This window comes from Gilliamella sp. App6-5, assembly GCF_001690525.1.
GTDB classification, from domain to species: domain Bacteria; phylum Pseudomonadota; class Gammaproteobacteria; order Enterobacterales; family Orbaceae; genus Gilliamella; species Gilliamella apicola_H.
This window is the reverse complement of sequence record NZ_LZGT01000094.1, coordinates 1-57,671: the sequence shown is the minus strand read 5'-3', so window position 1 is coordinate 57,671 and position 57,671 is coordinate 1. Positions and strand designations below refer to the sequence as shown.

Sequence of the window (57,671 nt, the reverse complement as noted above, 5' to 3'; positions counted from 1 at the left end):
ATAACCGAACCGGCTATTTATGGCGTTAACTTACGTTTTAAAAAGCCATTTATTTATGGCTGTATTTCGGCTGCTTGTGGTGGTATTGTGGCTGGATTTTATTCACCTCACTATGTTGCTTACGCTGGTTTGCCTGGCCCTTTAACTATCGTTAATGCGATTAGCCCTAATAATCCAGATTCATTTACTGCTGTCTTGATTGGTGCGCTTATTGCTATGTTTGGACCTGTAGTTTTGATCCAAATTTTGGGCACTGGTGAAACCATACAAGATACAGTTAATAATCAAGAAAATATCAATATCGAAGATGATAACCCTAAAATTTTTCTTGATGAGGTTAGCATTACAAGCCCAATGACAGGACATGCTTTACCCCTAAGTGAAGTGCCTGATCCTGCTTTTTCACAAAAACTGATGGGTGAAGGGATTGCAATTGAACCTACTGATAATCACGTTTATGCGCCTTTTGATGCCGAGGTAACTGCGGTATTTGAAAATTCCAAACATGCTATTGGGTTAACATTAGATAACGGCGTTGAATTATTAATTCATGTGGGGATTGATACGGTTAATTTGACTAATAACGAGTTTGCATATCATGTTGAATTACACCAAAAAGTGAAAAAAGGTGATCTCCTAATCAGCTTCAATCCTGAGGCAATAAAACAAGCAGGCTACCCACTGATCACCCCAATTATTATTGTTAATACCGATCAATACCAATTCATTTCATTAACGGATAAAACAGAAGTGACAGTTGATGATATCATATTTAAAATTAAGCAATAACAAGGAATCAAAAATGACTAAAAAACCATTTTTATGGGGCGGTGCTTTAGCCGCTCATCAATTTGAAGGTGGCTGGAACGAAGGCGGCAAAGGACCAAGCGTAGTTGATGTCATGACAGCAGGTGCGCATGGCGTAGCAAGACAAATCACTCAAAATATTGAACCCGATAAGTTTTACCCAAACCATACGGCCATTGATTTTTATCATCATTATAAAGATGATATCAAACTCTTTGCTGAATTAGGTCTTAAATGTTTACGCACCTCGATCGCGTGGACTCGAATTTTTCCAAAAGGTGATGAGCTTGAGCCAAACGAAGAAGGCCTGCGCTTTTATGATAACGTTTTTGATGAATTAATTGCTCACGGTATTGAACCTGTTATCACCTTATCGCATTTTGAAATGCCGTTACATATTGCTCGCCAGTATGGTGGTTTTAGAAACCGTAAAACAGTTGAATTTTTTGAACGTTTTGCCACTGCGTGTTTTGAGCGTTATAAAAATAAAGTCAAATACTGGATGACATTTAACGAAATTAATAATCAAATGGATACCAGTAACCCTATCTTCTTTTGGACTAATTCGGGCGTCCAAGTTAAACCGGGCGAAAATCCGCAAGAAGTCCTGTATCAAGTTGCTCACTATGAACTATTAGCCAGTGCCAAAGCGGTGATTGCTGGTAAAAAAATCAATCCAGATTTTCAAATTGGTTGTATGGTGTCACATGTGCCAATTTATCCATATTCTTGTAACCCTGAAGATATGATGGCATCAGAAATCGCTATGCACCAACGCTTCTTCTTCCCTGATGTTCACGTTCGTGGTTATTACCCTGCTTATGCTTTGAAAGAGTTTGAACGTGAAGGCTATAAGCTAGATATCACCGATGAAGATCTAACTTACCTAAAACAGGGCACCGTTGATTACATTGGTTTTAGCTACTATATGTCAACGGTTGTAAAAGCAGATGCCAAAAATGACAATCGCGATAACATTGTTAACGGTGCGCTACCTAATGCGGTTGAAAATCCTTATATCAAAAGCAGTGATTGGGGCTGGCCAATTGACCCTGAAGGTTTACGTTATACACTTAATCGTTTGTATGATCGTTATCAATTACCACTGTTTATTGTGGAAAATGGTTTTGGGGCGATTGATGAACTTGAAAACGGCAATCAAGTACACGACAAACCACGTATTGAATATCTAGGTGCACACATTAAAGCCATGCAAACCGCCATGGATTATGATGGTGTTGATGTGATTGGCTATACCGCTTGGGGGATTATTGATGTCGTATCATTCACCACCGGCGAAATGAAAAAACGTTATGGCGTGATTTATGTTGACCGTGACAATGCCGGTAATGGTAGCATGAAGCGTTATAAAAAAGATTCATTTGAATGGTATAAACAAGTGATTAGCACCAACGGTGCAAGTTTAAAATCATAATTATCAGTTAACAGAAATTTTATTAAGAGGATGCGTTCAGGTTTTGCCTGCATCCTCATTTTTTATAACGAAAAAGATCTAAAACGGAAAAATTAACTGTTTTTCAACTTGGGGATCAATTAACGTTACATGAAAACCAATTAACCGAACACCACGACCATTCCGCCGTTCTAACCAAACTTTATGCGCTTGTTCAATTAAATCGGCTTTATCTAATTTAGACCATACATGCTCTTGTGTTGTCAGCTGAAAATCGTCAAACTTGAATTTGACGCCTTGCCGAGCGATCGACAAGTCAGCACGCACTTTACTTAAGCGTTTTTCTATCTCTTCAAATAAAGGGTCGAACTGCAATAAACACTCTTCCCAACTATGAATATCATCAGTTAAAGTGCGCTCAACCCCAACTGATTTACGTTGCCTGTCATTACACACTTCACGATCATCAATACCTTGACATCGTTCATGCAATATTCGCCCAAATTTACCGAATTGGTTAAGCAATTTAGTCACATCATAATTAACAACATCGTTACAGGTAAATAGCCCTAATTGGGCGAGTTTTTTTTCAGTGACTTTACCCACTCCCGGAATTTTTTTTAGGGGAAGCCGCTCAATAAAGCTATCGACTTCATTGGGTGTTATCACATACTGGCCGTTAGGCTTGTTCATATCTGAAGCAATTTTGGCAAGAAACTTAAGTGGAGCAACACCTGCTGATGCCGTTAATTCAAGTTCGTTGTAAATAGCTTGGCGGATATCTTGAGCAATTAAGGTTGCCGAACCATAACAAAGCTTACAATCGGTCACATCAAGATAAGCCTCGTCGAGCGATAGTGCCTCGATAGATTCAGTATATCGCCTAAAAATTTGGTGGATCTGTTTTGATACGTCTTTATATACCGCATGCCTACCGGGTATAATTTTAAGATTGGGGCACAGTTTAATAGCTTGTGCCATTGACATAGCACTGTGTATACCATATTGGCGTGCTAAATAATTGGCAGTGGCAACCACACCGCGTTTACGCGGATCGCCCCCCACCGCAATAGGAAGATTGCGATAACGGGGATTGTCTCTCATTTCAACGGCGGCATAAAAACAATCCATATCCACATGAATAATTTTTCGCATAAACGGTTTCACGACATCTAAAATACACTGTATAAATATACAATATCATACCTTAAATAGCCCTGTAAACAACCTGTAGCGATTACTTAATTATTTTATCAAAATCAATTAAGCTATTTTTATCATAAGGATTGCCAATCCAGTGCGTTGATTGATGATAATTAGGATTAACAATGCTTTTTCAAAAACACATAAGTTATCGCTTAACCCTGCTAAATCAGGCCATGTGTGAATCAAATCTTACGTACCAAATTTGCAATCCACATAATGTTGATAATGATTCGGGTGCGTCGCCTTCCATATTGGTGATTGCAAAGCATAAATGGCATCATATATATCGTTTTAAATGGTACTTGATATTTTGTGTAAATATTAATCGCTGTTATTATTGGCAATTGCAAATCATATATGTTTAAGAGGGTAATAAAATCTTATACTCTAAGCTTTTTAATTTAAAGATCAAAACTATTAACAACTCAGTATTAATAAACATGTCTGCAAATTAAATCATAATATCTTCGATTAATCGGCGGTTTCTAAAGCATTACAGATGAATAGACAAAGCGCTTTATTTCGCGTTTAAATCTCACTTTTTATTAAAAATTAAAACCCAATATTTTCGCAATGCGATTATTTTCTGGTTGTTTTAACTCTGTTGGCATCCCGTTAAAAACAATCTGCCCATTATCCACGACCAAACAACGCGAAAAGTAGCTGAGCGAATCATCAAGATAATGCGATACCATCATTAAGGTTAAACTAAACTTATCACAAATTTGATTAACTAATGCTAACATTTCATAACGTAGAGCTTGATCAAGCGCTGAAAAAGGCTCATCCAATAATAAAATAGGCCGATGTTGAATTAAACAACGCGCAAGTGCCACTCGCTGGCGTTGTCCACCTGATAACTGTTCTGGATATCGTTTACCAAATCCATCCAGTCCCACTTGAATTAAAATGTCACAAATAGTCTGTTGCTCAGTTACCGTTAACTTTAATGATGGCTTAAGCCCTAAAGCGATGTTTTGTTCAACAGTTAAGTGACTAAATAAATTGTTATCTTGAAACAACATTGATACAGGGCGTTTGCCAGGAAGTAAGTTATTTGCGTATTGTTTATTAAGAATGATATCACCCGATTTTGGATGAATAAATCCAGCAATTAAATTTAATAAAGTACTTTTACCTGCACCACTAGGCCCAACAATAACGACTCGTTCTTTTGTTGGTATATCAATATTAAAGTGTATTTTAAAATTATCATATTGATAATTAATTTGATTCAGTTCGATCATAATCTATCACAACCAACAAACTAAAAGATAATATTAACAATAATGCAGCCGTTACAGTACTTTCTTGATAATGATAATGAGAAATCTGCTCATACAAATAATAGGGTAGTGTAATGACAGACTGCCCACCAAACAACGCAACAATACCAAAATCACCCAATGACAATATCGCAGAAAAAGCAAAGCTCTGAATGATTAATTTTTTTAGCGCTTTATATTCGATCAAATAAAAATGTAAAAAACCATTAATATTAAGTGACTGGCTTAATTGCCAGTAACGTAAGGTCACATCATACATTGGTGTGGCAAGATTTTTTAATACAAAAGGTAATGCCATTAAACCATTACACAACATAATTAAGGCACAAACAAGCACAGGACTATAAGCATAAGAAAATAACATTAAAAACATACCCGACGCCAGTGCCATACTTGGAATAATTAAAATCAGCGATCCAATCAACATTAATCGATTGCTCCACTGTATTTGCTGATTAATCAATAGGCGGCTGTTGGTATAAAGTAAGAATAAAGCAAGTAGCATAGCAATCATAGCCGATCCCAAAGCAATTAATACCGAAAACATAATAGCATGTTGAAAAGTCGACGTTAAAAATGACCACTTAAAAAAATAAATCCCTTCAATAAGTATCGTAATGATGGGGAAAACAATAAATAGCCCACCAATAACAATAATCACCATACTCAACAATGCCAAGTGAAACGAAACCGGCACACAATAATTTTGTCTAACGTTGTTCACACTAAGTTTTTTGTTATAATTTGTTTTTTGCATCAACCGTATAAAACTAACACAACAAACTAACTGCAAACAGGCTAAAAATACAGCTTGCATCAAATCAAACTCACGAATAGATTGATAAATAGCCACTTCAATTGTGGAATATTTTGGTCCTCCACCAAGCGTTAATACTATGGCAAAACTCGAAAAACAAAGCATAAAAATAAGCGATGCCATCGGGAACAATTGCCGACGTAGCAGTGGCCATTCAACCAATTTAAAATAAGTAAAACTCGAAAAATTTAACTGCGTCGCTAACTGTTTGTGTGCGACAGGCACGTTATTTAATGTTTGGTAAAATAAACAACAAGCATACGGAAAATTAAGAAACACATGCGCAAGTAATATCCCTTTTAAGCCATAAATGGATGTAATAAATGGCAATCCCAAGTAATCGAAAACCTCAGCCAATAAGCCATATTTCCCATAAACAGACAGCAGCCCCGTCACAACAACGAGTGTGGGTAAAATAAAGGTAATAGGCATTATGCGTAACAATAACCGTTTACCCAAAAAATTGACCATTGATAAAGCTTTCGCCATTACTATTGCCGATAAGATAGATAATAATGTCGATAACATTGCTTGAAATACTGTTATCCAAATCAAATGCATTAAATAATTATCAAAATAAATAGTTAAATTATTAGACTTGATAGCGACCAAGCAAAGTGCACATAGCGCTGTGCCTAATACAATTAAGATGAAGCTTGCAGCGCTAAAACCAGGAAGTAATGTTCTTAATTTCAACATTAGGCTAAATAAAACTACTTACTAATGGTGGATTTCCATTCACGTACCCACGCTTTTTGATTCTGTTCAACTTGCTTGGCATCAAACTCAAGCGCTTTATTGACTGGCTTAATTTGCTGAAAAGCTTCCGGTAATGGAATATTAATAATCGGAAACATGAAATTTTTTTCAGCAAATTGGCGCTGTACCTCAGGGGTTAATAAATATCGCAAAAATGAACGTGCAAGCTCCGGTTGCTGACTGTACTTAGTAATGCCCGCAACTTCGACTTGGCGGTAATGGCCTTCATCAAAAATAGCCGTCGCATAACGATGATCATTATCATTCATAATATGCGCAACAGGTGAAGTGCTATAACTAAGCACAAAATCGGCCTCACCTTTCAAAAATAGACCATAAGCTTCACTCCAACCTTTGGTCACTGTTATGGTATTTTTAGCTATTTTTTTCCATGCAGATGCGGCATCATCGCCGTATATCTTCTTCACCCAAAATAATAAACCTAACCCTGGGGTGCTGGTTCTTGGATCTTGATAAATAATATTCCAGTTAGCTTGATTATCAACTAGCTCATGCATACTTCGTGGTGGATGATTGATTTTTTGTTGATCATAAATAAATGCAAAATAGCCAAAATCATAAGGCATAAAATCACTATCCCACCAGTCGGTATTTAAATTATTGGGCTTACTAATTTGATGAGGAATAACAATACCCGCCTGTTTGGCTTGGTCTAAAAGGTTATTGTCTAACCCTAAGATCACATCAGCATTGGTTCTATCGCCCTCAAGGCGAATTCGATTTAAAACCGCTACGCCATCACCTAATGAGACAATTTCAAGTTGGCAATCACACAGCGCTTCAAACCCCTTTTCAATTTCTTGCCCAGGCCCCCACTCTGAAATAAAAGAGTTATAACTATAAACTGTTAAGGTAGGCTTTATATCAGCAGCATTTGCCATGAAAGGAACAGAAAAGACCAAAAATAATAACAATTTTTTACAAAACATTTTGCCTCCAAAATAGCCAAAAAAGACAAAAGGTTTGAGCAAGTACAATAACTCAAATCCCTCCGCTGGCATGATCCAGTTCAGGTTCGACGGGTTACGTTAGTCTATCTAACATTCTCAGCCCTACTCGGCACCCCGTTGAGAACATGAGTTAGTGTAGTGGTTAGCGTTAGAATTGTAAACAACTGTAAATAACGAAAATAATAAAGAACACTAATGAATAAAAAAAATCTATCTGTTAAATTATTGATTTTATATTACTTTTTGATTTTCAAACAATAAATGTTCTTACTCTTCTAAATGATTAAAAACGGACCAATATAAATTTGCTACTAAATCTATCAATAATTTGAGCTCTATTGCCTGTTATCGGCACGTTTTGATGACGGATTTATGGTTGTATTTCCCTTTGGATATTGTGAAAAAGAGTGTGTTTTATCTGTAAAATCGATTTATTATTAAATTGATTTTATTTATTTTTTTACAATTCAATGAATTGCAGAAGCATTTTGTTTTTTGCTTTGAGAAAAGCGCTTTTTTATTCAGTAACAATACCGCACAACTCACCATGTTTGCTAACTCACAGCCCCTGCTTACACAGGGGACTTTCTTCTATCTGTTATCCTTTATTCTTCCACCACGCAAGAATTAATAGCTAAAAGCAAAATACTAAGGAGTAACACATATTGCGCCAAAACCTCTACCAGTATCGGGCCTGTCGAGATCGATATAATGAAATATTTGGCCAATGCTAAAAAACAAGTAAACATCGTACGAATATTTAAAGACCCAACCTTGAGAGTTATGAACATCAGGATGAAAATCACTCACCCAGACAAAAGGATAAAAATAGTTTTTCCCATCGCGTTCATGATTGTAAGAACTAGATAGCATCCCCCCACTCTCCGATCATACCAGCTCCAATTCGACGATCGACAATATCTCTATTTGATGACGGCGCGGCGCTGAGACCAGGTTCGCACCTGAGACCATTTCGCTCTACACAAACAGCGTTAGTAAGATCTTTTACTCTTGAGAGTCGATAACCTAAGCCATTACACCATGCTTCTTGCAGGCGGCGACTTTCGGTGCCATGGACGCGGGTGACAAACCATTTTTGCAATACAAATCCATATTTTATCACCTCTTCACCATGTCTATTTCTACCCACTAATTCAAAAATCTGAGGTAACCTTGGCACAGTAATCCGACTTGGGTAGGAATTGTGCCGCTGAGAGAATGCCTCTGAACCTGTTAGCGTAACACGCATTAATGTAACAGTAGATATAATTTTCCCCTCTTCTTCCCACCACTTTCCATACGCCCAGTATTCTCCTCGTTTTGTTACTAATTTCACGGTGGCGGTTATCCCCTCATGCGTAACTGGCTCCCATATCAATTCATCTACACCTTCTCCCTCTATGTATAAATCAAAATAAAGCCATCAGCACCCGTGGTTGGAAAATTAAGTGAATATGTTGTTGGATTGGTTGATTTAACTAAAAATCCTTTAAGGAAAACAAAGTCTGAACCTAAAAAAGCGCCGTTGTCGTTGCCGTTGCAATTACCGGGGCACGGATTTGGCCTTACAAATTTCACTTCCCCCCATTGTGATGGCGGCAGTATTATGGCATCACTGCGATTTCCAACTCGACCATTTTGACCAATTAACGCTGGTGAATTCCATGAAGACGACAATAATAATATCGCCAACGTCAACGGGACTTTTGGAGATAATTTTGATAATAGTTTGAGGGATAACTTCGAAGATATAAATAAGGTAAATGCTAAAACTCGTCTAATGTGTCTATTCGATAAATTTAAGACATAGGTTTGCCAGCGTTAGTGTTTAGTGTTTAGTGTTTAAAATGATAATACATTATGGTTTACCTGTCAAGTAACTTTATGTTTTATTTGATTTTTTATATTTATTTGCTTGCTAAATAAGCTGAATGTTTGAAATAGGTGAAAGTATAACCGTTTTAAAAAAGCTTGGCTAGTTTTTTGGGGGATTTTTAGTAAAAACTAATTAGACATGACTTCGATTAAGATTTGTAGAATTCTTTAATAAAATAAATGACTTACCTGACAATCCTTGGCGAAAAATAAAGCTTTTTTGGCCTTTGGAATAGATTGGATGCGGGGTTTTGTACTTTTGTCGTTTGGATGTTCAAAATAGCTATAATAACTACGTCCAAGTGAGGGAATTATAGCGAATTACCTCACGACCAATGCTTTAACTGCAGAATGTGCCCTACAGCTGCCCGACGCCGGATTAATGGCTGTATTAACCTTTTGAGATTATAAAAATGATTGTGTTTTTTCTGTAAAAATGTTCATGTAGAATGTTTATTTTATTTAGTATTTTTAAGTAAAATCCACTAGTCGCACAGTGATTGCTATTTGCATATAAGACTGACCGCTTATTCGACGATAGATGGCTAATTCCTTATCTAATAATCTTGTAGCTATTTCTAAACCGCCTACACGGCGGTGAACCTAGGAGTCAATATACTATAATCCCATTTCGCAAAAGGCAAATAGGATTTTTATTTTACAAAACCCTTTTTTATAGGTTGTTTTTAATTTATTGTTTTATTGCTTTCTATTTATTGATAAAAAAAAGGGTTAGCTGGATTTTAGATTTTTTAGTGATGCGTAAATTTAACCACTAAGAAATAGTTGAGTAGAATTTTGACTTTATTGTTTTTTATCCAACTTATCAAAACTCATTATAAATAAAAATATAAAAATTAATTGTGTGCTTCTAACTAATCTTGACCCCAGCAGGAATCTAAATAAACAACTAATTAACTGAATAATAAATAAATTTAAAAAAACATAGTTTAACCGTATAACATAACGTATAACATTAACCTATATTAGTTGATTCTTAATTAAAGAATCATTTCAACATTCGAAATTGAAAAGTTAAAAGAAAACTTCTTTTTTGCAATTTTATAACACTAACAACACTAACAAAATTAATTATTAATAATCAATAAATTAACCTTGTGTTATTATAGTGTTGTATGTTGTTAATGACATGGTAAAATGATATTAAACAACTACAGAATAGGATTAGTAAAATGGATTGGATTAGTAAAATGGATTGGACTTTAATTTGTGATATATTATCAACAATATCTGCATTAGGTGTATTGGTTTGTACTATTATTGGTTTTAAGTTTATTGGTAAACAAACTAACATAGCGAAAAATAAAGATATGCTTATCCTTATTCAGAAAGATTTCAATCTCTGTTTTGAGGATTTTGAACGCAAATACGATATTTTTTTTGAAGAATTTGAGAAGTTAATAAAAAATTCATGTTTAAACGATAAACAATTCGAGAGTTATAACAAAAATATTAATAACAATAAAATGGCGCAAGATTATGAGAACAAAATAACTGAGATTAAAAATAGTCTAGAACAATTTAACTATGAATTACCCAGTGAAAAATTAACTAGAATGATAGAGCCGTATCAATGGTGGTTTGATTTTATTCAATGCAAACCGCAGAAATTCCATGTTAAAAAAAACGCCAAATATTTAATAAAGAAGTTTATAAAAAATATCAATATAAATGACTTACAAGAAATACACGACAAAATTGCTATTGAAAACGATTTACTTAGCAAGTTGGAAGAGATAAAAAAACAGCACAATTCAGATATAGACAGTCTCAAAAAACAAACTAGTAACATATTATCTGATATCGCAAAAAAAGCATTATAGCTCAATCCCTTTAAATTCGTCTAATGCTTGTTTTTGTTCGTCTGATAGGTTGATATCTATCTCACCATACTCAAGCAAGTAAGTACCGAATGACATTAGGAAAGCAACCGCAGGATCTATCTTGTTGGCTGCTTTCTTTTTATTGGGTTTAATATTTGCATTAGCATCAGTTTCCATAACCACATTACCTACCGCCCAAGAGAGAACAGGATCGCCATTGTGCCTAATGCGTTTACGGCTGATAAATACTTCGGCAGTTTTTGACGTTGGGCTATAGCGTGCATAGGTTTGAGGAAATGGCTCAACGTCTAAGCCAATATTTTGTAATTGAGTGCGTAATTGCGTGGCGTTCCATACATCAAAGCCAATTAGCTTAATATTAAATTGTTCGCTGTCTTTTAAAATATCATCCCGTATCTGGTCATAATCGATACAATCACCTTTAGTAACTCGTATCCATCCTTGATTAACCCATTTACGGTACATCTCACGGTTTTTATTGGCCACATTATTAAGCTGATATTCAGGAATGTAATGCCGTGTTAATAATCTTACCTCGGTTTCAAACGGAAACGAATAACAGACGCTAGTAATATCACTAGTAGATGATAAATCTAATCCAGCATAGCAATCTAAGCCTTTTAAATCACCTTCTGAGTAATCAGCCTTACACGCAATCCAGCTACCAGTATTTACCCAAGGCGTGGCACCATTACACCAAATATTAAAGCGTTTAGTTAGCATTTCGACCCATTGCGAGGGTATGCCTCTGGCTTTCTTAATGGTGTCCTCTAAGGCAACCCTATCGACGGAGATATCAAGATTGGGATTGGCTTTTATCCATAAATTAGGGTTGTCGATTGCGCTCTCATCGTCCAGTTCGTAAATAAGCACAAATTGCGATTCGTTAACCTCGTCACCTGCTAGAATCTGGCAACAATAATCATAATGCTGTTTACAGGCTGATATTGTGTTACTGCCTGCGGTAGTGATAGCAAATAAAATCCCCTCAGGTCTTGCACCCATCCCTAACTCAAGGGCTGAATATACGCCATTATCAGGGTGTAGATGATATTCATCCACAATGGATAAGCTAGGGTTAGTCCCCTCAATAGTAGCAGCCTTTGACGCCAAAGGACGTAATAGACTATTTTGCTTAGGATTGATGATTTTATGCTGTTGAATGGTGACCCTTTTCTTTATTGGCTTGCTTAATATGGCCATCTGTCTTGCATCATCAAACACAATTCGGGCTTGGTCACGGCTAACGGCTGCGGTATAGATATCTTGTTGCCCTTTTTCCATCACTAAGAACCAGTTAGCCAATATTGCCGCTGTTGTTGATTTGGCGTTTTTTCTCGGTACTTGTACATAGGCACTGCGATACTTGCGTAGCCCTGTGTTGATGTGCTTAAAACCCAGCAGATTAGCAAATAAAAATTGTTGCCACGGCTCTAAGTTAATAGGCTGACTTCTAAGGTGTCCTTTGACGTGAGGACAAACCTTTGAGAATGAGATAAATTTAGTGACTATCTCACTATCAAAGTAATAATTTGGATTATCTAAATCAATAAAATAGCGATTTACTGCTTGTTTTAAGCGTTTACAAGCAGAAATATCCCCATTTTTAACAGATAATGCGTAATTATGCCAAACGGTCAAGCTCGTCTTCCTCTTCAACTTCTACGGGATTTTTGCGACGACTAACAGGGTCGAAGCCCAGTAATGAAGCCATTTTAATCATAATTTTTTCAGCTTCTGACTTTGCACTTAATGCAGGGTTACGGCTTTCTGTACCTTGTGAGTTAACGATTGAAAACCCACGCTTTGCAATGTCTTCCATTGCTTTGCGATACATTGAATAATTAACGCAATATAGCTCTAAGTTAGTCCAGTCGGCTGGCTGAATATCATCACGCTGTGCTAAGTGGTCGGCTCTGAGTTTCCATTGCTCTTTAGCTAATTTATCTAAATATTTGGGTGCTTTCATCTTATTATTTTTCCTCTACTTTCTAAAAAATCACCGTGCGTAAAAATTTGAGGAGGGGGGCGGTCTTTTAAGTCTTTGATTTTCTTTGAGCAACTCCCCCACCCCCTTATATTGTTCATTAATTAATCGATATGCAAAAATGCACATCCCTAGCGGTTAGCGCCATAACCTCGTTTATCTATTACTCTTGTCTTATAGCTATGACAATCACGGCATAATGGTTGATGATTACTTGCTTGCCAAAAGAGAGGATCACTTTGTCCATCCTCAACAGGTTTGATATGGTCTATCACAGTAGCAGGAGTAAGTAATCCTTTATCATTACACATCTTGCATAGTGGGTTATGCCTAAGGTACTCAGCTCGATATATTTGCCATCGATGATTATAGCCTCGTTGTGCTGCTGTTCCTCGTGCTTTATCTTGCTGTTTATCTCTTCTATGCTCATCACATCGCCCTGATTTAACACGGTTACGACAATTAGGATATGAACATCTTTTTAATGGTTGTATTGGCATCATTCACCTAATAGATAGCTGGGTCACGGTAAACGCTCCAAAGCATATCAACAGTATGGGGCACTTCCTTAATTGTTAAGTCGGCAATCGTTTCTCTATTGGCATATAAAGATCCAATATAAAGTAAACATCCTACTTTAATCGCTGGTGTAAATTCCAAGCCATTATCAAATCTTTTCCCTATATGCTTTTGACAAGCTTCTATTGCAGCATCAATATATAATTGTAATAGTGTATCTTCATCTATATCATCATAATCAATACGACAATGTGCTTTAACTTCATGTAAAGTAATCAAGTTATTCATTATCGATCTCCTTTTTCACTTCAACAGTTTGCTTCCATGCCTGACTAAATTCTTCGCCTCCCTCATAAGGAGGTAATCCCTCTTTTAGTCGTGCTTCATTAGGATTCATTACTCCTGATTTAATCGCAATGTTATAACTGTTAAAGCGATCTATCGGGCTAGTACGCATCAGATCGGATGTATCAAATTCAATTAAGTAACGGCTTTTATCTTGACTAACATCAATCATCAAGGCATCTTTTAATTGTTGTTCAAAGTTAGTTAGCCATGGTCTTAGCGTTAATGTTAAAAATGAGCGTGTAGCTTCTGAAAAGTTACTGTATGAGCTATGGGAATATTCTTGTATAAACATCGGGCTAATGTTAAAAATACGTGCAATATCTTCAATAGTAAACCGCCTGCTTTGCAACCACTCGGCATCTTGATTACTCATACCTAATTGCTCGTATTTCATACCGCCCTCAAGGATAGGCGTTTTCCCTGCATTTTTTGCCCCTTTATAACGCTCTAATGCGTTTAGGGCTTTTTTGCCTTTTGCGTCGTCCATCCATTCAGCCATAGAAACATAACCACTAGCCATTAAGCCATTTTTCATTACAGATGAGCCATGGCGTTGCTGCGCTAGCCCCAATCCTATTGCTTCACGGCAAATAGTTACAGGGGAACGCCCAATAAAGCCGTCATCACTCGCATAACGTAAATGTAATACTTCATCTTGTAAGTAATTTGTGACATTACCATCCTCATCAACAATGGAGTAAGCATAACGTCCATTACCTAATCTTTTTGGCGTAACAGCATAAGGTGGAAAGCTTTCAAGCCCACTAGGTCGCCCATCATTACCCCAATGAATGACCGCATAAGCATTACCACCTAATAAACAGTGGCGCATCATCGTGCGTTTAAACTGGTAAGGTGTCTGTTTGGTGTTTGGCATCTCATTTAGCAAATATTCAACAGGATGGCTTGATATGCGTTCACGTTCGCCTTTTTTGTTAAGCTTGTAGAGATAACACGGCATTGAGGCAACGGCTTCACTGATTACCGTGACCGCATTCATCACGGCAGGCAATGCCTCGGCTGAGCTAGGCGATACATATTCGCCCGAATTTGTATTAGGCAAGCCAAGGTAAGCGATTAACTCGTCAACCGTCATGCTTCGTTGCTCTTTCTTTTTACGGCTAAATAATCCCATGTTTATAACTCCATAAGGTCAAGCCATGCTTTACTTAAATCAGGCTGTAATTTTGTTTTAGCTTCAAGCATCGAGCGTTTAGCAATTTGAATATCACTTTCTTGGTAGGCGGGTATACTGGTGACCGTCACCTCAAATAATTCGGCTGCGCTGACAGTTCTTAAACAAGGCTCTTGATTAAAATCCCATGATTCTTGAGTAGCCATAAACCCAAACGACATACCTCGAATATCACCACGTCCAACACTGACAAGCAAATCACGCCCTAATTGAGTATCAGGTGGTGTAAGCTCAAACCTTAACCCAATATCATCCTCATTAAGAATTAATGTATTTGAAGTAGTACGACCTAATAAAGACTTCGGATCATGCTCAAATAAAGCACGAATATCAGGATTATTATTTAATGATTGGCTAAAAGCCCTAGGAGCGAATTGCTCATAAAAATCACCCCATATTAATTGCGATCGGCTGTTCCACTTAACCACATAACCCACTAGTTTAGTATCGTCTCGTGTTATTTCGGTGCTTCTAATTTCATATTGTTTCTTATCCATATCAACCTCAAAGGGGCATATAGCCCCTGTTATTATTTACCTGCTGATAGTTCTAAGATTTTGATAGCGTTAGAATCAACCAAACCACCGCCTAAATATTTATCGGTATGGACTTTATAGAATCCTGGCTCTGTGATATTGTCGGGTCTGGTTCTTACCCCTGTTTCATGATCAACAATGTAGTAACCCCGTTTAAAGTCACCCACCGCAACAACGGCACCCGTATCATTCATATTTTCTAAATAATGAACAGGTTTACCTAACAGCATATCAGGATCACCTGCTTTTAAACCATCACGCCAAATATAATCACCATTACCATTTTTAAGTTTTTGTAATGTTGCTGCAGTATTTGAGTTCATTACCCATACAGCATTTTTACGGTATTTCTTCTTAAGTTTGAAAAGTAAATCAATTAAACTATCTGCCGTGATTGCGGTAGTTGTCATCTTTTCTAGTGTGCCAAATGGACGCACTTTATCGGCTTGTGCTGCTTGCGGATAAGCAAGGAATCCTTTAGCTTTTTTAGTGCCATTACCATTAATTAAGTCTAATTCTTCGGTTTCGACAAAAGTATCTTTGATTTCATCGGTTAACCAACTTAAGACATCCAAATCACTAAAGTCTAAGATTTCTTGCGTTGTTTTAGGATAAGCATAAATCGGGTATAACTTGATTGATACTTCTTCAAGTTTTGGGGTAGCGGTTTCCGTTCTAGCTATTCCCTCTTCGCCGTGATTAACCGCTGCGCCACCTACAGATACCAGTTTTTTATATTCGTTTGAGCCGATTTTTTTAACCGTACAAATCGCACGCATTTCCGATTCATCCGATAACTGGCGCATGATTTCTTTATCTAACTCAGGAATAACCGTATAACCGCCGTCAGCAGGTACGCCAGTCGATAATGAACGGCTTTCCCCCGTGCGGATATAGTTGCGTAACTCTTCATTAGTGAGTTTTTTATCGACGGGCTTACCTTTATCCGCAAGGCTACGCTCTTCATTGGCTAAGGTTTCATAGTTAGCAATATCTGTATTGAGTTGCTCAACATCAGCCTTAATGGTATCAAATTGTGTTTTTTCCTCAGGGGTCATACTGCGGTTTTCTTGCTCTGCTTTGTCAAGCATTGAGCGCATTTCGGCTACTTTGGCCGCTTTTAATTGACGTAATTCAATCAGTTTTTTCATATCTATATTTACCTGTATTAATAAATTATTTACAGCGAGATATGAAAGGCTTTGAAAGTTGATAGTGGTTAAACTATAGAAGGTGCTGCGCTTTGGTTTTAGACTGCCATATCTGCGCTAATTAGTGGTTATTCTATTAACCCAAACAGCAGTCTAACAAAACAAAATAATATTGTTAATTCAATGAATTAGGTAAAATTAATCAGAAAGCATCAGAACAGAATTATCTAATCTTTATTTAATATTGGAGTATCGTCCAACTTGTCTCGGTATTTTTCTAAATGTTTAATCAATAAATTAAGTTGATCTTTATTTGTCGCTATGGGCTCATCTGATAAAACATGCCGAATAAAACCATGGGCATCACTATAAAAAAAAGCATTTTTGTTTAAGAGTTTTTCATATTCAGAATTTTTCATATCAGCAATAAAGTTAGTGATATCGTAATAGTCGTTATGGTCTTTAATGTCTTGTACTGTAATTGGCATGATTGCCTCCTATTTAATGTTTATTGTATTTATGGGTAAATCGGTTATGAAGTTCGTTATCAACCTCTAACGCAGCATCAGGGAACCAGTCATTACACTTATCATAATCAAGGTGTAAGTTAGTCCTGCGTCCCTCGCTATGCCTTGCTCTTATAATGACTTCTACATCATATTCTTTCATGGCTGATGGTAAAGCATTAACAAAGTTTCGAAGCGATAATGGATTTTTCAAGTTATTATTTTCGATAAAAGTAATATAGGCATGATATAAAAACCGCTTAAACTGTATCGGTGTCGAGTATTTACCTATCATCATTCCATCGGGTTTATCTGTAGCAAAAAGATAACTACAAAAATCAATCAGTGGGTTAGTTAATCGTTTCACTTCGATAGCCTCCGATGATTTTTGCTGTTTAATTAGTAATGATTTAGCCTTGCTATCATCCTTAAAATAGTTAAAGAGATGCCGAATAATAACGGATAACTCTGCGCTAATTTTATCTTTAAGGTTAGGATCTCTTTCGTTAGCAGGGACAGGCTCGCCAAAGTGAAAAATAACCCTGCGCCGTGAGATACCGCCATCATCATTACTAAATGTCATTGGGTTATTGTTAATCGCTAATATAACCCCCTGTATCTTAGTTGAATAAGGTTTCTTGTATTTTTCATCTATTGCCACCTCATCACCTCCAGTAATCGCCTTGATACCGTTACCCTCACCGATATATTTGGCTTGGTCAGGTAAGATGATTAATGATTGCCCAACAATAAGCGACCTTTCTCTTGGTTTTTCTAAGGCTTCCATATTTGCCGATACCGTATTATTCTTGCCTGCTAGCATGGTAGCAATCTCAGCAAAAACACTTTTACCGCTACCGCCTGCGCCTGTAACCTCTAAGAATAATTGCCAGTCATAACGATTGGCTAAAATCATGTATAGCGCAGCTTTTATCGCATCCATTTTGATTTTATCTTTTTTAGCTGAGCGTGATAACCACTGATAAAAATGTGGTGCATGACGTTCCAAGTTTTCATTAGATACACTATCAACGTAATCAACATTATTAATTGATTGTAACCAATGGCTTTTAGAATGAGGCTTAAAAGCACGAGCTTGTAAATCAAAAACGCCATTTTTAAACCCGATTAAATTTCTAGCTTGTTCACCTTTTAACGGTATCTGTAGTTTCATGGTATCAATGGTTGATTTAACCCCTTTTTCTGAATAATGCGCTTTTGCTTGCCTGAATAGCTGAACTAATTCACGCTTTAGATCCATTTCAGCAATCATCTGCCAAACATTATCCTTATACTGATAGACTTCATTAGTAAGCATATCTAAGGCAAGATTATTGTCATAGTGCTCTATAAGTACATCTGCTTTCTGGCTGGCTTGCATTTGCGATAAGTCGGGAACGGGATTATGGGCATTTTTCGTAATGCCAACGTCTTGGCTTTTACCTTGTAAGTTACATTCAGCTTTTTTGATATTGCTGTCAAATACCACTGTAGTTTTATTCATGCCATGTTGTTGCCTATAATCATCCCAATCACATTTATAATCTGTATCAGGAACGGAGTAATAACCATTTACCGCTTGGGCTGCCTCTATTGCTTTAGCTAAGCCCGTATTAGGGCTTTGACCAATATCGTTATCACCTGCAATAATGATTTTAGCGGTATGATTTAACTCACGAATGCCTTTAGCCACATGAATAAGATTGCCTGCGTCAATAGCGGATATAACAGTAGACTGCTGGCGGAATTCCGCTATCGATATCCCTGTAGCCAAACCCTCACAGATAATAATTTCATTATGTGTGAGCAAATTTGTGCACACCTCGGCAGGTCTGCTCAATATTGAGCGCACTAATATAAAAGCACTTTTCTTATTTGAGCCTTTCATTAAGTGCTTACTGCCGTCAGGTTCGATAAATTGGCCACCTGCGTATTCATTATGAAGATTCAGCATGGGCACAAAAATGCGCCCGTTATCTAACAAGGGTAAATCAAAGGTTAATCCTTTCTTGGTCAGGTATTGAGATTGCCCTAATGTTGCTTTAGATAGCAAATACTCGACCTTTTTACATACGGGATTATCTGGTATGTTATCATTATGTAATTGTTCGGAATCTATTTTCCTAAATGCGAGATTTTCCCGTATTTTGTTATTCTGATTAGACAGATTTAAACACTCCACTACTTTACTCGATGCTTCTTTAGCGTCGCATTGATAATAGTTTTTGATAAGCTCTAAGCCGTCACCACTACCACACTGGTTACAAATGTAAGTACCTCTACCATTTTGGTTATCAAATCTAAATCTATCTTTACCGCCACAGACAGGGCAAGGGCAATGCTTGCCATTACCCACTTCAATACCTAATGATTGAAAGATATAATCCCATTTACCTATAGCTTGGGTTGTAATTTCATTGATTTTCATCTTATAACCCCTTGCGTTCGGTTTCGCTTCTAAATAGCTTTTTAGAATCACTAATCAAGTCTGATATGGCATCAAGGGCATAAGCTCGTAACTCATCATTAATTGGCATATCAGAATCACAATCACCCATTAAAAGCGTGGTGATAGCGTTAGCTTGTCCTAGTTTTGCATTGATAGTATTAATTGCGTCCAGTGAGATATTAGCCATTATTCTTATCCTCCGTTAATCCGCACCCTTGTAACTCATCAAAAGCTTGCTCTACTAAATCAACGATAGCCCACAGTAAATTACTCATATCGGTTTGTTCGATAAAAGGCTCGTCATATCCTGCGCACTTATAGTTAGTATTATCTAAGGCAATTTTAGCCATGCTCCGAACTTGAATAAGTTTAGATTCAACATTACAAATTAACTGATCATTATTCATGGCTGTAACCTCCAAAGCTTCTGGCTCTTTCAATAACTGGATATAAGCGAATTCTGGCAATAAAGATAAGGGATGATTTGCCTAGGCTCTTGCGTGCTTGGCGTTCGGTTGTTGCCGTTGTTTGGACTACTTGAGCCGTTGATAGGTCATAGAATTTATATAGTTTTTGATTGGATATAACAGGGGTAGGGATAGTAGTCATAGTGACAGCCTCCAAGTAATGATTTACATAACCACCGCTAGAGGTTCCAATCTCGTTGGCGGTGACGTTAGCAGGGTTGGAACTACTGGTTACTTGGTGACCCAGCCATCCTTTCGGATGCCCCACTAACGCCACCATAGAAGAAATATTGATAAATAGGTGTGCGCAAGCATTGACACAAAAAAAGACGCTTTGGGCGTCATGTGTCGCCAAGTAACTGTTCAGGGTTCCAATCCTGACCTTAGATTTTGCTAAGGCGTTATCAATATAGCCCGAATGATTGAGATTGTGCAAGTGTTTTTTACTTGATTTATATAGTTTGGGTTGTCTTGCGCATAGGTGTACGCTATCATAGCGGTTAGCCATAATCATTACCTCGTTTAATGTTATTGTGGTTAGATGCCTCGATAGTGTTCCCGCACTTCGGGACATTGCTTTTTTTAGTATGTGACAGTAACATGTCATCACACATAAATACATTACCACTAACGTAATAGAGGTGTCAATACACATGTCAGAAAAAAGACGAGGTAATCCTCCATTCCAATTTAGACTAGATCCTGAGTTACGTCTTGCCATGGAAAAAGCACAAAAAGAAGATGGCGACGAATCACTTGCTGGTTGGATGAAAAGAGTAATCCGAAAAGAATTACAATCACGAGGAATAGAGGTTAAATAACCAATGCAAGAAAAAAAAGATAAGAAAAAAACAGATCGTTCTAACAGTACAAGAAAAATTATAAGGTTCGAAGATGATCTACTTGAACAAATTAACCAACAAGCCAAGAAAGATGGTGAATCTTTTTCTGGTTGGGTCAAAACTGCTTGTAAAATGAGATTGAATAAATAATTAAAATCCTTTCGAACGCTTCCGAAATCTACCCAATTTTTTAGCTCTGCGTTATTATAAGAACGTGCTTTAAATGCGTGACGCTTTGGCACAATCTCAATGCATCTAATTATATCTACTGTCATTGAAAATTCCTTATTAATTGATTTTAATGTTTGAATAAAGGCAACTGTAACAGGTTGCCTTTTTTATTACCGAACATGAGTAATCCCACCGTTGGGACTAATTAAATTAGCAAGAGCATTAAACCGTCTACTCACTTCTCTAATTGCTTCTGTCGGTGAATCGATTTCTTTAAATACGGATGTTTCAATCTGTTGTAAACAAATCAACATACCTAATTGAACTTCATCAGCATTTTGTCGCTCACCAGTAGATAAACCAATCATTTTATTTTCAGCTCTAGCAAGGTTTATATAGTGATGTTTTTCTACTCCTTGCATGGTTGATAATGAATCTCGGCTTTCATGGTAATAGGCTAATGATTCACGTTTTACGGCTTCACGCTTACGACTAGCAGCAAAGGCTTTGGTTACATCTAATTTAAATCTAACAATATCTTTATGATTCTTACCTCTGATTAACCGAGATATAAAATCAAATTGAATTTCATTTAGTAATACATATTTACTTTTACTTGCACCCGTTCGGTGTTTGCACGTTTCGATTTGAAATGGAAGCGTGCCTAATTCCCGAAGCTCACTTTTATTTTTATTAACTAAAGACATCAAACTCAAATGTTTAATTCCCATTTTTTCAGCTACCAAACGGCTATCAATACGAACCTCTTTAGATTGAACTAATTCAATATCACCTTGCTTAATAATCATCTTAGTAGCTCCCATTAGCAAACCCTCGGCGTTTAGTCGGTTGATTTATCTTTGCTACTGCTGGAGGGTTGTCTATCCAGTGAAGTAATTCCACTAATGACCAACCGCAAGAATTAGCTCCTAACGATTTTCTTAATGGATATTTACCTTCTTTCTCAAGTTGCCAAGCAGTAGAACGGGCGATACTTGTAATTTTGTATCGTTCATTTTCACGAACAAGACGATCATATTGGATACCGTATTTATCCCTAATTGCTTTGTGTTGTTCTAATGTGATTGAATATGACATTGAAAGCCCCTTACTGTACTCGGTTGCTTTCTAAATAGGTTTTAACTTCGGCCATATCGTAAACTACTCGACGCTTGCCAACTTTAATACCTTTGGGGAAATTTGGATCGTAGCGTAATGTATTCTTAGCACAACCTAAGATTAACGCCAGTTCATCAAGGGAATAATATTTAGGAGTATTTAACTGCATTTCTTACCTCATTAAGTTCATTTGTGTTTAACTTAATGAGGAGTTTAGAGAGTATTTTATTATTTTTTGTGAATTTACATTTTAGGTTGTGAGTTCACAAAATCATTTTAAATCTAATTCGATTTTATTTACCCAATCTCGAACAATGTCCCCTGAAGGTAAATTATTTACTAATCCATATTTAATGAAATCTTCCCTAATTGTACCTATTTCACCTTTTACATTATTACAAGAATCTTTATTAATTTCTTGTCGAGGATTTTCAGCTACATCTTCTCCATAGTGGATATAAAGTAATGCTTTAATGAATGCCAATTGTTTTGATGTAGGTTTTTTCTCATTCGAACCAAATTTATCTAACATATTTTTTAGAGATAAATTTTCTAATTCATTTTCGTTCAATTTTTTGTTTAATTCTGATATCTTATCGTTAGCTTGCTTTAATTTAATATCCATCTTATTTTTTTCTGCTAACAATACATTATAAGTTTCTAATGTGATTCCTGAATGATAGCTCTTTTCTATATCATCAAATAAAAAACCAGGTTTTTGATTAGGATAATATTTAGTCATCCACTCTTTTAAATCTGTATGTGTTACAGTTATTCTATGTCTAGCTACTTGTTCACCTGCATTTACATTTTTACCATCTCGTCCATAAGGAATCTGACCATTCATAGCTGCATATAATATCTTTTCTGCGTTTACAGCTAGGCAAGGCCACTGCGGGAACATATTTGCTGGCGGAATATAATATTCATTCATAGTGGATAATATGTAACTTTCTTGAGCCATAAGATTACACCATCTAATAGCCGCTTCAATGGGCCTATAATAAGCTTTTTCAAGTGAATTACAGCTATATGAGTCGTAAGTATTCATTTGCCCCCCAAACAATAACCCTAATGAAGAAGTTACGCCAGTTCGTTAGGGTTACGAATGTTCAGGAGCTACCCTAGGCGTAACTAATTTAATTTACTGAATATATTTAAATATAATTATACCACCACTGGATAAAATTACATGTTTTTTTAATATTGCTTTTTAGAGAAATCTGGCTATCCAAAGGAAAGGCTCTCATTTAGAAATCAGTACAGATTTAGAATCAAACCTAATGACATAATTTAATGTTATATCTGTTATTATTATCTTTTAATAACACTTAAAAAAATATATATAAATCAATTATATTATGTTATTAGTGTTGTTAGTGTTATTAAAAATAATATATAAAGTATATTCCTATATAAGAGGCAATAAAAAACCAGTCTAGTTGACTGGCTTAATATATGGCTATGGCAAAACTAATCATTAACGGTTTTCAAAGCATTACTCCCTGATAAAGACACATTCCCTTGGCTTGCTTGCTCTACAAAATCACCCCACCATTGCATCATATCTCTCCTTTTATCTAGGTAGTTAGCTCGGTTATAAATAGCTCTGATTGCGTTTCTGTCCACATGAGCTAATGAAACTTCAATAAGGTCATAATCAAAGCCATGCTCATTTAAAGCTGTAGATGCTAATGACCTAAACCCATGAGCAACTAACTCACCTTTAAAGCCCATTCTTTTAAGAGACATGTTTATTGTTTCTTTGTTCATTGGTTTGTTATAGGGTGATTTTAGTGTCGGGAAAACAAATTTAGTATGACCACTAATAGGCTTCATTATTTCCAGTAGGTTTATGGCTTGTTTGCACAATGGTATGAGATGATCACGTCTCATTTTCATCTTTTCAGCGGGTATTATCCATAGTTTATTATCTAGATCTATTTCTTCCCACAAAGCACTTACTGCCTCACTTGGTCTTGTGATAGTCAATAATTGCCATTCTATTAAGCATCTGGTTTGTAATTCTATATTAGCCAAAGAAAGGGCTTTCATTACTCTTGGTAATTCTGACGGCGGTAATGATGGTTGGTTTTTAGTTATAGGCGTTTTAAAAACTGTACTCATTCTGACCACAGGGTTAATATCAATAATATCTTGTGTAACAGCGTAATCCATAATTCGATTTATTCGCTGAATAATACGCCTAACTGTATCTAATTTCCCTGCGCTTTCTAATGGTCTCAAAACAGGAATAAAATCTTTTGCTTTAAGTTGATTTATAGGAATATCACCTAGCGCAGGATAAATATAGTTTTCTAATGAGCTTTTAATAATGCTTATAGTGTTATTGGTGAAACCTTTTGATTTCTGCAATTCGATCCATTTATCTGATATTTTTTTAAAAGTATTATTATTTTCTATTACTGATTGTTCTATTAATGATTTTCTTCGTTCTTGTGGATCTATACCTTGGCTTACTAATGTTCTATATTCTTCTCGTCTTTGCCTAGCCTGCTGTAATGTAACTTCAGGATAACTACCAAAACTAACCAAAGCCCTATTATTGGACACTGGATTAATATAATTAAATCGCCATATCTTTGAGCCAGTCACTTTGATGAGTATATATAATCCATTACCATCGGACAAAGTGTAATCCTTATCTTTTGGTTTGGCTGTTTTAATTTGAGTATCATTTAAAGGTTTTATTATCTTTGCCATGTTATACGTTTTTAAGTTATATCCGAGCGTATAACATAACATATAACATAAAAATTTGAATTTTGCTAAATCTTATTGAATTTAGATGAACCATGAAATCATTATAAAGCTTGTTTCTATTGGGATTTTTGAACGTTTTTGAATTTTATTGAACGGTATAATTTCGACCCCAGCAGGAATCGAACCTGCAACTAGCCCTTAGGAGGGGCTTGTTATATCCATTTAACTATGAGGTCATTGGAGTGCGTATTCTAATAAATTTGAAAAGATAATGCCATTTAAATAACGAAAAATTTTCTATTTTTAGTAATCATGATACAATCGCCTCATCTTTAACCTCATTACTTTTAATCAAAGGTACTATGAAAAAACGAATAGTTGGTATGATGTTTTCGGTAATGGCTCTCACAGGTTGCGCCACTTATCAGTCCGAAAGCAATTCCTATAGTGATCCGTTATCTGGCTTTAACAAAACCATGTTTAATGTTAACTACTATGCGCTTGATCCTTATATTTTGCGCCCTACGGCAGTCGCTTGGAAAGATTACGTTCCTTCCCCTGTTCGTACAGGTGTGGTTAACTTTTCCTCTAACCTTTCTGAACCCGCTTCAATGGTGAACAACTTATTACAAGGCGATGTTCATAAAGCTGGCACGCATTTAGCACGATTCTTTTTAAATACCGTTTTCGGTTTTGCGGGTTTGATGGATGTTGCTAGCATGTCAGATCCTCAATTACAAAAAGGTGGCAAACGGAGTTTTGGCGATGTTCTAGGTCATTACGAAGTGCCTTATGGTCCTTATGTTGTGCTACCGTTTTATGGATCAGCAACGTTAAGAAACGAAGGTGGTAGCCTAGTTGACTCTCTTTATCCACCGCTTGTTTGGTTAGATTGGCAGTGGGCTTTAGTGCGTGGTATGTTTGACGGTATTGAAGCGCGTGCTGTTGCGATCGAGTATGAAGATTTAATTAAAAATAGCGATGACCCTTATAACTTTATGCGTAACGCTTACTTCCAACGTAATGACTTTGTAGCATCGGGTGGTAAAGTGGATGAAAGCAAGCAAAAACAACGTGAAGAATCGATTAATGATGTTATTAATGATATCGATTCACAATAGCTTTAATTAAATTATGCTGCTATGTTAAATCAAGTTAATAAATAAACCGTCATTAATTGGCGGTTTATTTATGGTCTTTTATTTATGATGACGCTAATTAGTCACTTTTATTTGCCTATCTATTTTGATATTGGTTTCATTTCTGGCAGATAATGCCAAAATCGGCTTGGCATTTGTTGCCGTTGTAATTTAGGATTGATGCGTTCTTTGATGGTTAACGCATTGCAATAGCGTAACCACATGGTTTGAAATAGTGCTTCGTCTTCGGTTAGATAATGTTGATTAACTTGGCTGTTAATAATCAAATCATCTTTATTAATAAGCGAAACTGGTTCAATACTGTGTAAATTATAAATATAACCATATTCACGCTTTTCGTCATATATTGCCCATTTTTGATCGGCAAAACGTTCTTTAAAAAATTTAAGCACCAACGGCAAAACATTATAAATAGGTCCAATAATCGAAAAATAAATTTTATCTTCCCTATCGTTACGCTCAACAACATCTTTAACAGGATTATTAATCGCATTAAAGCGTACAAATTGCATCACACGATGCCGTTCTCGGCTCACTTTTTTAGCAATATCATGCACAGTTAGCACATCTTGATCGGCAAAATCAGTTTCGATTGATTTAGATGATTTAAATACCTTACAAATGTAACGAAAAACAATTAAATCACTTTCGGAAAGTTCCGATAGCCAAACATACATCAAATGACGAAGCGCAACTTTGCTAATCTTGTTAATTAATGCTACGCGTACTCGTTCATATTTTGCATCACAAAATTCAACATAATGCCTATCTGACACTAACAACGGTTCGACCTGCCCTGTGGTTAATAAGCATTCAGGCATTTTTTTGAGTTTAAAAGCATCAAACACTGCACAAAGCAAGCTTTCAAAGCTCTTATCATAATAAAATGCTAACATGATTTACCATCCCATCACTAATTGTTGTGGAATATTTGTCTGTTTATCTTCTAGCAAAGGTGGTTCTTGCAACGATAGTCGGATATATTCGGCCGATGAGTTGAGTAATTTGAATTTTCTCATTTCATGACAAACAATAAAAAATTGTGCACGTTTTAAAACAACGCCAATGCGTTTAAGCGCGTCAAGAGTAAGCTTTCGATGACTCCTTGCCATCACAATTAACTTGGCAGACTTAACTCCAATACCTGGCACTCGTAATATTTGTTGATAACTATCACGATTAACATCAACCGGAAAAAACTGCGGATTACGGATTGCCCAAGCCAATTTAGGATCGACCGTTAAATCCAGATCGGGATATTGGTCATTAACAATTTCATCGACATTAAAATCATAAAAACGCAATAACCAATCGGCTTGATATAAACGGTTTTCACGCACTCTTGGTACTTCTTGCACAACAGGCAGCCGTTTGTCGTAACCATTTACCGGAATAAATCCCGAATAATAAACTCGCTTCATACTTGGTCGTTTATAAAGTTTGGCGGTTAATTGCAAAATTTGCTTATCCGACTCATCTGTCGCACCAATAATAACTTGAGTACTTTGCCCAGCAGGTACAAATTTGGGCGTAGCTCGAAATTTTTTGCGATCTTCAATATTTTCTATCAAATTTTGATGAATTTGCCGCATAGGTTGATAGATGCTTTGATGATCTTTATCGGGCGCAAGTAATTTAAGGTTTTCTTCGGTTGGAATTTCTAAATTAACACTCATCCTATCAACTAATAAACCAGCTTGATTAATTAGATCGTTACTCGCACCGGGGATCGCTTTCATATGTATATAGCCATTAAAGCCATGTTCATCACGCAAAATTTTTACCACTCTAATCATTCTTTCCATAGTATGATCTGGACTTCTAACAATCCCCGAACTGATAAATAAGCCTTCGATATAATTACGGCGATAAAATTCAATGGTCAAATTGGCCAGCTCACGCGGGGTAAAGCCCGCTCTTGGAATATCATTACTTTGCCGGTTAATACAATAGGCGCAATCAAACATGCAATAATTTGTCAGCATAATTTTAAGTAACGAAACACACCTTCCATCGGCAGTAAAAGTATGGCAAATACCAGATTTATGTGCATTACCGATACCTTTAGCTTTATTACTTCTTGATGCACCACTCGACGAGCAAGAAATATCATATTTTGCTGATTCGGCTAATATTTCAAGTTTGGTTATCATTTTTTCGGACATATTTAACTTACCAAAACACTGTTTATTTATACAGTTTACAGCAATCATATAAAGCTTGGCAAGCAAATATTGCAGACTAAAACAACCATCATCTATGCCGCTTTTAGCAACTTTTTATAAGGTTATATTTGATTTAATTGCTTTATCTATATAAATATTCAAGTCAATATCAAAAGATCAAAATAAAAACACAGCAAGGTATTGTTCAGCTTACAACTGTACGCTATAATCAACGCACTTTTTTTGTATGAAGCCAGATAACTTAGGAGCTAAATAGTAAATGAAACGTGTTGTTATTACAGGGTTAGGAATTCTTTCAAGTATTGGGAATAATACTAAAGAAGTTTTAGAATCACTAAAAATTGGTCGTAGCGGTATTACCTTTTCCCAAGAAATGAAAGATAGCGGAATGCGTAGCCATGTATGCGGGAATGTCAAACTCGACACGACAGGACTGATTGATCGCAAAGTTGTTCGCTTCATGAATGATGCTTCTATTTATGGTTATCTAGCTTTACAACAAGCCATTGAAGATGCAAAATTGACTCCGGAACAAGTCTCTAACCCTCGCACTGGTTTAATTGCTGGTTATGGTGGCTCAACCAAAACACAATACAATGTCGTTGCTGGCATGAAAGAAAAAGGCCTACGTGGTGTTGGTCCTTATGCTGTAACCAAATCAATGTCATCGGCGATTTCGGCTTGTTTAGCAACCCCATTTAAAATCAAAGGGATTAGCTACTCAATGACATCTGCTTGTGCAACATCGGTTCACTGTATTGGTCACGCTGCCGAACTGATTCAACTTGGCAAGCAAGACATCGTTTTTGCCGGTGGTGGCGAAGAGCTTTGCTGGGAAATGTCATGCGAATTCGATGCCATGGGAGCTTTATCAACCAAATATAACGACAACCCAGAAAAAGCATCACGCGCTTATGATAAAAACCGTGATGGATTTGTTATTGCAGGTGGTGCCGGTATGGTTGTTGTTGAAGAATTAGAACATGCCCTTGCTCGTGGTGCTCATATTTATGGCGAACTTGTTGGCTATGGTGCAACATCAGACGGGCATGATATGGTTGCCCCATCAGGCGAAGGTGCAATGCGTTGTATGCAACTTGCTATTCAAGATTTAGATGTCCCGGTTGATTACATCAACACCCACGGCACATCAACCCCAGTGGGTGATGTCAAAGAGTTATGGGCAATCAAACAAGTATTTGGTGATAATATTCCAGCGATTTCATCAACCAAATCAATGACAGGTCACTCATTAAGTGCAACTGGTGCACAAGAGCTTATTTATTCATTATTAATGTTAGAACATGGTTTTATTACGCCAAGTATTAATATTGATGAACTTGATGATGCAGCAATTAGTATGAACATTATTACTGAACCAACCGAACGTGAACTTACTACAGTCATGTCAAATAGCTTTGGCTTTGGTGGTACAAATGCCTCAATTGTCATGAAAAAATACAAGGGTTAATAAGCAAATTTAATTGATACCAATCAATAAAAAACCGTTCCATTGAGAACGGTTTTTTATTAACGCAGTTAGATGTTAAACAATCTTGCAAGAGCTTGCTTAGTTACTGAATCAAAAACTTAAAACAGTGAAAGCCACTATCACTATTTTAACTACTTAAGCAATTATTAATCGTTATAACTGTTATACCCTCCCTGATCAGTTGTCGGCGCATTTTGATGCCAGATTAATAACGGTATTGACTCTTGGGTATTGTAAAAATTGAGATACCTTTTCAATAAAATCAATGAATTACAGCCTAATTTCTGTTTATTATTGCGGTGGTTTTATTTTTTAATGGCTTGTCCTTAATGAGTACGATAAACCTAACTGCGTCCTAAGTATTAAGAACTAAAAGCTAAGGAGTGACACAAACTCCATAGTAGACAAAGTATAAAGGAACATCGCTATATATTGTCCCACTGCTAGAGGCCACAGTAACGAATTGGGGAATTCCTATAGAGCTACTCCAGTAACCAGAATTTATAAATCGTGAACTGTAATATTCACCAATGCTGCCCCACTCCGCAAATAATCCTCCCCCCTATTCGACGCTGGTAATAATTACCACTTGATGACGGCGTAGCACCAACAGCACCTGCACAACGACGGGGCCATCCCTACTCATAGTACAGACGGCGTTAGTAAGGTTCTGTGATTTTGGAAAACGATAGCCTAAGTTACTACACCAAAGTGATTGTTTATCAGGGGATTCGTCGTGTATCCATCGATTGACGAACCACTTCTGCAAAACAAAGCCATATTTTACTATCTCATTACCATGATTATCTCTACCCACTAACTCAAAGGTCTGTGGTAATCTTGGCACGGTAATTCGAGTAGGCTTGGCAATGTTTATTTGCGCCTGTGCTTCTGGACCTGTCAGAATAACGCGAGTCACCACATCCGGAGGAGTAGGAGGCCAAGTCGGTGGTCTTTCAATCCAATGATCTGTCGCGGATACCCTTTTCACGGTAGCAGTTATTCCCTCATGCGTGACTGGTGCCCATGTCAATTCACTTTCATCAACGTTATCCATCAGTAAATCAAAATATAATCCATTAGCTCCCGTGGTTGGAAAATTCAGGGCGTATGATGCAGGATCAATTGATTGAACAAAGAATCCTTTTTTCAGTTGCCACATATCAGCAGGGCCGGCGAAATTCCGTCGCCAAGCATTGTCGTCAGTACTACCCCAAAACGGATTAGGTCTTACAAAGTTGATAACTGGTGATGGTAATATTATTGCATCACTACAATTATTTACCTCTCGGCTATTTTTAGCTCCCAATGCCAGCAAATTCCATTAAGACGACAATAATAATAGTAGTAGTACCAACGCTAGCAAGAATTTTCGGAATAATTTCGAAGAGATAAATGAGTGTCGTGCAAAAACTCGGCGAATAGGATTATTTGATAAATTTAAGACATCGGTTTGCCAGTGTCTGGTGTCTAAAATGATAATACACCACGGTTCACTATTAAAATAAATTATTGTTTTATTTGAATTTTATTGTTGTGACAGCTTATTAAATAAGCTGTTTTCAATAATTGATGAAATAATAACCGCTTTTAAAAAGCTTGGCTAGTTTTTTTGGGATATTTTTGATTTATCAGCTTACAACAAAAAACAATATTGTATGAATTTGTTTCATGTGTGAAAAAATTTAATTTCGATATTAAACCTTTATCGAAGGTTAAGTTTAACTTGACAAGATTTCATGAAACTAAGTCCGATACTAATGAAAAGGATAATTCCAATGTAAAACTGGAACTATACTATGAACGCATAGAAAATGAATATCAAGAAATTATTAAAATTAAACAATTCTCATATTCGTGCCAACTATTTATATTGACAATAGACTTGAATAAATTTCGGTGCAAACTCTTTCTTTAGCTTCTTTAGCAAAAAAATTGGCATTAGGATAAAATTTGATATGTTGAATATTATCGTTATAGTTTAGTTATGTTATATATCACTACTTAGGAATATCAAGGCATTTAACGCCGATGAGTAAAAATGAGGTTAGTATGATAATACATTAACGCAAACAACATTTGAAGTCATCAAAAGCGGATACTGATGAGAACTGAGAATTACAACAAGCCTGTACTACCCGAAAAAATGAATATTAATTTAACCATAAAGAAAAAGCCAACCGCGCTAGATGAATATTTAGATAATGATGAAATGGAATTGCCCCCTTTTCATTTTGCTCTTGTTGAGCTATCTCAATATGTTGAAGGATGTATAAATATCACATTCAGTAATGGATTTAATATTACTTTGGATTTGTTTTGTGACTTTTTAATCTGTTTGGATGATATTATTGATTCCATCAATGCCGCTAAGTCATTACACGAAAAAATAAAAGAAATATGGTTTTGTGAGCAAGGTTCTGATTTTTATTTATATTATCAAGTAAAAAATAAAGCAATTTCTTTATCATATAAAAAAGGTAAATCGGTAGGAATGCCTAACAAAGCAATACCTGATTTTTTGATAGAAGTAAGTACATCAGAATACATTACACAATGGGAAAATATTTTTCAGAAGTTAATCATGCTGTTTGAAGAAATACTTGATCAGAAAATACGTGTACCTTTTTAATTTATTTAACATAACATAAGATAAACATTGAACTATTCCCTAAAATAGCACAGTAAAATTGAATAAAAATATTGAAATAGACTACATAATTTTCTACGTTAGTTTTGTACTAATAATGAGGCATGTGCAGGTTAATCATCAATTAAAACAAATTGTCTAATTGACATAAATCGCATCTACTGGTTATTAAATAATTATTTAAAATCGAAAAAAACAGTTGCGAGTAGGCAATTTCTGTTATATTTTGTTCAATAGATTTAATTATTAACTCAGTTAAAGGTTTTTATTTTATGATTTGTTTTTGCGTTTTTGTTACTAATTTTGTGACTAAACATCATCATCACCATCATTCCTGAATAGTCTTCGGGCGATTGGTGCTGGAAGACGTTGATCTTCCGGTGATATCGCAAAAGCAAGCAGAGAACCCTCGGAAGATCAAACTTCCGAGGGTTTTTTGTTTGTGGTTTATAAATTTTTAGATAACTTTGGAGAAAAGTATGTTGGATAATTCGCGTTTACGCATTGCGATGCAAAAATCAGGTCGTTTAAGTGATGAGTCAAAAAAGTTACTGGCACAATGCGGCATTAAGATTAATCTGCAAGAACAGCGTTTGATCGCTTTTGCCGAAAATATGCCTATCGATATCTTGCGAGTTCGAGATGATGACATTCCCGGTCTGGTGATTGATGGCGTTGTCGATATTGGGATTGTCGGCGAGAATGTATTAGAAGAAGAAGTATTAGATAGGCAAGCCGAAGGCGAAAATCCACAATTCAAAAAATTACGCAGTTTAGATTTTGGTGGTTGTCGTTTATCGATAGCCGCGCCTCGTGATTTTGTTTATACAGGTCCTGAATGTTTGAATGATCTGCGTATTGCGACCACTTATCCTCACCTGCTCCGCCGTTATCTTGCACAATATAATGTTACCTTTAAAACCTGCTTACTTAATGGTTCGGTCGAAGTTGCACCGCGCGCAGGACTTGCCGATGTAATTTGTGATTTGGTTTCAAGTGGCGCAACACTTGAAGCAAACGGTCTTAAAGAGATCGAAATTATCTATAAATCAAAAGCCTGTTTAATCCAGCGCAAAGGCGAAATGCCACCAGTAAAACAAGCACTGATAGATAAAATCATGACTCGAATTCAAGGTGTCATTCAGGCACGTGGATCCAAATATATTATGCTACACGCCCCAACCGCCGTTTTAGAAGATGTAGTTGCCCTGCTTCCAGGTGCAGAAAATCCAACCATTTTACCTTTAACCGGTGAACAAAATCGTGTGGCGCTACATATGGTGAGCAGTGAATCACTCTTTTGGGAAACTATGGAAAAACTAAAAGCATTAGGCGCCAGCTCAATTCTGGTCTTACCAATTGAAAAAATGATGGAGTAATAATATGAAACTCTCTTATTGGCAACAATGTACAAATGAACAACAAATAGCGCTATTGACACGCCCTGCTATCACGGCCTCTGATTCGATTAGCAAAGCAGTAGAAGATATTTTGGCTCAAGTTAAACAAAATGGCGATGAAGCATTAATAGCACTAAGCAACAAGTTTGATAAAGTTCAAATTAAGCAGATCAAATTAACTCAAGATGAAATTAAAGCAGCTACTAGTCGCGTTAATTCTGATTTAAAACAAGCTATGCAACTTGCTGTTGCTAATATTAACAAGTTTCACCAAGCACAAGTAAAGCAAGCCATTACGGTTGAAACTATGCCAGGTGTAAAATGTCAGCAAGTGACCCGCCCGATTGATTCAGTGGGACTCTATATTCCCGGTGGTTCCGCCCCTTTATTATCAACCGTGTTAATGCTGGCAATACCAGCTAAAATTGCGGGTTGTCGTAAAGTGATTTTATGTTCGCCGCCACCGATTGCCGATGAAATATTATATGCAGCTGAACTTTGTGGCGTTACCGAGATTTATCAACTTGGTGGAGCTCAAGCGATTGCTGCTATGGCATTTGGTACTGAATCGGTGCCTAAAGTGGCTAAAATTTTTGGTCCAGGCAATGCTTACGTTACCGAAGCCAAACGCCAAGTAAGTCAACGTCTTGACGGTGCCGCCATTGATATGCCTGCGGGTCCTTCTGAGGTGCTGGTTATTGCTGATAGTTCGGCAAACCCTGATTTTATTGCTGCCGATCTGTTATCACAAGCCGAACATGGCCCTGATTCGCAAGTGATTCTGCTTACCCCTGACGAGGTCATTGCGCAAGCGGTATCAATCGCCGTCGATAAGCAACTTGCCCAACTATCGCGCAAAGAGATTGCGGAAAAAGCCTTGAAAGAGAGTCGCTTAATTGTAACGAAAGATTTAACTCAGTGCATTAACATCAGCAATCGTTATGGTCCCGAACACTTAATTATTCAAACAGCCAATGCAGATGAATTAGTTGAACAAATCACCAGTGCTGGTTCAATATTTTTAGGCAATTGGTCGCCTGAATCAGTCGGTGATTATGCTTCTGGGACTAATCATGTACTGCCAACATATGGCTATACCGCAACATATTCTAGCCTTGGGCTGGCTGATTTTCAAAAAAGAATGACAGTACAAAAATTATCGCCAGAGGGCTTAAAAGCAATCGGAAACGCTGTCGAACTTATGGCCGAAGCCGAACAACTGAACGCCCATAAACACGCGGTTACTTTGCGCCTAGCGGCATTAAATTCAATGGGTTAAAAATAGGTGGATAACATGGATATTAATCAATTAGTTAGAAAAAATATTCAGAAACTAACGCCTTATCAATCCGCCCGTCGAATTGGCGGTAATGGTGATGTGTGGCTCAATGCGAACGAATACCCCGTCGCACCACATTTTGAATTAACCGAACAAACCTTAAACCGTTACCCAGAGCCACAACCAGAAAAAGTGATTCAGCGTTATGCTCAATATGCAGGTGTACAACCCGATCAGTTAATTGTTAGCCGCGGTGCTGATGAAGCTATTGAATTATTAATGCGTGCATTTTGCGAGCCTGAAAAAGACAGCATTTTGTACTGCCCACCAACTTATGGCATGTATCAAGTGAGTGCTGAAACGTTAGGCATAAAAACCAAAACAGTCCCAACCAAAGCCGATTGGCAGCTTGATCTTGAGGGTATCGAGCAGCATCTTGATGGCGTTAAACTGATTTATGTTTGTTCACCCAATAATCCAACGGGTAACTTAATTGATCCTGAGGATATTAAAACGTTGCTCAATATTGCTAACAATCGTGCTTTAGTAGTGATTGATGAGGCTTATATTGAGTTCTCCCCTAACTCAACAGTGGTGAGTTGGCTTGCTAACTACTCTAATTTAGTTGTGTTACGTACATTATCAAAAGCATTTGCTTTAGCGGGATTACGTTGCGGTTTTACTATTGCCAATAAGTCAGTGATTGATGCTTTACAAAAAGTCATAGCCCCCTATCCACTCGCTACCCCCGTTGCTGATATTGCGGCACAAGCGCTGAGTAAAGATGGTATTAATGCTATGAAGTTGCATGTAATCAATTTGAACAAACAAAAAGAAAAATTTGCCAGTTCGCTAGCACTGTTATCAGTTGTTGAAAAAATTTATCCGAGTTCGTCCAACTATTTATGTGTGAAGTTTCAAGATAATAAAGACGTGTTTAATATCTTATGGAATAAAGGGATTATCTTACGCGATCAAAGCAAGTCGATTGGCCAAAATAATATGATTCGAATCACCATTGGTACCCAAGCTGAGTGTGAAGCAGTAATTTCTGCGCTCAAGGCAATAAAATAGGAGCAAAAATGTTACAAAAATACTTATTCATTGATCGAGATGGCACATTAATTACCGAGCCTCCAATTGACTTTCAAGTTGATCGTTTTGATAAGCTGGCTTTTGAACCGAATGTGATCCCTGCTCTGCTTAAACTACAAGCAGCAGGATACAAATTAGTGATGGTCACCAATCAAGATGGGCTGGGTACTAGCAGCTATCCACAAGCAGATTTTGATGGACCGCATAATCTAATGATGCAGATTTTTAAATCGCAAGGCGTTAATTTTGAAGATGTGCTAATTTGCCCTCACTTTCCCGAGGATAACTGCGAATGTCGTAAACCTAAAATCCAATTAGTATTACCTTATCTTACCAGTGGTAAACTGGACAAACAAAATAGCTACGTTATTGGCGATAGGATAACGGACATTCAATTAGCTGAAAATATGCAAATCAAAGGGTTACGATATCATCCTGAAGATTTAAACTGGCACGAAATTGCGCAACGATTAACTGTCACTGATCGCTATGCTAAAGTTGAACGCAATACCAAAGAAACGAAAATATTAGTCGAAGTATGGCTCGATCGCCAAGGTGGTAGTCAAATTAATACGGGAATTGGTTTTTTTGATCATATGCTCGATCAAATTGCTACACACGGCGGTATTAAGCTCCATATTCAAGTAGCGGGTGATTTACATATTGATGATCACCACACCATCGAGGATACTGGACTGGCGTTAGGCGAGGCTCTTAAAATAGCACTCGGCGATAAACGCGGCATTACGCGTTACGCATCTGTTATTCCAATGGATGAGTGTTTAGCCAAGTGTGTAATTGATATTTCAGGGCGCCCTTATCTTAAATTTAAAGCGGAGTTTACCCACCAAAAAGTAGGCGAGATGAGCACACAAATGGTTGAGCATTTCTTTTACTCACTGAGTTATGCTATGGCTATCACGTTACACATTGAAACCGAAGGCAATAATGATCATCACAAAGTTGAAAGCTTGTTTAAAGCCTTTGCACGCACATTAAAACAAGCAATCAAAATTAAAAGTGATCAATTGCCAAGTTCAAAAGGAGTGCTATAAATGAAGATTGTCATTCTTGATACTGGCTGCGCTAATCTTTCATCGGTCAAATATGCCGTGCAACGGTTAGGTTATGATCCAATAATTAGCCTTGATCCTGATGTCGTGCTAAGTTCAGACAAACTGTTTCTACCAGGAGTAGGCTCAGCAAGTTCAGCTATGCAAAAACTAAAAGAACGCAATTTAATAGAACTTATCAAAGTTTGTACGCAACCGGTATTAGGGATCTGCCTTGGTATGCAACTTTTAGCGAATTACAGCAATGAAGGGCATGTGCATACTTTAGGAATCATCCCTGAAAACGTTGTTGAAATTCCTGATTATGGTCTACCTTTGCCACACATGGGTTGGAATCAAGTCTACCCAAAAGCCGGTCATCATCTCTTTCGAGATATTCCTGATGATGCCTATTTTTACTTTGTACATGGATACGCGATGCCACTATGCTCAGCAACAATAGCAGAAACCAATTACGGCGAAAGCTTTACCGCTGCCGTACAAAAAGAAAACTTCTACGGCGTGCAATTTCATCCCGAGCGTTCTGGCTCAGCCGGTGCAAAATTGCTCAAAAACTTTTTGGAGATGTAACTATGACAACTTTTCCAATGATTATTCCTGCTCTTGATCTAATTGATGGTAGCGTTGTGCGATTACATCAAGGTGATTATGCGCAAAAGCGCAATTATGGCAATACCCCCCTTTTGCGTTTACAAAATTATGAAAAACAAGGCGCTAAACTATTGCATCTTGTTGATTTAACTGGAGCGAAAAATCCAACCGCGCGCCAAATTTCGTTAATACAAATGTTGATTAATGGCGTACAAGTGCCTATTCAAGTGGGTGGCGGCATTCGTACTGAAAAAGATATACAATCATTACTATCCGCCGGCGCCGCTCGCGTAGTAATTGGCTCAACAGCGATTAAACAACCTGAATTAGTCAAACTGTGGTTCACAAAATATGGCGCAGAAAGATTAGTGTTGGCTCTGGATGTTCACATTGATAATCAAGGCAATAAATATGTTGCCATTCATGGCTGGCAAGAAGATTCAAAACAGACATTAGAACAAGTGATTGAGGATTATTTACCTTATGGTTTACAACATGTACTGTGCACTGATATTTCAAAAGATGGCACACTAAGTGGCTCAAACATTAAATTATATCAAGAAATCAGCCAAAAATACCCACAAATTGCTTTTCAAGCATCTGGCGGTATTGGTCAGTTAAACGATGTTAAAGCACTACAAAATAGTGGCGTAGCAGGTGTGATTGTTGGCCGTGCTTTGCTTGAAGGAAAATTTACTGTTCAGGAGGCAATTTCATGCTGGCAAAAAGAATAATTCCTTGTTTAGATGTTCGTAATGGTCAAGTGGTTAAGGGAGTGCAATTTCGAAATCACGAAATTATTGGTGATATTGTGCCTTTAGCAAAACGCTATGCGCAAGAAGGGGCGGATGAATTGGTTTTTTATGATATTACCGCCTCGTCAGATGGGCGAGTGGTTGATAAAAGTTGGATTGCAAAAGTGGCCGAAGTTATTGATATCCCCTTTTGTGTTGCTGGCGGAATTAAAACCGTTGAAGATGCTGGGCAAATATTAAGCTTTGGTGCCGATAAAATTTCGATTAATTCCCCTGCGCTTACCGATCCCACTTTAATTACAAGGCTTGCAGATCGTTATGGTGTACAGTGTATTGTGGTTGGTATTGATACTTGGTATGACAAAGAATCAAACAATTATCATGTTTATCAATTTACAGGTGACGAAAAACGCACTGTTGCCACAAAATGGAATACACTTGATTGGGTAGAAGTGGTGCAAAAACGTGGCGCGGGCGAAATTGTTCTAAATATGATGAACCAAGACGGCATTCGTAATGGGTATGATCTTGAGCAACTGAAAGCGGTTCGCGGTATTTGCAAGGTGCCTCTGATTGCTTCAGGTGGTGCAGGCAATGTGGCGCATTTTTTACAAGCATTTGACGAAGCTGAAGTTGACGGTGCATTAGCCGCCTCCGTTTTTCATAAGCAAATCATTAATATTGGTGAACTTAAACAATATTTGGCACAACATGGAGTAGATATTCGATTATGTTAACTCAAAATTGCAATACCCAATTAGATTTACAACAACTTGATTGGCAAAAAGTAGATAATTTAATGCCGGTCATTATTCAGCATTATGTTTCTGGTGATGTGTTAATGCTTGGTTATATGAATCAAGAAGCGTTAATACAAACACAAAGCAGCGGTAAAGTCACTTTTTATTCACGCACCAAACAGCGCCTTTGGACAAAAGGTGAAACTTCTGGCAATTTTCTTAATGTTGTGAGTATTTCAACTGATTGTGATAATGATACGTTATTGATTTTAGTGAATCCAGTTGGCCCAACTTGCCATACCGGCTCAACAAGTTGTTTTGCTTCGGCTAAAACCCAATGGGGATTTTTGTTTGAATTAGAACAGATAATTGCTGGGCGTAAAAATGCCGATCCTAAGTCATCCTATACGGCAAAACTGTATCATGATGGCACTAAACGCATTGCCCAAAAAGTGGGAGAAGAAGGCGTTGAAACCGCCCTTGCTGCGACTGTCCATGATCGAGAGGAACTAACAAATGAATCGGCTGATCTTATTTATCATTTATTAGTTTTACTACAAGACCAGAATCTGTCACTACAAGATGTGATTGGCATTTTAAAAACAAGGCATAAATAATAAAAATAATCAAAGTGCGAATCATATCGCACTTTGATTTACATTTTTTTATTATGATAAAAAATAAATCAACTTAGCAAACAGGCAATTTTACCCCATTAAACATCGCTAATACTTCGATATTATTTTCACATAACATGAGTTTATCGACAGTTTGTCGATGTAAATGTGGTGAAAACTGCTGAATAAAATCATACATATAACTGCGTAAAAATAACGAACGCGCAAAAACGATATAGGTTGTGCTGTAAGGGAAAATATGACCAGCACTCAGTACAACAAAATCATCCTCTGAATCATTATTCACCGCCATTTTGGCGACAATGCCAATACCGACGCCCAATTTAACATAGGTTTTAATTAACTCAGCGTCTGTTGTGCTAAAAACAATATTAGGCGACTGATTAGCGCGTAAAAAAGCTTGATTTAAATCTGAACCATCATTAGAAAAATCGTAACTGACTAATGGATATTTTGAAAGTTGTTCAATTGTAATTAAGTTGCTTTTGGCAAGTGGGTGATCTTTCATCACAATCACTGCTTGGTTCCAGTGATAGCAAGGTAAGGCAATCATATCATCGCTAAGCTGTGAAATGTCGGTCACAATAGCCAATTCGGCCTGCCCTGTTTGTGCTTGAGATATGCACTGCGGTGATGATCCTTGCTCCATATGCAAAGTAATATTTGGATATTGTTGCATAAACTGCTGGATCACAACAGGCAAGGCATAACGTGCTTGAGTATACGTTGTGGTAATTGTTAATGAACCTTGATTTGGCTGACTAAACTCTTTGGCAATAATTTTAATATCGCTCGATTTATTGAGGATTTCTCGAGCAAGAGCAATAATTTTTTCACCAACTGGTGTCACTTCTGAAAGGTGCTTACCCACTCGGGTAAATATCTGAACGCCAAGCTCGTCTTCTAATAATTTTATTTGTTTGCTTATACCTGGTTGAGAAGTATACAGTTTTTCGGATGTCAACGATACGTTAAGATCGTTATTGACGACTTCAACAATATAGCGTAATTGTTGCAATTTCATGACACACAAAAGCTCCTTTAACTGTATGCTTTTCTCCCTTTTAATCATATTACAAAAGGGAGAATTGGTAAGGTAAATCTTTTCACAGCCTAGCACAAACAAAAATAATTATTTTTATACTAAAACGCATACTTTCCTGAAACTTTTTGACAAAATTCAGGTGTGCTCACCTATTTTTTATTATTGATCCATTTGCCATCCACATATTGCATCACCCAACCTGTCGACTTACCGTTCACTTCTGAGGTTACATATTGTTGTTTGCTTTTACGGCTAAAACGAACAATGGATGGATTACCGTCAGGATCTTTATTTGGTGCCTCGGTTAAATAAACAAATTTCTCTGGCAGGCGATCTTTAAAACGTTGTAACTCTTCAATCAACGGCGCTCTCGTCTCTCTTGATTTTGGAAAATTATGGGCAGCTAAAAATATTCCTGAGGCACCATCACGCAATACAAAATGTGCATCAGACTTTGTACATTTAAGTTCAGGCAAATCGACCGGATCTTCTTTAGGTGGTGCTACATCACCATTTTTTAAGATTTTACGCGTATTTTTGCAATCTTGATTAGTACAGCCCATATATAAGCCAAATCGTCCTGATTTTAAATGCATTTCAGATCCACATTTTTCACATTCGATAATTGGCCCTTCGTAACTTTTAACTTTAAAGCTACCTTTTTCAACAATAAAACCATCACAAATCGGATTATTGCCACAAATATGCAATTTACGCTCGTTATCAAGCAAATAACTATCCATCGCTGTATGGCATTTTGGACAGCGTTTACGTGCCCTTAAAGCATCGGTTTCGGCTGTTTCAGCTTCTTCCAAAATATTTAAAGTTTCGTGCTCAGGAATTAAGTTAATGGTTTGTTTGCAACGTTCTTTAGGTGGTAACGCATAACCTGAACAGGCTAAAAATACACCTGTACCGGCAGTTTTAATACCCATTTCACGACTACAATTAGGGCATTTAATTTCAGGTGTTAATACTAATGGATTAAGTTGCATACCACCTTTATCAGGCGCTTGTTCGGCAACCTCAAGATGCTGGCTAAAATCACTGAAAAACTGGTCAAGTACTTCGCGCCATTCTTGTTTTTTATGAGCGATTTCATCCAGTGCATGCTCCATACGTGCGGTAAAATCATAACTCATTAGGTCATTAAAGTTTTCGCTAAGTCTATCGGTAACAATTTCACCGATTTTTTCAGCATAAAAACGGCGATTATCTAAACGTACATATCCGCGATCTTGAATTGTCGAAATAATGGTTGCATAAGTCGATGGGCGTCCAATTTCACGTTTTTCAAGCTCTTTAACCAGTGATGCTTCGTTATACCGAGCAGGTGGTTTGGTAAAGTGTTGATTTGGATTTAAACTGATTAAATCGAGTTTGTCGTTGACTGATAACGGTGGTAATATTTTATCTTCATTATTTTTTGCCAATTGTGGTTGTACTTTAGTCCACCCATCAAAACGCAATGTACGACCTTTGGCCTTTAAAGTAAAATCGCCTGATTTAACTGTAATTGTTGTTGAGTTATATTCGGCCGATGTCATTTGACAAGCCACAAATTGACGCCAAATGAGTTGATATAATTTACTCGCATCTGCTTCAATATCACTAATATTATCAGCAAGAATAGTAACATCTGATGGGCGAATCGCCTCGTGCGCTTCTTGTGAATTCTTTTTACTGCTATATACATTAGGAGATTTTGGTAAATATTTATCGCCAAATTTGTTGCCGATATAATCTCGTACCATAGTTAATGCATCTTGACTCAAGTTAGTTGAATCGGTACGCATATAGGTGATATAACCCGCTTCATATAAACGCTGAGCTAGCATCATAGTCTTTTTAACACCAAAACCAAGGCGAGTACTTGCGGCTTGCTGTAAAGTTGAAGTAATAAACGGTGCAGTTGGATTACTTTTAGTCGGTTTTTCTTCAATATTCGTTACTTGATATTGGTTTTGATTAAGTCCTGCTAGCGCAATATCAATGGCAACTTTATCTTTTGGTTCAAACGCTTCGTTTTTATAATGAGTAACTTGTAGGGTTAACGACTCTTTGTGAGCTGTGTTTAAATCAGCAAAAAGATCCCAATATTCTTCAGGAATAAAAGCATGAATTTCACGTTCACGTTCAACCACTAAACGCACTGCAACTGACTGAACACGACCAGCCGATAACCCTCTAGCAACCTTTTTCCAAAGTAATGGCGATAGCATAAAACCCACAACCCGATCCATAAATCGGCGCGCTTGCTGTGCATTGACCCGATCCATATCGAGCATTGATGGCTGGTTAAAGGCATTTTTGATCGCTGTTTTGGTGATTTCGTTAAACACAACACGACGGTATTTACTCTCATCTCCACCAATCACATCTTTAAGATGCCAAGCAATGGCTTCTCCCTCTCTATCCAAATCGGTTGCGAGATAGATCATATCTGCATCTTTAGCCAGTTTTTTTAATTCTGATACCACTCGTTCTTTGCCAGGTAAAATTTCGTAATGCGCTTGCCAACCGTTGTATGGATCAACACTCATCCGATCAACTAAAATCTGTTGTTCGGAGCGTTTAACTTTTTTTTCAGCTTTGTCTTTTGTCTCTTTTGTTGATTTTTCAGCTCGTTGGCTACTACCACTCTTGGGTAGATCGCGAATATGACCTACACTTGATTTAACCACGAAATCTTTGCCAAGATATTTATTAATCGTTTTTGCTTTAGCTGGTGATTCCACAATAACAAGGGATTTTCCCATAATTAAACCTTTCTATTCTGTTGTTTGTATTCTTTACTATCTGGCTTCGCATCTAGGAGTGATAGTAAATCATCTTTAATTGTTGTTACTTTCGTTGCATATTGCTCTTTCTGCTCTGCATCCTCAATGAGTTGCGTAATGGTTTGTGACAATGTGCATCCACGGCGTTTGGCTAAATTAGCTAATCGTTGCCAGACTAAAAATTCCAAATCAATGGACTTCTTTCGAGTATATTGCTGTTCTGCATTAAAATGCCTTTTCCGTTTTGCCCGAATGGTTTGCTTCAGGCGATTATCTAAATCGGGATTTAAATGCTCTTTTATCCAATCAACGACACCAGTTGGATTATGTTCTAGTAACAATAATGCATTGACAGCATGCTCAGCGGCGCTTTTTTCGACATATCGAGTAATTAGTTCACCCTCTAAATGCCTTTTTACTAAATAGTGCCACTTCCAACCGCATTCAAGGTTTTCTAGTTGTTGATATTTCATTGGTTCATCTTGTGACGCTGTAACTAAAATAGAATATTTGTAGCATAATCTGCTCACACAATAAAGAAAATTATTGCATTTGACAAATTTTTTATAAATCTGCTATCGTTGACCTTTCATTTTGATCTTTATTTAAGGAATCCTCATAATGGCTAAGGCAGATGTTATTTATATTAACGGCTATATTTACACCGCAGACAAACAAGATAGTGTCTGCGAGGCAATAGCAATCGAAAATGGCTATATTATTGCAACTGGCACTACGCAAGAGATAAATAACAATCACTATGTTGATAATCACACAACCATTTATGATCTGCAAGGTAAAACGATGATGCCAGGAATCATTGATTCGCATCTACATACATTTTGGGGCGGAATGCAATTATCCTCTTGTAATTTAAATTATCAAAGCTTAACTATTGATGATACTTTAGCTATTATTCAAACGCATTTAGATAAAGATTTGACAGATAACAGCACAAACTGGTTACAAGTTCGAGGGTGGCTGCGCCAAGAAGTGTTGCCAATCGGTACTGATATTACTCGCTTTGATCTTGATCGGCTCAATACAAAACGCCCTGTTATTTTGTTTTCTAATGACTGCCATACTTTAGTTGCCAATAGCATTGCTTTAGAGAAATTTGGTTTAGATAGAAACACCCCTGAACCAACCGATGGAAAGATTGGTCGTACTGATGACGGTGAATTAAATGGCATATTAGAAGATGCCCCGGCTATGCGTGCGTTTGACAGCATTTCTAAACTCACCGATGAACAAGCTGTCAACATTGCTAAATTATCGCAAGCAGAACTCAATAAACAAGGCGTTACTGCTGTTATGGATGCTCGAATTACCGAAACCCAAGCCGAGGCATTTTTAACACTACAACAACAAGACCAACTATCGATTCGCTTATTTGGTGCGCGTGAATTACCGCCAGATGATGTATCCTCAATTGAAGAAATTCCAACTCTCCTTAACAAAGTAAAACAGTTCGCTGCACGTTACGACGACAAAAACTGGCAACCAAAGCCCGGTATTAAAATTTCGCATACCAAATTATTTGTAGACGGTGTAATGCAAGCACCATTAATGACAGCACGTTTACTTAAACCATACAATTTGGCCGACGAAAAAGATCGTTATGGTGATCTTTATTATTCAACTGAAATGTTAGATTCTCTAATTCTTGAGTCAGCAAAAGCAGGATTTCATCCACATATGCATACTGTTGGTGAAGGGGCTATCGAAGTTGTACTTGATGCCATTGAAAAAATGCGTAAGGCATTACCTGATGCCGATATTCGTCCAAGCACTGCGCATAACGAACTAAGCGCACTACACCAATTTACCAGATACAAACAATTAAATGCTTGTGTGGTCTTTTCATTTCAATGGGCAGGATGCAGTTCGGCAATGGTTGAGCAATATCAAACCCTGTTTGGCCCAGAACGTTATAACGGTTTAGAAGCACACGGGCAATATATTGATGCAGGTGTAACATGTGCTTTTGGTAGCGATTGGCCAATTGATCCATTAAATGAATGGTACGATTTCCAAATTGCAATGACTAGACAAATCGATGCCGATCATCCTCGATTAAACAGTGATCGCAATCTAACCGCTATTGAAGTATTACGTAGCGCTACTATTAATGCCGCATATGTATTAAAACAAGATGAATACATAGGGTCAATTGAAAAAGGTAAATTTGCTGATTTGATTATTTTAGATCGCAACCCATTTACCATTCCAGCCACCGATATGCAAAATGTCAAGGTATTAACAACGATTGTGGGCGGTAAAATCGTTTATCAACAAGCATAATTTAAACTTTATGTCTTTAATTTACAAATTGCTACACCAACCATGATTGGTGTAGCATAGGTTATTATTTAGACTTTAGTCAAATTGAGCAACTACTTCGGTTTCCACAGCTGTTGGTTTCGTGAAATGGAAGATAGCGGCAATAATTAATGCGCCAATAAACATATCAATGACATATCATGCTGCCGCATTTGGTAAATGCTGTCGCCGCTTTACTACATGGTTCTCCCATATCTAGCGCCGCTAATACTCCGATACCAATACCTAAAAATGCGGCATTAACCTCAGACATACCTTTTAAAGTTGCGACCATAGCTTTAATAAACCAATCGAGTGGATAAGATAGCCCATCAATATAAAATGGCACCATCACTAATATCGTCACGGTAGAAATAACCATCACAGGCATAATCAATGCCATTACTGGGTTGACTTTAATCGTTTTCAACCATTAAATTGATAACTGATGGTTTTGAGTAACAACATCTCCAATTAAATCAACTGGTAAAACAGGGATTGACTGCATAAATTAATCCTTTTACTGATAATCGATTATTCGCAATAACTCAATTTTCACTCTACTTGGATTACTGATAAAATATACAATGATTTATTTGCTCTGACACTTATTTTGTCTAATAAATAATAGAGCTGGATCACAAATATGCAAATAGATCCTTAACCGTTTAACCAAATACTCTAAATTAAATTAGACTAAAATCATTAATAACATGCTTTAAAGGTGATAATTTGTTTGCTTTAGTATCATTTTACTAAAAATTAACTTGCATAATTATCACAATATGGCAGAATTCCCTGCCGCTTTAAGCGGGTAAAAAGGCAAAACTATACTTAGTAGTTTTTTATTGTTTTTTGGGACAGAGGAGCAAAGTCATGTCCGCAATAAAAATGAAACGAGTTTTAACCACACCTGCATTGATTGCATTTGGTTTAGCTTATATGGTTCCTTTAGGGATCTTTACCACTTATGGGGAAGTGACAGTATTAAGTAACGGTCACTTACCTATAGCCTATATTATCACCCTAGCTATGATCTTTTTTACAGCATTAAGTTATTGCCGAATGGCAAATAAGCTTCCAATTGCTGGTTCTGCCTATTCGTATGTTCAACGTACGTTTGGTGGAAAAATTGGATTTTTGGTGGGTTGGGCACAAATCCTTGATTACCTATTTTTACCAATATTAAATTATTTGGTACTAGGTATTTATCTTAACGAAGCATTTCCTAGCGTTCCTGCGTATGTATTTGTACTTGGATCATTGATTGGTGTTAGTCTTTTAAATTATCTGGGTATTAAGTTAATTAATTCGGTAAATTTCACTTTAATTATTGTTCAGATGATTTTTATTGGGTTATTTATATTTTTGACTTTAGTTAATGTGAATTTAACCCCTGAAGCAATGATAAAACCACTACAAGTCAATGCAAGTGATTTTAGTGGTTTAATGTCTGGTGCAGCAATATTATGCCTTGCTTTTTTAGGATTTGATGCCATTGCCACCTTGGCAGAAGAGTCTAACGATGCTCAAAAATCGCTACCAAGAGCCATTATCTGGACTGTTCTTATTGCTGGTTGTATTTTTTTAGTGGTTTCTTATTGTGCTCACTTAGCTTATCCTAAATGGAGTGATTTTATCGATAATAAAGATACTGCAAGTTTAGATGTGGTTCGTCAAGTTGGTAATCTCAGCCAATTAGGTAGTAATTTTATGTATAATTTCTTCCAAGCGGCATATTTAACTGGTGTCTTTGCATCGGCAATGACAGCTCAAACGAGTGTATCAAGAATATTCTATGCCATGGGGCGTGAAGGTGTGTTACCTAAACAAATCTTTTATAAGATTCATCCACGCTTTAGAACCCCTTACTTGTCGATTATTTTTGTCGCCTGTTTTTCATTACTGTCATTGGTATTAGATCTTAGTTTAGTTGTTTCAATGATCAGTTTTGGTGCTTTAGTTGCATTTACCTTTGTTAATTTATGTGTAATTAAAAGCTATTTAGGTGATACCAAGACAAAAACAGTCTCCACCCTATTCAAATATGGACTGTTACCCGCCATTGGCGTTTTACTCTCACTATGGTTATGGACAAGTCTTGATGCGACAGCGATGATTGTTGGTTTAGTTTGGTTGGCAATGGGTTTTCTTTATTTACTTTATCTTACCCGAGGATTTACGCGTTTGTTACCTTCGATTGATCATAAAGAACTACATTCGATCATCAAAGATTAACCATTCAATTAGATAAATATGTCTACTATAAAGTATTTAGTTAACGCCTTCTTTACAATTCCGTCGACTATCGTCGACGGAATAAGTTTCTTAAAAATGATTACGAGATTAACTCAGCAGTTATTCGCCAAAGCCTGTTGCGAATAACTCACGGATTTCGTCCATTGCTGCTTGTTCGTCTTCACCATCACAGATGATTTCAACAGTTGAACCACCTTTTACGCCTGCACCAAGTAATCCCATCATACTTTTTAATTTGATAGCTTTATCATTATAAACAAGCTCAATTGATGATTTATAACGACCAGCTAATTTAACTAGTGTTGTAACAGGGCGTGCATGCAAGCCAGTTGAATTTTTTACTATCATTTGCTCTTTTAACATAATAAAGTCCTTATCTATATCTTAACATTAAAACAATATCTGTATTTATATCATAAATTAAACTATTTTGCTCATTTTTTACATGGGGATTTGTATATTCATTCACATAATTTGATTTTTGGTGATATTCTCTAGCTAACATCCCATCAATCGCATTCAGCGCCATACGAATAAACATCCATAAAGGAATCAATACAAAAATCCATTGATACTGTGCCAATAATCCAACAAATAAAGCAACAATGATAGAGCCAAAACATGCCGCTAATGTTACCTGATTAGCAGTAATATTGGCATCATGAAGATAAATTGCATAAGGCCTGAGGAATGCTTGGAATTTAGGTTTTAATTGATAAATTGACAACACATTATAATCCTATCAGTTTAACGCACTATGTTATATTTATATAAATATAACATAGATATACGATTCAAACCTATTATATTTATGCATACCTTTAAAAATAGTAAATAGCAAATTGGATATATTTTCAATCAATGCTATTTACAAGAAGTTTTAGGTTATACAAATTTTTGAAGTATGATTTTATAGTGTAGATTCAAACAGTAAAAACAACTCATTGCTATTTTTGCAATCCTTGCTTAGCAAGCTTAATCACGTTTTTCAAATCAACGCCTTGCGCTTTAGCCGCAAAAATACAGCCACAATAACATTGACGATACACATCATACTCTTTACAAAGTTCAATTGAACGTTTATAACCATTGTTCTTTTTAAAATCAGAAGGAAGGTAATTGACCGAAAAAATTTCTTGGATTTCAAATCCTAATTCATTAATTTTTTGGCTATTTTTTTTTGGACTAAGGGTTAATGCACTAGCAAAATAATCAAACCCTAGTTCTTGAGCCTTAATTGCCGCTAAGTCTAATCGCATTTTATAACAAATATGACAACGTTCACCACCTTCTGGCGCATCACGCAAGTGCTCAACCTTTTTGATAAACTCTGCTGGCTGATAAGGCGCTTCTAGAAATTGAACGTTATGCCCCGTTTTTTGATTAAAATCAGCAATAAATTTTTGCTGTACCGCACTACGATATTCATATTCAACTCGAGGATGAATATTAGAATTAGCAAAATAGATCGTAATATCGGCATATTGAGCCAAATATTCAAGAACATAAGTACTACACGGAGCACAGCAGCTATGAATTAATAACTTTGGTCGCGCTGATTCTGCCTGCCAATTAGCAATCACCTCTTTTAATACAGAATCATAATTTACTTTATTATGTGGATTTAATTTTTCAAGAATGTTTTTAGCATTGATTAACATGGGAACTCATTTATATTTAATTTTGTTTTCTATTTTATTGTTTTAGTTAACTAAGTTTTTAGTCGACCGACTATAATATAGCGATATCCACAAGCCTTCAAGATGAAGACTGAAATTTTATATTTGAATCTATAGATAATTGACGATATTTAATTTAAATGATTAGCTTTTATCATAAAGCTAAAAGATAAATCGGGATAATCCAATACAATAACACATGGCAAGCCTAATAATTGGTGTTGAAACATTCCTGCTTAAGTTTGATTAGTTATGATAAATAAAACAACCCTATTTTATTTTTCTTCCCTAACATTTGCAGACATTGCCTTTTGAATGTTTCGTTTCTCAAGAATGAATGCAATACCAAAATAGATAATCGTTAATATCCATAAATGCCAATATTGTGGACTAAATTCAGAAAAGCGGGCTCCCATTTGATTAATTTTTACCGAACCTACTATAGCAGGTACCGCTGGGAATATATCGCCAATCAAGTGAAACAAAGGAGGCATTAATTCTTTTGGCCAAGAAAGCCCTGTAACAAAAAATATCACCATACTTGACGGTATAATTAAGCAAAAAACATCACTCACCGTATGGACAAAATGTGATACAACTTTACCTAATAATGCCGTAGAAAAAATAAAAGGAATAATAAACGACAATGAAACAACAAGATGACTTAGGCGTGGTAAATCATACCAATAATTCGCAAATACGGTATACATCATAAAATAGATCAGGTAAAGCATTAGATAAGTGAGTAATTTACCAAGAAGTAGTAATAATGCTGAAGATGCCGCATCGTTCTGTTGGTTAATGAAAGTTATTTCAAAATCAGAGTTTTTGCTAAATAGACGACATAAAATGCTGCCAATAAGCAATGTTTGATATAAGATCAAAATAAAAGCAGCAGGAATAACATAGGTTGCATAGCCTGATTGAGGATTAAATAAACTTATCAACTGACTATTAAACGGTGAAACACTATTGGTTGCTACAGCTGGATCAACGCCTTGCGCTATTTTTCGCGAAATGGAAATTTTAGCACCAAAATTGCTAGCAACGGTATTAACCGCGGTGGCAACGTTACTATAAATTAAAATATAACTAGCATCACCATAATATGAGATAGGGCTCGTTTTACCCTCTAAAATATGTTGCTGAAAACGATAAGGGATCAGCACTACCCCATAGATTTTACGCTCTTCAATCAATTTTTTAGCTGTCTGTAAATCCGCAATATGTAAGTTTATGTTAATGGATTTATTAGCATCAAGTTGTCTAACTAACTCTCGACTATAATTAGTATTATCTTGGTCAATCACAGCGATCGGAACATCTCGTATCGCTTCATGTAAATAAGGTTGTGGATAAAAGAAAAAATAGATAAAAATCCCGACAAACATGACGCTGGCTATCGCTTTATTTTGGAAAATACGTTTTAGTTCTTCATAGGAAATTAATAATAAAGATTTAATCATATTAACCGCCTACGGATTTTTCGTAAATGAAGAGTAATAAGTAATGCCATAACGCTAAACTGGATCAATAAATAAACAAAGGGTTCTAACGAAGTTATCATATTTGGCGCTCGTAATGTTTGATCAAGACGAATCTGTATATACCATGTCACAGGCAATAAAGCGCCCCAAATATAAGCAAAAGTATTCATAGCAAGACGAGGAAAAATCAGACCAGTAAACCCAAAACTAGGAGAAGCGACTAAGCTTGCACTACCATAAGCTTGTGCTAGGGTTGAGCCAGTTAAACCAAAAAAAATTCCATATAAACATGAAGTCAGTGTAAACCCAATACCGCCAAGCATCAGCAATATAAAATGTCCATTTAATGGTAAATTAAAATAAGTGATTAAAACTGTATCAAATAAAATCAGACAAAATAAAAAATAGAGAAAATATGGAAGAATACGCCCTAATAAAAAGATAAAAATATTCTGATTAGCGAGTTGTAAGACTTGCTGATAACTCGTTGCAGCAAAGCGATCTCGAGTAACACTGGTAACCATTGCCATCATAATAATAATCTGCAAAATCGTAGGGATTAAACCATTAATTAAGGTATAAAGATAATTTAATGTAGGATTATATAAAGGATGTAAACTAGCTGGAATAGTTTGCATTTGACTTTGTGCTACCGGTGAAGCCATTCCTTTTTCTAATAATCCTTGCAGTACTATTTGGCTATTAGCTGTTTTCAATGCAGAGCTCATCGCCCGAAAAATAATCGTTCCCGCCGACATATACTGATTATTATAAAAAGCGACCACTTCTGGTTGATGCCCTGCGATAAGATCTTTTTCAAATTCTGGTTGAATAAAAAGCACAGCATAAACTTCCCCCTTGATCAACGCATGTTTGGCTGACGAAAGATCTTGATAACGTTCAGCGACTTGTAGCTGTGGTGAAGCTGCCACTTGTTGAATTAATGCACGCGATGATTGCGTTGTATCTTGATCAACAACTGCGACAGGTATCTGGGTAATTACACCAGCATGATACATATAAAGAAATAAAAAAATGAATAATAAAGGATAGATGAAAACTAATAAAAACAAAAAACGTTGTTTAATTAATTTACGAAGTTCCCATCTAATCACTTCTAATAGCGAGTGAGACATCAGTGCCCTTTCCTTTTGTGTATAATCTCCATATTATTTATGTTAGTGAGATTGCCACTTTGTGGTAACACTCATTCCAGGACGAAGACCAGCCACATTATTAATTGGTTTTGCACGCATTTCAAAAGTTTTTAAGTCAAAGTCACCCGTCGCTTTAGTCGCTTGCCAATTTGCATATTGACCTAAGGCATTTAATACGGTGACTTTTACATCAATAACTTGATTATTTAATGCCGGCACTTTAACTTGAAACGTATCACCGACTTTAAGATTTCCTAGCAAATCTTCGCGAATATTAAAAGTAAACCAAATATCATTTAAATCTATAATAGAATAAAGTGGCGTGCCTGGACTATACAGTTGTCCAGTTTCGGCTACTCGAGTTGTAATTTGACCACTAATAGGGGAAACTAAAGTTAATTCATTGACATCCGCTTTTACTTGTAACAACGCCGCTTCTGACTGTTCCACCTGCGCATCGGCTAATTTTTTCTGTTCTACACTACTACCATTTTCGGCTAATTCCAAATTAGCTTTAGCGGCTTCATAGGCCTTAATCGCCGCTTGATATTGATTAAAAGATTCATCATAACTTTGCTTTGAAACCGTTCCATTTTGAGCTAAACGATTAATTCGTTCATAGCTTGTTTGTGCTAAAACTAAATCTGAATTCGCTTTATCTAACTGTGCCTTTTGCACATCAATGGTTTCTGGCCTAGTACTATAAGTATTATCACGGCTCGCCATTGTCACTTTTAACTGTGCTTCTGCCGTTGCAAGCTGTGCTAATAATGCTGGATTTGAAAGGGTAAGAAGCACATTACCTTGTTTAACATTATCTCCAACATCATAATTAAATTGAACCACTCGCCCCTGCACTCTAGCTGCAACATCAACACGGCTAGATTCAATTTCACCTTGTAATATAATGGTGCTCGGCTGGTTAGCAAAATATATAATAATAACCATAGCAATAACAGCAATGATCGCTACAATCAAAGAAAGACGTTTTTTATGCATAAATTGTGCTTATAAATGATTAGAGTAAAACTAGAATAAGATTATTGGCAATAATATAAAGGCAAATATTAAAATGCGCAATAAAATATAGCGTTATATAGCTGTGATTTTTAAAAATCATTGGTGTTGAGCTAGTGATAAACAATTACTTATATATCCTTTAAAATCAATTTATTAAAATCTTTTTTCACTATTTATGATAATAAAAAATAGGCAAACACACCATCAATACTATTGTCTAATTCACCTTCTAAATTATTACACAATTTTGCATCATTCCAAGATCAATAAAACTATCTAAAACAACATTCCTTGTAATTATACAATAAAATAAATAGTATAATTTATTCATTATAAACCTCGTTGTTAATTCATTTTGCCACTAAAGATGTCACCAATCGAATAACCATTAACATTGATATATTTATAAACCACTCTCTATCTCCGATTGTTTCGGTAACATCGATATGCTTTTCTTCGTACTTTCTTATCCGTCCTGTACCATTAGGATAATAACTGTAACTATCCCCTAAAATAGTACAGCAAAAAAGTAGAAAATTCTCTATGATAAAAGTAAAGGGGATTTAATGATGAAAAAAATGACTGAACATCAAATCGTCGCTATTTTAAAAGAAGCTGAAGCAGGTATTCCTGTCAAGGAACTCTGCCGTAAATAGGGCATGGGGAATTCAACTTTCTATAAATGGCGGGAAGAATACGGCGGAATGGAAACTTCGGATATTAAACGTTTAAAGGAGCTTGAGGCCGAAAACCGTAAACTTAAACAGATGTTTGCTGAGCTCAGTTTAAAATCTCAGCTTCAGGAAGAAATCATAAAAAAGCTTTAGTGCCAACTGGGGCACGTAAAACGTGGGCACAGCAACTACAACAAAATCATTTGGTTACTATTGCTATGAGTTGTGCCATTGTTGGCTTAAGCCGTTGTGCTTACTATTATCAACCTAAGTTACAGGATGATTCGGTGATTGTTTCGGTGTTGAATGCTATCACAGACCGGCATTTACGCTGGGGCTTTCCCAAATGTTTTAATCGCATCAGAAAGCTTGGCTATAAATGGAATCATAAACGGGTATATCGGGTGTATTGTGAGTTAAAACTTAATATTAGAGCTAAACGTAAAAAACGTATCCCCCCAACGAACACCAGAAAAGCTATTGGTTCCTAATAAACAAGGTGAATGTTGGTCAATGGATTTTATGAGTGATAGTAGCTGTAATCAACGTCGCTTTAGGACATTCAATGTCATCGATGACTTTAATCGTGAGGTGTTAGGTATTGATATTGCAGTAAGCTTACCGGCAGGGAGAGTTACCCGTTACTTAGATAAACTGGCCGAATATCATGGGTATCCATTAAAAATACGGGTCGATAATGGGCCAGAATTTACAGGAAAAACCTTTATAAACTGGGCTAAATCACATGATATAACCATTGATTATATCCAGCCCGGTAGCCCATATCAAAATGGCTATATTGAACGATTTAATCGTACCTATAGCACTGAGGTACTCGATTTATATCTTTTTAACAACTTAGCACAAGCAAGGAGAATAACCGAAGAATGGCTAACGATTTATAACACCGAAAGACCGCATGAGGCATTAAATAACATGACACCGATTGAGTATAAAACATTAAAACAGGCAGCTTAATTTTCTACGTAAGTTGTGTACTAAGTTTGAGGTATTTACACTTTGAATTAAATAACGTCCTTTGTGGGTTGTCTAAAGGCTCATGCCAAAGTTTTGTTGTTTCAATATTAAAATAATCCATCATCGCTACCGGATGAATAAACCATGCCTTGCCGTCTGCGGATAGATTGGACAGTTTAGGGGTATTGGCATCAGTGTTTGCGGTTGGGTTTTGAGCTTGTGCCTGTGCCACTTCTTTCCACCACAGTTGACGGTTTAATGCGTTGCTCTTTTTCCAATTGCCAGTTGTTTTTGACATGCTCGTGGGCTTCGTCCAATTTTTTCATGGCAAAGTCTCGCTGATAGGGCTCGGTTATGCCGATTTTATTTAATCCCACTTCAATAAGCTCTTGCGCTCTTGTTTTCGTGTTGACCCAGCCTTGTATCAGTTGGTTTTCTTTGTTCCCTGTTTTAATATATCGCCAGACTGAATCTGGCGTGGCATCATCAACTGCTGTAAAACTTTCACTATCAAGTAAATCCGTCCGTGGGTATTCAACAGTATTGTATTCAATTACTGACGATAAATTATCTAAAGATAATGGAAATTTATCCCAGTGAAGCAATTATCCCATCTTTTTGATTTAGATATAAAACGTCTTTTGATGCTATCCAATAATGTTTGTTTTCAACCACGAAACGGATGATTAATGTGGTATGCGATGCCATTGTATTATTATTATCAACCAAGTCGACTTCATCCGGTATATCAGTAATAGTTAATTCTGGAAAACCTTTTTTATATTGGTTAATTCTTTTTTATCTTCAAATATTACACGATACTTTTGTTTTTCACCTTTCATTTCTCGGGTTTCATGCTCTATAGCATCTACCATTTTTTCAATGTCAGCATTAAAAGAAATACGTGATGAAGTGTTTGCTAATAATCACAATGTATATTCTGGTTTGACTTTAACGTAATAATGACTCGTATCACTGACAAATTTTATCCCCCGACCTTGCTGGTAAAAACCAGTTGGTTTAGATGCTTGAATTAGTTTTGCGTCTTCTTCCACTAACAAAATTGTCTTTTTTATTTCTGGTAATTTATCTGCTAATACTCAGATATTATTGATAAATTCAGGTAAATAATCATAGGTAAAGAGTTCTATGTGTGCTAAGTTTTATCTGATCCTCGCCAAAATATTAGACAGTGCCCACCTCTATCATTTTTTCGTTTTGGTAATATTGTTGTTCATATTGTTCAGGTGATACCCAGCCATTAGCTGAATGACGGCGTATCCGATTATAATAGATTTCAATATATTCAAATAGTGCTTTATTAGCCAGTTTCCTCGTTTTGTAGTAACAGTCATGAATAATGTGTGTTTTGAGTGTATGAAAAAAACTTTCAACAACCGCATTATCAAAGCAATTTCCTCTTCGACTCATGCTTTTCCTGAGTCCATATTGTAACAATAACTGCTTGAAATCAGCACTGCAATATTGGCTTCCTTGGTCACTATGAATGAGTACATTTTTAGGAAAGTGACGCCGAAATAAGGCTTGTTTTAATGTATTACACACTAAATGACGGTCTATGTAGCGACTCGTTTGCCTAGCAATTACTTTTCGTCCATATAAATCGATAATCACCGACAAATATAACCACCCTTCACCCGTTTTAATATAAGTAATATCGGTTACCCATGTCGTATTTGGCTTATCAGGGTTAAATTGCCTATTTAACGTGTTGGGCGCAATATTGCGATGAGCCGTGTCTGTTTTATACTTGAATTTACGTGCTGCTTTACTCCGTAATCCCAATTGTTGCAAAACACGGCTAATTGTCCTTTCTGAAACTTGATAGCCCGCTTCCCTAACATCATGAAGCAGGCTTGGCGCACCCAAACGGGCCTTATGTTGCCAATACTGCTTTTTAATATACTCGCTGAGTTTGGCTGATTTGTTTGCTCTTTTTAACCAAGCATAATAACCCGATGAACTGACACCAAGTAATGAGCATATCTTAGTAACGGGATAGCAGATTAAATGATTTTTCATATAAGCGTACTTCACCGACTTGGATTGTTGATGAAGTACACATGCGCCTTTTTTAGTATATCATTGGCCATTTTCAGTTCTTTAATCTCTTTTTCTAACGCCATAATCCGCTGTTGCTCAGCCGTTAACTCTCGACGGCTGGTTTTATTCGGGG

57 protein-coding genes, 1 tRNA gene, 2 pseudogenes, 1 riboswitch and 1 other annotated feature (1 of these 62 running past the window's edge) are annotated in these 57,671 nt (G+C 36.6%); of the genes and pseudogenes, 19 read left to right on the top strand and 41 right to left on the bottom strand.

All coding sequences use genetic code 11. The features are described from left to right. Together A9G24_RS11430 and A9G24_RS11425 are read left to right on the top strand one after the other, a co-directional pair. Window positions 1-789, top strand: the final stretch of a protein-coding gene (locus tag A9G24_RS11430; protein WP_065639125.1) for a glucose PTS transporter subunit IIA. 1,101 nt of this gene lie to the left of the window's left edge; the window shows 789 of its 1,890 coding nt (coding positions 1,102-1,890); the start codon falls outside the window, past its left edge; the stop codon is at window positions 787-789. Between the two features lie 13 nt (window positions 790-802). After that, complete coding sequence (locus tag A9G24_RS11425; RefSeq protein ID WP_065639136.1) at window positions 803-2,242, top strand: 6-phospho-beta-glucosidase; 1,440 nt, start codon at window positions 803-805, stop codon at window positions 2,240-2,242. A 78-nt stretch (window positions 2,243-2,320) separates the two neighbouring features. Here A9G24_RS11425 and dinB read toward each other — a convergent pair whose 3' ends face one another. From dinB to A9G24_RS11385, 6 genes are all read right to left on the bottom strand, one after another. Then, complete coding sequence (dinB, locus tag A9G24_RS11420) at window positions 2,321-3,376, bottom strand: DNA polymerase IV (RefSeq protein ID WP_065639124.1); 1,056 nt, start codon at window positions 3,374-3,376, stop codon at window positions 2,321-2,323. A 596-nt stretch (window positions 3,377-3,972) separates the two neighbouring features. Then, window positions 3,973-4,674: a thiamine ABC transporter ATP-binding protein ThiQ gene (gene thiQ, locus A9G24_RS11410; RefSeq protein ID WP_065639122.1), complete on the bottom strand. Its 702-nt coding sequence runs from the start codon at window positions 4,672-4,674 to the stop codon at window positions 3,973-3,975. After that, window positions 4,652-6,229: a thiamine/thiamine pyrophosphate ABC transporter permease gene (thiP, locus tag A9G24_RS11405; RefSeq protein WP_065639121.1), complete on the bottom strand. Its 1,578-nt coding sequence runs from the start codon at window positions 6,227-6,229 to the stop codon at window positions 4,652-4,654. Before thiP ends, thiQ begins: the two co-directional genes overlap by 23 nt. A 14-nt stretch (window positions 6,230-6,243) precedes the next feature. Next, complete coding sequence (gene thiB, locus A9G24_RS11400) at window positions 6,244-7,239, bottom strand: thiamine ABC transporter substrate binding subunit (RefSeq protein WP_065639135.1); 996 nt, start codon at window positions 7,237-7,239, stop codon at window positions 6,244-6,246. Between the two features lie 39 nt (window positions 7,240-7,278). After that, window positions 7,279-7,387, bottom strand: a riboswitch (TPP riboswitch). Between the two features lie 735 nt (window positions 7,388-8,122). Then, window positions 8,123-8,638, bottom strand: coding sequence for a hypothetical protein (locus A9G24_RS11390; RefSeq protein ID WP_065639119.1), 516 nt, complete (start codon window positions 8,636-8,638; stop codon window positions 8,123-8,125). A gap of 20 nt (window positions 8,639-8,658) precedes the next feature. Further along, window positions 8,659-8,937: a hypothetical protein gene (locus tag A9G24_RS11385; protein ID WP_065639118.1), complete on the bottom strand. Its 279-nt coding sequence runs from the start codon at window positions 8,935-8,937 to the stop codon at window positions 8,659-8,661. 1,391 nt (window positions 8,938-10,328) lie between these two features. Between A9G24_RS11385 and A9G24_RS11380 the strand changes: the two genes are divergently transcribed. Continuing rightward, window positions 10,329-10,979 carry a hypothetical protein gene (locus tag A9G24_RS11380; RefSeq protein ID WP_065639117.1) on the top strand — a complete coding sequence of 217 codons (651 nt, stop codon included), beginning with the start codon at window positions 10,329-10,331 and terminating at the stop codon, window positions 10,977-10,979. Here the strand turns inward: A9G24_RS11380 and A9G24_RS11375 are convergent. The 12 genes from A9G24_RS11375 to A9G24_RS11320 all read right to left on the bottom strand — a co-directional run bounded on the left by A9G24_RS11375 (window position 10,974) and on the right by A9G24_RS11320 (window position 20,732). Continuing rightward, on the bottom strand, window positions 10,974-12,641 hold the full coding sequence (locus A9G24_RS11375; protein WP_065639116.1) for a terminase large subunit: 1,668 nt from the start codon (window positions 12,639-12,641) through the stop codon (window positions 10,974-10,976). The genes A9G24_RS11380 and A9G24_RS11375 overlap by 6 nt on opposite strands. Next, entirely contained in the window at window positions 12,625-12,969 is a 345-nt protein-coding gene (locus tag A9G24_RS11370) for a phage terminase small subunit P27 family (RefSeq protein ID WP_065639115.1), read from the bottom strand. Before A9G24_RS11370 ends, A9G24_RS11375 begins: the two co-directional genes overlap by 17 nt. A gap of 149 nt (window positions 12,970-13,118) precedes the next feature. After that, a complete protein-coding gene (locus tag A9G24_RS11365) occupies window positions 13,119-13,487 on the bottom strand; it encodes an HNH endonuclease signature motif containing protein (RefSeq protein ID WP_065639114.1) in 369 nt (122 codons plus the stop codon). Between the two features lie 7 nt (window positions 13,488-13,494). Further along, the gene (locus A9G24_RS11360; RefSeq protein WP_065639113.1) at window positions 13,495-13,794 is read right to left on the bottom strand and encodes a head-tail connector protein; all 300 of its coding nucleotides are present in this window, start codon (window positions 13,792-13,794) and stop codon (window positions 13,495-13,497) included. Continuing rightward, on the bottom strand, window positions 13,787-14,989 hold the full coding sequence (locus A9G24_RS11355) for a phage portal protein (protein WP_065639112.1): 1,203 nt from the start codon (window positions 14,987-14,989) through the stop codon (window positions 13,787-13,789). The genes A9G24_RS11360 and A9G24_RS11355 overlap by 8 nt, the downstream gene beginning before the upstream one ends. A gap of 2 nt (window positions 14,990-14,991) precedes the next feature. Then, window positions 14,992-15,546, bottom strand: coding sequence for an HK97 family phage prohead protease (locus A9G24_RS11350; protein ID WP_039128010.1), 555 nt, complete (start codon window positions 15,544-15,546; stop codon window positions 14,992-14,994). Between the two features lie 32 nt (window positions 15,547-15,578). Continuing rightward, window positions 15,579-16,736 (bottom strand): phage major capsid protein, encoded by a 1,158-nt coding sequence (locus A9G24_RS11345; protein ID WP_065639111.1) that lies wholly within the window; start codon window positions 16,734-16,736, stop codon window positions 15,579-15,581. 227 nt (window positions 16,737-16,963) lie between these two features. After that, a complete protein-coding gene (locus A9G24_RS11340; RefSeq protein ID WP_065639110.1) occupies window positions 16,964-17,224 on the bottom strand; it encodes a hypothetical protein in 261 nt (86 codons plus the stop codon). 13 nt (window positions 17,225-17,237) lie between these two features. Then, window positions 17,238-19,670, bottom strand: a complete 2,433-nt coding sequence (locus tag A9G24_RS11335; RefSeq protein WP_065639109.1) for a phage/plasmid primase, P4 family — start codon at window positions 19,668-19,670, stop codon at window positions 17,238-17,240. Between the two features lies 1 nt (window position 19,671). Then, window positions 19,672-19,878, bottom strand: coding sequence for a hypothetical protein (locus A9G24_RS11330; RefSeq protein WP_065639108.1), 207 nt, complete (start codon window positions 19,876-19,878; stop codon window positions 19,672-19,674). Further along, on the bottom strand, window positions 19,871-20,098 hold the full coding sequence (locus A9G24_RS11325; RefSeq protein WP_065639107.1) for a hypothetical protein: 228 nt from the start codon (window positions 20,096-20,098) through the stop codon (window positions 19,871-19,873). The genes A9G24_RS11330 and A9G24_RS11325 overlap by 8 nt, the downstream gene beginning before the upstream one ends. After that, the gene (locus A9G24_RS11320; RefSeq protein ID WP_176701207.1) at window positions 20,091-20,732 is read right to left on the bottom strand and encodes a host cell division inhibitor Icd-like protein; all 642 of its coding nucleotides are present in this window, start codon (window positions 20,730-20,732) and stop codon (window positions 20,091-20,093) included. The genes A9G24_RS11325 and A9G24_RS11320 overlap by 8 nt, the downstream gene beginning before the upstream one ends. 79 nt (window positions 20,733-20,811) lie before the next feature. Here A9G24_RS11320 and A9G24_RS12740 point away from each other — a divergent pair, with 79 nt between their 5' ends. Together A9G24_RS12740 and A9G24_RS11315 are read left to right on the top strand one after the other, a co-directional pair. Continuing rightward, window positions 20,812-20,979, top strand: coding sequence for a hypothetical protein (locus A9G24_RS12740; protein ID WP_176701138.1), 168 nt, complete (start codon window positions 20,812-20,814; stop codon window positions 20,977-20,979). A 3-nt stretch (window positions 20,980-20,982) separates the two neighbouring features. Further along, window positions 20,983-21,150 (top strand): YlcI/YnfO family protein, encoded by a 168-nt coding sequence (locus tag A9G24_RS11315; protein ID WP_065639105.1) that lies wholly within the window; start codon window positions 20,983-20,985, stop codon window positions 21,148-21,150. Between the two features lie 191 nt (window positions 21,151-21,341). Here the strand turns inward: A9G24_RS11315 and A9G24_RS11310 are convergent, their stop codons facing one another. The 6 genes from A9G24_RS11310 to A9G24_RS11285 form a co-directional block, all read right to left on the bottom strand. After that, a complete protein-coding gene (locus tag A9G24_RS11310) occupies window positions 21,342-21,980 on the bottom strand; it encodes a Rha family transcriptional regulator (protein ID WP_176701206.1) in 639 nt (212 codons plus the stop codon). Window position 21,981: 1 nt separating this feature from the next. Beyond that, the gene (locus A9G24_RS11305; RefSeq protein ID WP_065639104.1) at window positions 21,982-22,269 is read right to left on the bottom strand and encodes a helix-turn-helix transcriptional regulator; all 288 of its coding nucleotides are present in this window, start codon (window positions 22,267-22,269) and stop codon (window positions 21,982-21,984) included. Window positions 22,270-22,279: 10 nt separating this feature from the next. Beyond that, a complete protein-coding gene (locus A9G24_RS11300; RefSeq protein ID WP_065569266.1) occupies window positions 22,280-22,459 on the bottom strand; it encodes a helix-turn-helix transcriptional regulator in 180 nt (59 codons plus the stop codon). A 102-nt stretch (window positions 22,460-22,561) separates the two neighbouring features. Beyond that, window positions 22,562-23,341, bottom strand: coding sequence for a hypothetical protein (locus A9G24_RS11295; protein WP_065639103.1), 780 nt, complete (start codon window positions 23,339-23,341; stop codon window positions 22,562-22,564). 422 nt (window positions 23,342-23,763) lie between these two features. Then, window positions 23,764-25,014 carry an integrase domain-containing protein gene (locus A9G24_RS11290; RefSeq protein WP_065639102.1) on the bottom strand — a complete coding sequence of 417 codons (1,251 nt, stop codon included), beginning with the start codon at window positions 25,012-25,014 and terminating at the stop codon, window positions 23,764-23,766. Window positions 25,015-25,178: 164 nt separating this feature from the next. Then, window positions 25,179-25,250 (bottom strand) — tRNA-Arg (locus A9G24_RS11285). 126 nt (window positions 25,251-25,376) lie between these two features. On the opposite strand from A9G24_RS11285, the gene A9G24_RS11280 reads away from it, so the two are divergent. After that, on the top strand, window positions 25,377-26,135 hold the full coding sequence (locus tag A9G24_RS11280) for an MlaA family lipoprotein (RefSeq protein ID WP_065639101.1): 759 nt from the start codon (window positions 25,377-25,379) through the stop codon (window positions 26,133-26,135). Window positions 26,136-26,254: 119 nt separating this feature from the next. Here the strand turns inward: A9G24_RS11280 and A9G24_RS11275 are convergent, their stop codons facing one another. Next, window positions 26,255-27,070, bottom strand: coding sequence for a TIGR03915 family putative DNA repair protein (locus A9G24_RS11275; RefSeq protein ID WP_065639100.1), 816 nt, complete (start codon window positions 27,068-27,070; stop codon window positions 26,255-26,257). 3 nt (window positions 27,071-27,073) lie between these two features. After that, window positions 27,074-28,339: a putative DNA modification/repair radical SAM protein gene (locus A9G24_RS11270; RefSeq protein ID WP_065639099.1), complete on the bottom strand. Its 1,266-nt coding sequence runs from the start codon at window positions 28,337-28,339 to the stop codon at window positions 27,074-27,076. Between the two features lie 280 nt (window positions 28,340-28,619). Here A9G24_RS11270 and fabB point away from each other — a divergent pair, with 280 nt between their 5' ends. Next, window positions 28,620-29,831, top strand: a complete 1,212-nt coding sequence (gene fabB / locus A9G24_RS11265) for a beta-ketoacyl-ACP synthase I (RefSeq protein WP_065639098.1) — start codon at window positions 28,620-28,622, stop codon at window positions 29,829-29,831. Between the two features lie 583 nt (window positions 29,832-30,414). On the opposite strand, the gene A9G24_RS11260 is transcribed toward fabB, so the two are convergent. Beyond that, window positions 30,415-31,170, bottom strand: a complete 756-nt coding sequence (locus tag A9G24_RS11260; protein ID WP_065639097.1) for a hypothetical protein — start codon at window positions 31,168-31,170, stop codon at window positions 30,415-30,417. A 786-nt stretch (window positions 31,171-31,956) separates the two neighbouring features. Between A9G24_RS11260 and A9G24_RS11255 the strand changes: the two genes are divergently transcribed. The 9 genes from A9G24_RS11255 (at window position 31,957) to hisIE (ending at window position 40,052) form a co-directional block, all read left to right on the top strand. Next, window positions 31,957-32,484 (top strand): hypothetical protein, encoded by a 528-nt coding sequence (locus tag A9G24_RS11255; RefSeq protein ID WP_218056297.1) that lies wholly within the window; start codon window positions 31,957-31,959, stop codon window positions 32,482-32,484. A gap of 334 nt (window positions 32,485-32,818) precedes the next feature. Next, window positions 32,819-32,943, top strand: a sequence feature (His leader region). Between the two features lie 38 nt (window positions 32,944-32,981). Beyond that, window positions 32,982-33,881 (top strand): ATP phosphoribosyltransferase, encoded by a 900-nt coding sequence (hisG, locus tag A9G24_RS11250; RefSeq protein WP_065639096.1) that lies wholly within the window; start codon window positions 32,982-32,984, stop codon window positions 33,879-33,881. Window positions 33,882-33,885: 4 nt separating this feature from the next. Then, entirely contained in the window at window positions 33,886-35,181 is a 1,296-nt protein-coding gene (hisD, locus tag A9G24_RS11245; protein WP_065639095.1) for a histidinol dehydrogenase, read from the top strand. Window positions 35,182-35,196: 15 nt separating this feature from the next. Beyond that, the gene (gene hisC / locus A9G24_RS11240; RefSeq protein WP_065639094.1) at window positions 35,197-36,255 is read left to right on the top strand and encodes a histidinol-phosphate transaminase; all 1,059 of its coding nucleotides are present in this window, start codon (window positions 35,197-35,199) and stop codon (window positions 36,253-36,255) included. 8 nt (window positions 36,256-36,263) lie between these two features. Further along, window positions 36,264-37,331 carry a bifunctional histidinol-phosphatase/imidazoleglycerol-phosphate dehydratase HisB gene (gene hisB / locus A9G24_RS11235; protein ID WP_065639093.1) on the top strand — a complete coding sequence of 356 codons (1,068 nt, stop codon included), beginning with the start codon at window positions 36,264-36,266 and terminating at the stop codon, window positions 37,329-37,331. Further along, window positions 37,332-37,919 carry an imidazole glycerol phosphate synthase subunit HisH gene (gene hisH, locus A9G24_RS11230; RefSeq protein ID WP_065639092.1) on the top strand — a complete coding sequence of 196 codons (588 nt, stop codon included), beginning with the start codon at window positions 37,332-37,334 and terminating at the stop codon, window positions 37,917-37,919. Window positions 37,920-37,936: 17 nt separating this feature from the next. After that, on the top strand, window positions 37,937-38,674 hold the full coding sequence (gene hisA, locus A9G24_RS11225) for a 1-(5-phosphoribosyl)-5-[(5-phosphoribosylamino)methylideneamino]imidazole-4-carboxamide isomerase (protein ID WP_065639133.1): 738 nt from the start codon (window positions 37,937-37,939) through the stop codon (window positions 38,672-38,674). After that, entirely contained in the window at window positions 38,656-39,432 is a 777-nt protein-coding gene (gene hisF / locus A9G24_RS11220; protein WP_065639091.1) for an imidazole glycerol phosphate synthase subunit HisF, read from the top strand. The genes hisA and hisF overlap by 19 nt, the downstream gene beginning before the upstream one ends. Then, window positions 39,426-40,052 carry a bifunctional phosphoribosyl-AMP cyclohydrolase/phosphoribosyl-ATP diphosphatase HisIE gene (gene hisIE, locus A9G24_RS11215; protein ID WP_065639090.1) on the top strand — a complete coding sequence of 209 codons (627 nt, stop codon included), beginning with the start codon at window positions 39,426-39,428 and terminating at the stop codon, window positions 40,050-40,052. Before hisF ends, hisIE begins: the two co-directional genes overlap by 7 nt. A 73-nt stretch (window positions 40,053-40,125) precedes the next feature. Here the strand turns inward: hisIE and cysB are convergent, their stop codons facing one another. The 3 genes from cysB to matP form a co-directional block, all read right to left on the bottom strand. Beyond that, a complete protein-coding gene (cysB, locus tag A9G24_RS11210; protein ID WP_065639089.1) occupies window positions 40,126-41,097 on the bottom strand; it encodes an HTH-type transcriptional regulator CysB in 972 nt (323 codons plus the stop codon). A 170-nt stretch (window positions 41,098-41,267) separates the two neighbouring features. Next, window positions 41,268-43,877: a type I DNA topoisomerase gene (gene topA, locus A9G24_RS11205; RefSeq protein WP_065639088.1), complete on the bottom strand. Its 2,610-nt coding sequence runs from the start codon at window positions 43,875-43,877 to the stop codon at window positions 41,268-41,270. Window positions 43,878-43,879: 2 nt separating this feature from the next. Next, window positions 43,880-44,371, bottom strand: a complete 492-nt coding sequence (gene matP, locus A9G24_RS11200; protein ID WP_065639087.1) for a macrodomain Ter protein MatP — start codon at window positions 44,369-44,371, stop codon at window positions 43,880-43,882. Window positions 44,372-44,519: 148 nt separating this feature from the next. Between matP and A9G24_RS11195 the strand changes: the two genes are divergently transcribed. Then, window positions 44,520-46,202, top strand: a complete 1,683-nt coding sequence (locus A9G24_RS11195) for an amidohydrolase (protein WP_065639086.1) — start codon at window positions 44,520-44,522, stop codon at window positions 46,200-46,202. Window positions 46,203-46,368: 166 nt separating this feature from the next. On the opposite strand, the gene A9G24_RS11190 is transcribed toward A9G24_RS11195, so the two are convergent. Further along, window positions 46,369-46,623, bottom strand: a complete 255-nt coding sequence (locus A9G24_RS11190; RefSeq protein ID WP_141673152.1) for a hypothetical protein — start codon at window positions 46,621-46,623, stop codon at window positions 46,369-46,371. A 473-nt stretch (window positions 46,624-47,096) separates the two neighbouring features. Here A9G24_RS11190 and A9G24_RS11185 point away from each other — a divergent pair, with 473 nt between their 5' ends. Further along, complete coding sequence (locus A9G24_RS11185) at window positions 47,097-48,458, top strand: APC family permease (RefSeq protein ID WP_065639084.1); 1,362 nt, start codon at window positions 47,097-47,099, stop codon at window positions 48,456-48,458. Between the two features lie 120 nt (window positions 48,459-48,578). Here the strand turns inward: A9G24_RS11185 and A9G24_RS11180 are convergent, their stop codons facing one another. The 6 genes and pseudogenes from A9G24_RS11180 to A9G24_RS11155 all read right to left on the bottom strand — a co-directional run bounded on the left by A9G24_RS11180 (window position 48,579) and on the right by A9G24_RS11155 (window position 53,801). Then, on the bottom strand, window positions 48,579-48,842 hold the full coding sequence (locus A9G24_RS11180; RefSeq protein ID WP_065639083.1) for an HPr family phosphocarrier protein: 264 nt from the start codon (window positions 48,840-48,842) through the stop codon (window positions 48,579-48,581). An 88-nt stretch (window positions 48,843-48,930) separates the two neighbouring features. Further along, a pseudogene (locus A9G24_RS11175) lies at window positions 48,931-49,206 on the bottom strand (CDP-alcohol phosphatidyltransferase family protein); the annotation flags it as partial. 220 nt (window positions 49,207-49,426) lie between these two features. Further along, the gene (locus A9G24_RS11170) at window positions 49,427-50,140 is read right to left on the bottom strand and encodes an epoxyqueuosine reductase QueH (protein WP_065639081.1); all 714 of its coding nucleotides are present in this window, start codon (window positions 50,138-50,140) and stop codon (window positions 49,427-49,429) included. Window positions 50,141-50,433: 293 nt separating this feature from the next. Beyond that, window positions 50,434-51,624, bottom strand: a complete 1,191-nt coding sequence (locus A9G24_RS11165) for an ABC transporter permease (RefSeq protein ID WP_065639080.1) — start codon at window positions 51,622-51,624, stop codon at window positions 50,434-50,436. Next, window positions 51,621-52,781, bottom strand: coding sequence for an ABC transporter permease (locus A9G24_RS11160; RefSeq protein WP_065639079.1), 1,161 nt, complete (start codon window positions 52,779-52,781; stop codon window positions 51,621-51,623). The genes A9G24_RS11165 and A9G24_RS11160 overlap by 4 nt, the downstream gene beginning before the upstream one ends. Window positions 52,782-52,823: 42 nt before the next feature. After that, window positions 52,824-53,801, bottom strand: a complete 978-nt coding sequence (locus A9G24_RS11155; protein WP_065639078.1) for an HlyD family secretion protein — start codon at window positions 53,799-53,801, stop codon at window positions 52,824-52,826. A gap of 590 nt (window positions 53,802-54,391) precedes the next feature. Between A9G24_RS11155 and A9G24_RS11145 the strand changes: the two are divergent. Further along, window positions 54,392-55,474, top strand: a pseudogene (locus tag A9G24_RS11145) (IS3 family transposase). 4 nt (window positions 55,475-55,478) lie between these two features. On the opposite strand, the gene A9G24_RS12735 reads toward A9G24_RS11145, so the two are convergent. The 4 genes from A9G24_RS12735 to A9G24_RS11135 all read right to left on the bottom strand — a co-directional run bounded on the left by A9G24_RS12735 (window position 55,479) and on the right by A9G24_RS11135 (window position 57,517). Then, window positions 55,479-55,706: a hypothetical protein gene (locus tag A9G24_RS12735; protein WP_141673151.1), complete on the bottom strand. Its 228-nt coding sequence runs from the start codon at window positions 55,704-55,706 to the stop codon at window positions 55,479-55,481. Then, window positions 55,666-56,079, bottom strand: a complete 414-nt coding sequence (locus tag A9G24_RS11140; protein ID WP_065639077.1) for a hypothetical protein — start codon at window positions 56,077-56,079, stop codon at window positions 55,666-55,668. Before A9G24_RS11140 ends, A9G24_RS12735 begins: the two co-directional genes overlap by 41 nt. A gap of 321 nt (window positions 56,080-56,400) precedes the next feature. Continuing rightward, window positions 56,401-56,535, bottom strand: a complete 135-nt coding sequence (locus A9G24_RS13200) for a hypothetical protein (protein ID WP_255307249.1) — start codon at window positions 56,533-56,535, stop codon at window positions 56,401-56,403. Between the two features lie 124 nt (window positions 56,536-56,659). Further along, the gene (locus A9G24_RS11135) at window positions 56,660-57,517 is read right to left on the bottom strand and encodes an IS3 family transposase (protein WP_065639076.1); all 858 of its coding nucleotides are present in this window, start codon (window positions 57,515-57,517) and stop codon (window positions 56,660-56,662) included. Window positions 57,518-57,671: the final 154 nt, after the last annotated feature.

Excerpts from the sequence above, each read along its gene's own strand:
- A9G24_RS11370 (WP_065639115.1), bottom strand. The coding sequence starts at position 12,969 with ATGAAAGCACCCAAATATTTAGATAAATTAGCTAAAGAGCAATGGAAA.
- A9G24_RS11425 (WP_065639136.1), top strand. The coding sequence starts at position 803 with ATGACTAAAAAACCATTTTTATGGGGCGGTGCTTTAGCCGCTCATCAA.
- A9G24_RS11255 (WP_218056297.1), top strand. The coding sequence starts at position 31,957 with ATGAGAACTGAGAATTACAACAAGCCTGTACTACCCGAAAAAATGAAT.
- A9G24_RS11155 (WP_065639078.1), bottom strand. The coding sequence starts at position 53,801 with ATGCATAAAAAACGTCTTTCTTTGATTGTAGCGATCATTGCTGTTATT.
- A9G24_RS11320 (WP_176701207.1), bottom strand. The coding sequence starts at position 20,732 with ATGTCCCGAAGTGCGGGAACACTATCGAGGCATCTAACCACAATAACA.
- hisF (WP_065639091.1), top strand. The coding sequence starts at position 38,656 with ATGCTGGCAAAAAGAATAATTCCTTGTTTAGATGTTCGTAATGGTCAA.
- A9G24_RS11335 (WP_065639109.1), bottom strand. The coding sequence starts at position 19,670 with ATGAAAATCAATGAAATTACAACCCAAGCTATAGGTAAATGGGATTAT.
- A9G24_RS11315 (WP_065639105.1), top strand. The coding sequence starts at position 20,983 with ATGCAAGAAAAAAAAGATAAGAAAAAAACAGATCGTTCTAACAGTACA.
- dinB (WP_065639124.1), bottom strand. The coding sequence starts at position 3,376 with ATGCGAAAAATTATTCATGTGGATATGGATTGTTTTTATGCCGCCGTT.
- A9G24_RS11310 (WP_176701206.1), bottom strand. The coding sequence starts at position 21,980 with ATGATTATTAAGCAAGGTGATATTGAATTAGTTCAATCTAAAGAGGTT.
- thiP (WP_065639121.1), bottom strand. The coding sequence starts at position 6,229 with ATGTTGAAATTAAGAACATTACTTCCTGGTTTTAGCGCTGCAAGCTTC.
- matP (WP_065639087.1), bottom strand. The coding sequence starts at position 44,371 with ATGAAATATCAACAACTAGAAAACCTTGAATGCGGTTGGAAGTGGCAC.
- hisC (WP_065639094.1), top strand. The coding sequence starts at position 35,197 with ATGGATATTAATCAATTAGTTAGAAAAAATATTCAGAAACTAACGCCT.
- hisG (WP_065639096.1), top strand. The coding sequence starts at position 32,982 with ATGTTGGATAATTCGCGTTTACGCATTGCGATGCAAAAATCAGGTCGT.
- A9G24_RS11340 (WP_065639110.1), bottom strand. The coding sequence starts at position 17,224 with ATGCCAATTACAGTACAAGACATTAAAGACCATAACGACTATTACGAT.
- A9G24_RS11345 (WP_065639111.1), bottom strand. The coding sequence starts at position 16,736 with ATGAAAAAACTGATTGAATTACGTCAATTAAAAGCGGCCAAAGTAGCC.
- A9G24_RS11300 (WP_065569266.1), bottom strand. The coding sequence starts at position 22,459 with ATGCAGTTAAATACTCCTAAATATTATTCCCTTGATGAACTGGCGTTA.
- hisA (WP_065639133.1), top strand. The coding sequence starts at position 37,937 with ATGATTATTCCTGCTCTTGATCTAATTGATGGTAGCGTTGTGCGATTA.
- A9G24_RS11280 (WP_065639101.1), top strand. The coding sequence starts at position 25,377 with ATGAAAAAACGAATAGTTGGTATGATGTTTTCGGTAATGGCTCTCACA.
- fabB (WP_065639098.1), top strand. The coding sequence starts at position 28,620 with ATGAAACGTGTTGTTATTACAGGGTTAGGAATTCTTTCAAGTATTGGG.
- hisB (WP_065639093.1), top strand. The coding sequence starts at position 36,264 with ATGTTACAAAAATACTTATTCATTGATCGAGATGGCACATTAATTACC.
- hisD (WP_065639095.1), top strand. The coding sequence starts at position 33,886 with ATGAAACTCTCTTATTGGCAACAATGTACAAATGAACAACAAATAGCG.
- A9G24_RS11270 (WP_065639099.1), bottom strand. The coding sequence starts at position 28,339 with ATGTCCGAAAAAATGATAACCAAACTTGAAATATTAGCCGAATCAGCA.
- A9G24_RS11170 (WP_065639081.1), bottom strand. The coding sequence starts at position 50,140 with ATGTTAATCAATGCTAAAAACATTCTTGAAAAATTAAATCCACATAAT.
- A9G24_RS11180 (WP_065639083.1), bottom strand. The coding sequence starts at position 48,842 with ATGTTAAAAGAGCAAATGATAGTAAAAAATTCAACTGGCTTGCATGCA.
- hisIE (WP_065639090.1), top strand. The coding sequence starts at position 39,426 with ATGTTAACTCAAAATTGCAATACCCAATTAGATTTACAACAACTTGAT.
- A9G24_RS11135 (WP_065639076.1), bottom strand. The coding sequence starts at position 57,517 with ATGAAAAATCATTTAATCTGCTATCCCGTTACTAAGATATGCTCATTA.
- A9G24_RS11165 (WP_065639080.1), bottom strand. The coding sequence starts at position 51,624 with ATGATTAAATCTTTATTATTAATTTCCTATGAAGAACTAAAACGTATT.
- A9G24_RS11160 (WP_065639079.1), bottom strand. The coding sequence starts at position 52,781 with ATGTCTCACTCGCTATTAGAAGTGATTAGATGGGAACTTCGTAAATTA.
- A9G24_RS11330 (WP_065639108.1), bottom strand. The coding sequence starts at position 19,878 with ATGGCTAATATCTCACTGGACGCAATTAATACTATCAATGCAAAACTA.
- A9G24_RS11380 (WP_065639117.1), top strand. The coding sequence starts at position 10,329 with ATGGATTGGATTAGTAAAATGGATTGGACTTTAATTTGTGATATATTA.
- A9G24_RS11350 (WP_039128010.1), bottom strand. The coding sequence starts at position 15,546 with ATGGATAAGAAACAATATGAAATTAGAAGCACCGAAATAACACGAGAC.
- topA (WP_065639088.1), bottom strand. The coding sequence starts at position 43,877 with ATGGGAAAATCCCTTGTTATTGTGGAATCACCAGCTAAAGCAAAAACG.
- A9G24_RS11275 (WP_065639100.1), bottom strand. The coding sequence starts at position 27,070 with ATGTTAGCATTTTATTATGATAAGAGCTTTGAAAGCTTGCTTTGTGCA.
- A9G24_RS11295 (WP_065639103.1), bottom strand. The coding sequence starts at position 23,341 with ATGAATACTTACGACTCATATAGCTGTAATTCACTTGAAAAAGCTTAT.
- A9G24_RS12740 (WP_176701138.1), top strand. The coding sequence starts at position 20,812 with ATGTCAGAAAAAAGACGAGGTAATCCTCCATTCCAATTTAGACTAGAT.
- thiQ (WP_065639122.1), bottom strand. The coding sequence starts at position 4,674 with ATGATCGAACTGAATCAAATTAATTATCAATATGATAATTTTAAAATA.
- hisH (WP_065639092.1), top strand. The coding sequence starts at position 37,332 with ATGAAGATTGTCATTCTTGATACTGGCTGCGCTAATCTTTCATCGGTC.
- A9G24_RS11195 (WP_065639086.1), top strand. The coding sequence starts at position 44,520 with ATGGCTAAGGCAGATGTTATTTATATTAACGGCTATATTTACACCGCA.
- A9G24_RS11185 (WP_065639084.1), top strand. The coding sequence starts at position 47,097 with ATGTCCGCAATAAAAATGAAACGAGTTTTAACCACACCTGCATTGATT.
- thiB (WP_065639135.1), bottom strand. The coding sequence starts at position 7,239 with ATGTTTTGTAAAAAATTGTTATTATTTTTGGTCTTTTCTGTTCCTTTC.
- A9G24_RS11355 (WP_065639112.1), bottom strand. The coding sequence starts at position 14,989 with ATGGGATTATTTAGCCGTAAAAAGAAAGAGCAACGAAGCATGACGGTT.
- A9G24_RS11360 (WP_065639113.1), bottom strand. The coding sequence starts at position 13,794 with ATGAATAACTTGATTACTTTACATGAAGTTAAAGCACATTGTCGTATT.
- A9G24_RS11290 (WP_065639102.1), bottom strand. The coding sequence starts at position 25,014 with ATGGCAAAGATAATAAAACCTTTAAATGATACTCAAATTAAAACAGCC.
- cysB (WP_065639089.1), bottom strand. The coding sequence starts at position 41,097 with ATGAAATTGCAACAATTACGCTATATTGTTGAAGTCGTCAATAACGAT.
- A9G24_RS11325 (WP_065639107.1), bottom strand. The coding sequence starts at position 20,098 with ATGAATAATGATCAGTTAATTTGTAATGTTGAATCTAAACTTATTCAA.
- A9G24_RS11365 (WP_065639114.1), bottom strand. The coding sequence starts at position 13,487 with ATGCCAATACAACCATTAAAAAGATGTTCATATCCTAATTGTCGTAAC.
- A9G24_RS11190 (WP_141673152.1), bottom strand. The coding sequence starts at position 46,623 with ATGGCATTGATTATGCCTGTGATGGTTATTTCTACCGTGACGATATTA.
- A9G24_RS11305 (WP_065639104.1), bottom strand. The coding sequence starts at position 22,269 with ATGTCATATTCAATCACATTAGAACAACACAAAGCAATTAGGGATAAA.